Raw genomic sequence first — 54973 nt, 5'->3', positions numbered from 1 at the left:
CAAGACATCATTAAAAGCAATTTCAGCAAATGCTCCTAAGATTTGACCATTTTCAATACTAGGATTAATTGTTGATAATGGTTGTGCAAACTTGGTACCATCTTGACGAATAAATTCAACTTTTTCTGGAGCTTCCAAGTCACCGTAGGTAAAGTTGATAAAGAGAGGAATGTCGGGAACGATATTTGCTTTCTCGACAAAAAAGTCAAAGAGAAATTCGGCTTTGTGAAATCTTAAACCTGGTTTATACCCTTTTGACAAAGCAACATCAGTAAAGCGCGAACCCTCAGTTCCATTATTAATAAAACCGCTACCTGTAACCGCAGTATTGTCTTTCTCTTCCATTGAACGATAATCGAAATTGTCTCCGCTATTACGTGCAACATAACCATCTCTGTTGCGGTCTGGGAGAAAGTCACCAAAACCGAGTACACCTACTCCATCCACATTTACTGGGTCGCCCTTTGTATTATAATATCCTGCACCGTCACCATAACCAAAACCATCCACATCTCCAATCCGAATTTGCGTAAAAGATGCAGCTTCGGCTGAGGAAACAAAGATTACTGTTCCTGAAGCAACAATTGCTAGTTTTACTGTTGTCATTGACAATTTATTGAGCTTCTTCATAGAACTGTTTCTCCTGAAAAAATATGGGTAGTTCTATCAAGTCCTCGGATTTTCAAGGTAGTTTTTGTGCAAATCTCACCCAAGTTTTACATTTGTTTACAAAGAGAGCGACAGATAGATAGATTAAGTCTAGTAATTTACCATAAAACAGTTTAACCCGCTCCGCGTCTATGCCCGTGTAGCCGCGACTTTAGGGGTATTTGGAATTGATGTTCTAGAGGACACGAAACACTAAAAGATTTAATAGAAATGAAGGAAATGTCTGGACACAACTTGGTATAACATCTGTAACATTTTCTTCTTCGTTTCAATTTACGTCATCCTGAGTGTCCAAGATCCTTCGCGAAGCGAAGGATGACATTTTTCCACACGTACTGTAATATCGGCGTAGCCATCGACTTGCAAGGACACTATCTCTGGACGCAACTTGGTATTAGTCGGTACTCATACCTAATTCAAATTTGTGTCTATTTAACGACTAAATTTCAATTCCTTTGCTGTACCATCATCAACAAAACGCTTCTCACCAACACCAACTAACTCAACGATAACTTCGCGCTTTGGTGGTAGCCAATTTCCGATTCTTTTTTCTACCTCAAAAATAACTTCTTTTGACTCTTCTCGGACGCGATATGTAGTCTGACAAAAAGCACCTTGTTGATAATCGAAGCTATCACCATCATCTTCGTAAAGGGTAAACTCTCCTGCACCTGGATACACGCGCAAAGTTAACTCTTCTACTGGATATCGATCGACGTATTGCATGACAGGTTGCAGAGGAATAATCGCACCACCACAAGCAAAAAGCGGCATTTTGGTTAAGGGTGCGTCGGCTAAAATATGCTTTCCTCCGGTGAATTCTTCCCCACTCCACCAGTCGTACCATTTTCCTGCGGGTAAATAGACTGCGCGACATTCGACTCCGGGACGATATACTGGTGCAGCCATGATGTTTGCACCTAATAAGATTTGATCGTGAAGTTGAGATACGTTCTTGTCAGCAGGATATTGATAAACTAAGGGACGTAAAATTGGCGCACCTTTGCTTGCTGCTTCCCAAAACAAGTTATAAATGTAAGGTAGGAGACGATAGCGCAGTTGGATGTATTCGCGACAAATGTTTTCTGTCTCGGTTCCAAAATGCCAAGGTTCTTGTTGATTTGTAGACATGGCTGAGTGCGATCGCATTAACGGATAAAGCATTCCTACTTGTATCCAGCGCGCAAATAGTTCTGCGGTTGCATTCTCCGCAAATCCACCAATATCTGCACCGACGAAACCCACTCCCGATAAACCGAGGTTACACAACATTGGTAAGGACATTTCAAGATATTCCCACAAGGAAAAGTTATCTCCAGTCCAAACTGCTGAGTAACGTTGAATACCTGCATAACCCGAACGAGTTAACAAAAACGATCGCCGATTGGGACGCACTTTTTTTAACCCTTCGTATGTCGCTTCTGCCATCATTAAGCCATACAAATTATGCGTTTCCCCATGGTTGGTTCTTGCTTCTTCTGAACCTTGGGGTGTATCGAGAGGAAAGAAGATTTTCTCCCCACCATCACCAAAAGGACGGTTAGCGATCGAAGGTTCATTCATATCATTCCAAATACCTGCAATGCCGATTTCTGTTAAGCTTTGATGCCACTCTCCCCACCATTCTTGAACTTCGGGACGCATAAAGTCGGGGAAAACTGCTTTATCGGGCCAAACGTAGCCATAAAATAATTCTCCGTCTGGTTTTCTAACAAAATAATCGTGAGCTAATCCTTCGTCAAATATTTCATAGTCTGCTTCTGGTTCGTATTTAACTCCAGGATCGATAATTGTTACTACATTAAAGCCTTGTTCTTGGAGTTCCTGCAACATTTGTTTGGGTTCGGGAAAGCGTTTGGGACTCCAAGTAAAGACTCGATATCCTCTCATATAATCGATGTCTAAATGAATAACATCGCAAGGGATTTCACGCTGACGAAATTCTCTGGCTAATTCTTTAACTACTGTTTCGGATTCGTAACTCCAACGACACTGATGATAACCTAATGCCCATTTTGGTGGTAACGGCATTCTTCCTGTTAGTTGAGTGTAGGTTTCGAGGATTTTTGCTGGTGTGGAACCGTGAATAAGGTAATAATCTAATTCGGTTGTTTTACTTTGTATTTGTATTACTTCTGGTTGGGTACAGCCAAGATCGAATTGACTCCAATAAGTGCTGTTCAATAATAATCCGTAACTGACTTCCGGACGTACTGCCATGTAAAAGGGAATTGCTTGATACATCGGATCGGTCTGAGATGTATAATCAAGAGCATCTGTAGTCCACATGGTGTGTTTTTGCCCTAGTCGATCGAGTAATCCGGGTGGTTCTCCTAAGCCGTAAATGTGTTCGTTTGACTCAATTTTTTTCCATATAGAAATTTCTCCTTCGCGCCAACCCATTCTGTCTGAGGTGTCGCCAGCAAAGGGGCGATTGTCTTTATCAAAATATTCAATTTTGACTGGTTCGCGCTGAATTTGGACGCGCATTTCGGCGGTGATTATTGTTAGATCGCTTGCGGTTTCTTGGATTTTAAATTCGACGGGCGACCATTCTTCATCTGCTACTGTTACTGCCCAAGGACGACGGGGTTTTAGTTCTCCTTTGGGGGCGAGACGTACTCTGATTAAGTTATTAGCTAATACTCTGATTGTTAGTAGTTCGCCGTTATTACATTTACAGTCTATTCCTTGTTTGACTTTGCTGTAGGTTTTGATGCTTTTGGCTGTTGTCCAGAGGGTTTCTGCTACTGGCAGTTGTCCGAAATATTGGGGCATATTTTGCTTATCGGTTTACAGGTTAAGAGATTTGTTTCTTTTTGTTTAAGTTTTCTTGAGGTAACTGTTGCTTTTCTTTTTGGGAAGAGGTATACTTGCTTTATAATGGGAATCTGACTGTAAAAACTTAAATGCTCAGATTTTCATTATCAAAAGAACTATCTAAATAATATAGCAAAATCTTAAATTTGGTCAAGCTCAATTTGCAAAGTTTGGGCGACAAATATTGCTTTTTTTGAGAAAAAGATTTATACTTGCTTTATAATGGGAATCTGACTGTAAAAACTTAAATGCTCAGATTTTCATTATGAAAAGAACTATCTAAATAGTATAGCAAAATCTTAAATTTGGTCAAGCTCAATTTGCAAAGTTTGGGCGACAAATATTGCTTTTTTTGAGAAAAAGATTTATACTTGCTTTATAATGGGAATCTGACTGTAAAAACTTAAATGCTCAGATTTTCATTATGAAAAGAACTATCTAAATAATATAGCAAAATCTTGAATTAGTCAAGCTCAATCCGCAAAGTTTGCACCCCATCTTCCACAGTAACTTCAACAACTTGAATCGGCTTTTGTTGAGGCATAACACTAATTTCGCCACCACTTTCGAGACGAGCAAGTTTCACTTGTTGAAAGTCATCAAGTTTAGCCTTTAAGCGCAAAGCAGCTTCTAAATCAGCATGAGTAAGATGACTTTGACGAAGAGTTTGTTGACGAATTTGACCATCACGAATGAGGATGCGCGAATGACCTTTAAGCAAATTATCAAAACGAGGGAAATAAAACGCGATCGCGGCGAACAAGCGATGAATTCCCACCAAAACCACAGCCGCAGCCAAAGTCTGAAAAAAAGGCGCACCGCCATTAATAGCGCGACTGAGAGTAGACCCCAAAATGACGGTTAAGAGAACATCCATTGCTGCGTGTTTGCCGAGAAAACGGCGATCGCCACCAACGCGAATCATAATAATAATTGCTACATAAATAACCGCCGCCCGCAAGCCCATTTGCCAATAAGTCAGTTTAACAGCCTCAAGTCCCAAAGCCCAATTTATAGCATCCCAAACCGACTTCACGATCCAACTTCCTCCTCAGACATAAGTGTAAAAAAAGTCACCTCTGGCGGACAATTAAAACGAATGGGAAGATCGCTAAAACCAATCCCCCGATTAACATAAAGTTGATTACCAGATGCGCCATAATCTTCCGCCCAACCATCAATATGTTCTAACTTTTCCCGCTTCAAAGTAACCCACGACCATTCAGGTGTAAAAGGAACGCGAATTTGTCCTCCATGAGTATGTCCAGCAATAGCCAAAGGTGCCGTATTAGCAGGGAAAGCAGCAAAGGAATTAGGATTGTGCATCATCACAATTCGCGGACTGGTTTCGGGAAGATCAGCCAAAGCTTTTTCTGGTTGACTATTTTCAGCTAAATAAGCCCCAACACCAACTAAATAAAGAGGCGCAGAATTAGCTTGATTAGTATTTTCTGGCGGCGGAAGTAGAATAGCTTCATTTTGCAAAACATCCACGCCAATTTCGGCTAATGCGGCTTCTAAATTAGCAGCTAAATCTTCTTTAGGTTGGGAATTTAACTGTCTCATACCATAATCGTGATTGCCGAGTACAGCATAAGTAGGAATACCCGCTTTTGTCAGAGGACGAAGCAAATTTACAGCACGATTTATTTCTTTTTCCGGATTGGGAGTAGCATGATAAATAAAATCACCACTTATTAACACCGCCGCCGGATTTTCCTCAATCAAGTCATCAACAATGCGGCGAATAGTAGGATCGTTATCCCACCACATTCCTAATTGAAAATCGGAGATTTGCGCCACTCGTTCGCCAGACCAAATTTCCGGCAAATTAGGAATTGTGGCAATTTCTTCTTCTGTGTCGATAACGTAAGGTTCAATCAAGCCCCAACCTAGCAAAAAAACAACTAATCCGAAGAATACCCAAATCAAATATCTAAACTTTTTCATCACTTAAATTAATGCAACACAGCCTCATTAATCATCGTTTCATCATCTAAATGGCTAGCGCGATTAGTAGTTTTGCTAGAAGCGATCGCGTCCCAAGTCCAACCGTCATTTTCAATCAACGCTAGTAACAGTCGTCGCCGTCTTGTCACCTTCTGCGTTGCTTGACGAAACTCCTCATCCGTAACCGTAGGAATTCCAGCCAGCCGCAACCGATGAAGATCCGGAAGAGGTGGATGGCGATCGCTAGGTTTGAGATAAGCTGATTTAAGAGTATTTAAATAAGCAGCGCTAGCTCGACGCGCCGAATTCAAGGCAGACTTATCCGGATGGTACGATTTTTTTACACCATACTCCATCAGAGTCATCGCCTCATCGAGAGCGACTAAACTCAAAATAATTGATTGCGATCGCTCCAAATTATGGAAATAATGAAGTACAGGATAGTTAAAATGAGCTTCTCCCTGTTGACTCAACATCGGCGCTAAAGCAAACAAATGTTGGTCAAACTGTCCAAAATCTTGACCATTCCAAGCCCTAATCAAGATTTCATCACCAGTACCGCCAAGGGAAGAAATATATACTGCTAATTGACGTTGATTAGTAGCGGCGGAAACCACAGGTAACAAATAAGCAAACGTCAGCGTCACCAAAAAGAAACCATTTGCCGAACAAATTGCCGTAGCTAACTGCCAAATCGTACCATTAGGTTGATAATCTCCTAATCCCAAAGTTGAAAGCGTAAAACCAGTAAAATAAATCCTTTCCGTAAGACTAGCAGGAATTTTATCGCTACCATTAATTACTGCCGAATTCTCAGCGCAGAAAAACAACGTCCATCCTAGCCAAGTAAGTGCAAACCATAGTAGCGCGATCGCCACTAAAATACTCCACCCAGTAAACAATAACAGTCGGTGGTTAGAACGCCAATTGTGAATTTTTAGGGCAATCTTCCACAGCCAACAAGACAATCTGCTAGTTATCGGACCACCGCCACCTAACGTTAAAGTAGTAATCAGCACATCAAAGCTGACAATAGCGATCGTTAACAGTCCGAGAACAACTAGCAGTGTTTGCATCCAGCAACTTACTTTTTTCCACGTCTGTTGCAGGATAGATCAAGCGAAGTTAGAAAATCCTGTATCGGGAGGGATATCTTGCCAGCGTCCATTTCCCACTGCTTTTACTGCTTCCGATAGAGAGATATCGCCAGTATACAAGGCGCGACCGATAATTACACCATTTACGCCGACAGGTTCCAGGGCGAGTAAACTTAAAACATCGCTAAGTGAACTAACGCCCCCAGAAGCAATAACCGGAATCTCAATTTTCGTGGCTAATTCTCGTAAAGCTTCCGTATTTACACCTTCGAGAGTACCATCGCGCAGAATATCGGTGTAAATAATCGCGGCTGCCCCTAATTCTGCCATTTGTTGCGCGAGTTCGGTAGCTGTTACTTCGGAAGTTTCTAGCCAACCTTTGGTAGCTACTTTACCATTACGAGCGTCAATGCCGACGATAATTTTACCAGGAAACTCTTGACAAAACTCTTTCACCAGTTGGGGTTGTTCCACTGCAACTGTACCCACGATCGCCCAACGTACACCCAAATCGAAAAGTTGGGCTATACTGGTGCGATCGCGTAAACCACCACCTACCTCTACCGGAATGGAAACTGAATTGACGATTGCGGCGATCGCCTCGTGATTAACTGGTTTACCTTGTTTCGCCCCATCTAAATCTACCACGTGGAGTCTCGTTGCGCCTTCTTGTTCCCAACGCTTTGCTACTTCCACTGGGTTGTCACTAAACACCTGCGACAGCGTATAATCTCCTTGATACAAGCGCACGCAGCGTCCTTCTAATAAATCTATTGCTGGAATTACTTCCATTCTTGATTTTCTCCTTTGTTTTTAATTGCGATGCCAGGGCTAATCTTGTTCTTTTTCGATTATTTTAAATTAAATTCGTCTTTACTATACCAATTATTTATCTCGCGCAAAGGCGCAAAGAAAGGCGCAAATAATTTTTTGGCGATCGGATATAATTGTTAGATTGAGTTTTTCGGAATAGTTAAACTGATGGATAAGCCTTTAATTGCTATTTATCAACTCAAGAATGTGCAAAATCCGCGTATTCCTGGTTATTTTGTTCTTAGTACCGCACCAATTAATGTGGAAGGGGATAAACTGGCTTCGCGTCGTCAAAATAATTTGGCACAACAACAGCAAAATCTTCAACAGCTTGCGGATCTTATTTATCAAAAAGTTATTACGGAAATTCACAAGCCTGCTGATTTTATTGAGTTGGTGATTTCTATTCATGGTTTTAGCAATAGTCGCCCAAAATCAATTAAAAGATTTGCGGAAATTCATGAATATGTTAATAGTGATAATAGCCGTCAATTTGTGGAAAAGGCTAATAAGTTGATTTATGTCGGTTATCGTTGGTCTTCGGAATCACTTACTGATGGCAATCTCAAGGATTTGTTTGGTAAGATTTATACGGCTGTCACTGCGCTTCCTAGTTTGGCAAAAACAATATTTTGGGTAGGGTTTGTGGGGATTATTTTTCTTTATTTGCCTCAATTAAGGGAATTGGCTTTTGCGAGTCAATGGGGAATAATTTTAAGTTTGGTAATTTTGCTGTTAATGCTTGGTTTCTTTGCAATTATTACCTTGTTTTTGATGAGATTATCTGGCTATTTTCGCGATCGGTATCGGGCAGATAATTTTGGCGTTCCCGATTTGGTGGAATTTATCCGCCAATTGGATAAATTATTGATGAGTAAAGCTAAGGAAAATTATTTAGATGAAGTTAGCTTAATTCCTAAAGTTACTAAGTTACTAATGTCTCAAGTTAAGGAATATTTGTATGCAGTAGAGAATTTGGCGATCGCGGATTCTCTCCTCGAAATAATTAGCAACAAAGTTATTAAAGATTATTGCTTGGAAAGTACGGTAAAAAACACAACTGTCGAATCTTTATTACTTACTAATAATTTTAATCTTTCCAGGTCGGAATTAGAAACAATTATTAATCTGGCTAATAAAATTTTAATTCAAGAAACTAACTCTGAATTAGCTAATTTGCGCGATGGTGCAAGAGAAATATTAGAAAATAAAGCAAAAAGATTTTGGCGCGAAAATAACCGAATAAAGTTATCATTTATCGGTCATAGTATGGGAGGAGAAGTCGTCACTAATGTAGTCAGAATTCTCTCAGATATCTTCGACTTACGTTCCGTAGGAAACTTGGGAACAGGTGATAAATTACCTAGTGCAGATATTGGCAAAGTTTTTCGCTTGGGACGTTTAGTTTTAGTTGCACCTGATATTCCTATTAATACGATTATTTCTGGGAGAGCAAACTTTCTTGCTTCATCTTTGCGTCGCTTTGAAGAAACTTATTTATTCAGTAATGAAGCAGATATTGCTTTAAGATTAGCCTCCACAGTTGCTAATTATTTCTCTTTTCCAGCCCGCACTCGCACCAGTGGTTATCGTCTCGGTAATTTAGGGATTAGAAATAGTTTACCTTATGGAATTGTCAATTTAGAGCAAGTTAGTCAGGAAAATAATAGTAAGTTTTCTTTTAATAACTTGTTTATTGATTCTTTTAATATTCGCAAATCTTTAGAAAATTTCCAAGTTAAATATTTTAGTAATCTTGGTAGTGGTGGAGAAAATATTGCCGAACTTTTTACCTTTTTTGACTGTACAAATTACCGGGATTATACGCTTAAATCAAACCACAAAAACCAACAAATTTTAAGCTTCAAAAAGTGGTTTTGGGAACCAAAATTAGTTTATTATCTACGTTTAATAATTGCCAACGGACTCGAAAAATGCGATACCCATAGCGGCTTTTTTGCTGGCGAATTTAGCCGTCAAGCTATTTATCGCCTAGCTTTTTTAGGTTTTGGTAGTTTTTTAGATTCTTTAAGCGTAAAACCCATTAACGAACTAATCAATGAAGTCAACTTAGCAGAAATAGATACCAAACTCAAAGATTGTGAAAAAAAATGTTTAGCTTTGCAGAAAAAAGGTTCTTTAGCAGTACAAACAGAATTAATTTATTGGCAAAAAGAACTTGCCAAATTAGAAGCACAACTAACAAAAATTAAACAAGAAAAGCAAGAATTTCGTCAAGCAGCTTTAACAGAACTTAACCAAGTTAGTTGTCAAAAAAAGATTCAAATTATTCTCGGTCAAGAACGATATCAAGTAGATGTATTAGGATTAGAATGGGAGCAAGTAAGAAGAAAAATGTTAACTTCTAACTAGGGAGATCGCACAGCTAATTATCTGCATCAAATCATTAAATTGTTCCAACTTAAAGAGTGCATAATTTTAGCTGTGTCGCACCATTATTAAAAAACGAAAATCAAGGCTTTAATTCAGCTAAAATAGTAAAGCTAACGTGATTAATTGCCAACTCACCAATAGAAACCTTTTCCTTATCAACAGGTACTCCCTGACTAATCAGCTTTTCAAAAGAAACACCTTTAGCCATTTCTGCATGATACCAAGCAAGACCCATAAAAAAGCGAGTGGGATAAGGGCCACCTTCAGAGATATCATCAGGATTAGATTCCATCGGCAACCAACCAATTCCCGGAACATAAAATTCCATCCAAACATGGTTAAAATCTGGTTCGAGAGGAAGCCCACGTAAATGAGGTTGAGCCGGACATTTGTAGCGTCCCACAGTGCGACAAGCAATCCCATTAAGTCGGGAAAGTGCGAGTAAAATACCTAAATATTCGCCACAGGAACCAACCCCCCTTTCTAGTGCCACATCCGGAGTATCAATATAAGGTTTAATCCCATAAGAAAGACGGTCATAAACATAGTTACGAATGCTATACATTTTCCGCAACAAATTAGTTTCCGTTCCCACAGCTTCCTGAGCCGCATCGATAATAATCGGGCTATCCATTGCCAAATCATCATCATCGACTAAATAGCGTTCTTGATAATTAGGAGAAAGCTCCGGAGGATATTCACAATCACCAGGAGTAACTTGATATTTAATACTCCAAACTTCTAAAAGTGCCTTCCAGCCAAAAATCAAACGATCTTGAGAAGAGAGAGTATCAAACTTAAACACCGCCACGCGCTGTCCATCTTCAACTTCCTCAGTAAAAGGCAAACCCACAAATTCAATTTTTTTCACCTTTTGGCGATCGGTTTCGGCGGGTAAAGCAATCCGCCATTCAAGTGCTTTTAGTTCTATATCTTCGAGAGGAGAAATTTCTTCAACATAAGACATTTCGACCAAATAGCCATTAGAAAGAGCATAATGCTTTTCACGATTGTAGTGAAAATAGAGAGGGTGAACAAAAGTGCGATCGCGGTATTGTAATTCATGATTGGGATCGGCATTAGGGTTATCGCGAATATAAGGTTCCGAGAAAGCATAAGACACATAAAGTATCTCCTCCCCCGTTTCCGGGTGAGGATAAAAAGCTAGCCCCGTGGGATTTTCAAACGGAGTCAGGACACTAAAGAGTAACTTACCCGTCGCGCGATCGAGACAGTAAACAGTTTGTTCGGTAGCATCACAAATCCAGAGTTCCTCACCCTTAACAGTAATATTCTCAATACCAATACCAGGAGCATAAAGGCGAGTAATTTCTCTCCCAGTTTCCTGACTAAAAATCAAAATCGAGCCGTACTGCTCGCAAGTAACATAAATTGTTTTGTCCAAAACAGCCACTCCATTAGCCTCATAAGGTAAAGTAACGAAGTGCTGAGGTGTAATCTCTCCATTGAGGGAAGTAAAATAAACACTCTCGTACTTAGTAAACCAGAGAGTATCTCCTGAAATTGCCAAACCCTTAGCATCTCGAAACTCTAACCAATGCTGAGGATTCAAAATTTTAGTTTCGTCGGTGCGAGGATCGATTTGCAACAAATAACCATTAGTTGAGTCAATCGCGAGTAACTCATTTCCTCGGAAGGAAATACCGTGAATTGCAGCCGCAGCAATGGGTCGGATTGTTCTCAGACTAATCTGGTTTTGAGGAGAAAAAGAAGTGGCTGAATCGGGAATCATACTTGTCTTAATTGAAGTTAAATAAACAAAAGTAGTTGAAAAAACTTTTCAGTCTACAGAGTAGCTGCTTTCGCTAAAATCGCAAGTAGCCATCCAACCCCTTAACTTACCAAAAGAGAAACATCAGGCAATGCTCTTTGTGAACCTTACTCAGTCAGATAGTAACTCGCTATAGGCAGAAGTTAAAGTCTCACGTGGCAGATCGACAAGGCGATCGCTGTGTAAAAGTCGGAACTATTCTGTGGTTTCTGCCATCATAAATACATAAACAATCGAGTTCTCACTAGGAGAACAATACGATCGTGGCATCTTTCAAACGCTCTCTAGATAAAATCTTCGTCATTGGACTTTTAGCTACCGGACTGTTAATGCCTGCTCTAGGTAAACTACAGGCGCAGTCTTTACCAAAGTCCATTTCTAACCAATTGCCCACTGAATGGAAATTTGACCCTCCTGAAAGAGGTAAACCTGAAGGACGCGAAGGTGGGGCAACTCGAGGTCCTTGTATCAAAAACAACCAACAGTTACAAGTTTTAGGTCCAGATCAAGGAGCCATAACTGCTTCTGGATATCCTAGCTTTTTTTGGTATCTGCCAGAAACTAATTCAGATGATGTAGTCGAAGTAGAATTCTTACTCGAAGATGAAACTGGCAATGAGGTATACAAAACTCAATACCAAATCGGTTCTGCTGATGGGGTAGGCGAAAATCCGCATGGAATTATGCGTCTTGACTTGCCATCCTTGACTGATGCGAATCCGTTAGCGATGGCGCAAAGATATCGCTGGGAAGTTAGTCTCGCTTGCGGTGAAGGCTTTAACAAACAAACACTGCAATGGGATCGAAGTTATGTTTATCGCGATCCTCAAAAGCAAAGCATTGCTAACCTGATCGAAGAGGAAAATTCCCTCGAAGAACGAATAGTTCGCTATGCTGAAGCTGGATTGTGGCCCGAAACCTTAGCAAGTCTTTACGAAGCACGTCTGCAAGAACCGAATAATCCTGACTTTAAACAAGCTTGGACGAAATTACTCAACTCGGTTGGCTTGCAGAATATTTCTCAATATGAGTTTGCTAGTGATACTGCTACTCGCTCTGAGCTTGTTCCCTCTTCTGAGTAAGAGTAATTAAGGCAGGTTGAGCAGTAGCACCGAGTATTTTTTTACTAAACTGAGGATTATGAGTCGAACCATGTGCCGTTATCTCAAACTGTCTTCAGCCTTTTCTGTTAGATTGGCTCTAATGGTAGCTGTCGGCAGTGTGATTATTAATCAACCACTGTCTGTTGTTGCTCAGAATATACCAGAACGCTGGCAGGCTCAGGAATACCAACCGCCAGGAAATATCGGGACTCCTACGAGTCTCGATCGAGGGGGTACTCGTGGTGGTCGCCTGACTTCTCCAACTGCGATCGATCGGCCGATTGCTTTGGTTCCGACGACGAGCAATCAGTTTGGGGTAACGGTTAATCCCTATCCCAGCTTTTTAATTTATCTTCCTTCTAGCTCTAATTCTCAGGCAATTCAGGAAGTTGAGTTTCGTCTGGAAGATGGCGATACGGGAGAAGAAATTTATACCTCCACGTTCAAAAAATCTGCTACTTCTGGTATTGTGACGATCGCTCTCCCCGCCGAAGCTGGTTTGTTACCTTTGGAAGTAAATAAACTTTATCATTGGTCGCTGGCGATCGTTGATGATTTGCAGGAAACCAAGGGAGAGACTAATGGTTGGATTAAACGAGTCGAACTCAAGTCACCTTTGTCGCTTCAACTGCAACAAGCTTCACCTCAAGAGCAGGCAAGGTTGTATGCAGAAGCCGAAATTTGGTACGATTCTCTAGCTAAGTTAGCTCAGATTTACCGATCTCGCCCCGATGATTTAGCCTTGGCGAGTGATTGGGAAAAGTTGTTGACATCTGCTGGTTTGGAGGAGCTTGTTCAAGCTTCTCTGGTTCGTAGTTCCCTCACTTCGGCTCATAAGTGATTGGGGACTGGTGTTTTCACTTAGCAGTTATCAGTAATCAGTAATCAGTTATCAGTCAGGATTGTCAAGAGAAGAAATTGAGCAAGGTGAAATTAGAATAACTGGGGATTAGGGATTAAAGATTGGGGATTGGGAGACAAGGGAGAGGGGGTTTTCAGTGAACAGTGAACAGTGAACAGTGAACAGTGAACAGTTATCAGTTGTAAGTTATCAGTTATCCATAGAGATTGGAGACTAGGGAGACAAGGGATTGGGGGAGAGGGAGAAGACAAGCAGGAGGGGGAGACAAGAGGAATTAGGGAATAAACTGTTAACTGGTCACTGATAACTGATGAGCCTTTGTATATCACAGATGTAACTAAAAGTCAATAATTACGCTCGCGATCCCGGTCAGGTTTTAAGATCTAAGATCAATGTATCTTCAGCAAAAAAATTTCCTGTGACTCAATCTACTTCCCCTGATTCTACTCCCGCAGAAATACGTCCCTGGCACTCCCAATCAGTTGAGTCAACATTACAACAGCTAGAGAGTAACCCCCAAACCGGTTTAACCTCAGCCGAGGTTGAACGGCGGTTGCAGCGTTACGGTGCTAATGAACTGCAAGAAACGGGTGGACGCTCTTCTTGGCAAATTCTACTCGATCAGTTTAACAATATCATGTTGTTAATGCTGATCGCTGTAGCGATTATTTCCGGGATTTTGGATTTAATTGAACTACAAAATGGCGGTGGTGCAGAAGGAGGAATTCCCTTTAAAGACACGATCGCCATTCTGTTAATCGTCATTCTCAATGGCGTTTTAGGTTATCTTCAGGAAAGCCGTGCAGAAAAAGCTTTAGCCGCTTTAAAACAACTTTCCTCACCGAAAGTACGCGTAGTTAGGGACTCGCAAACCATTGAAGTTGATGCGGCAACAATAGTACCCGGAGATATTGTCCTTTTGGAAGCGGGAGTACAACCAGCAGCCGACGGACAATTAATTGAAGCAGCTAACCTGCAAATCAGAGAAGCAGCTTTAACCGGAGAAGCAGCAGCAGTAAGCAAACAAGCGCAAGTAGAATTAAGCCCAGAAACAGCCCTCGGCGATCGCGTCAATCTAGTTTTCTGCGGTACGGAAGTGGTACAGGGACGAGGAAAAATGGTCGTAACTGCCACAGGAATGCACACAGAACTGGGTAAAATCGCCGAAATGCTGCAAGCAGTGGAAAGCGAAGATACGCCGCTACAGAAGCGAATGACCCAACTAGCGAACGTTTTAGTTACGGGTTCGCTAATTTTAGTCGTCATTGTCATCGTGGGTGGTGTAATTCAAAGCGGAGGCTTTAGTCGCTTGCGCCAACTAATTGAAGTATCCTTAAGTATGGCTGTAGCCGTAGTTCCTGAAGGATTACCAGCAGTAATTACTGTAACTCTGGCGATCGGTACACAACGCATGGTTAAGCGTCAAGCTTTAATCCGGAAACTCCCCGCAGTAGAAACTCTGGGAAGCGTGAATACCATTTGTTCGGATAAAACCGGAACCTTGACCCAAAATAAAATGGTAGTTCAAGAAGTAATTACCGTTAGTAACACTTTACAGGTGACAGGGGAAGGATATACTCCCGAAGGCGAATTTCTCAACCCAGAAAACCAACCAGTAGCAGTCAAAGAAACACCAGAAGTAGAAAAATTACTGCTAGCCAACGTAATTTGTAACGATGCCATTTTGCAACAGGAAGACAACGGTGAATGGACAATTTTAGGCGACCCCACCGAAGGTGCATTACTTTCCCTAGCAGGAAAAGCAGGATTAGAACAAAAGACTTTACAAAGTAAGTATCCTCGCTTAGGAGAATTTCCTTTTTCCTCAGAACGCAAGCGAATGAGCGTTATTTGTCCGGTGGACACCAAAGAAACCGAGTCAAAGAAATATTGGTTATTTAGCAAAGGTTCGCCAGAATTAATTTTAGAGCGCTGCGAGACATATCAAGAAGGCGAAGCAATAATTCCCCTCACCCCAGAAATGCGCGATCGCATCCTCGAAAATAACGACCAAATGGCTAGTCGTGGTTTGCGCGTCCTCGGATTTGCCTACAAAACCATCAAGCAAATTCCCGACGCCACCGAAGCCGAAACCAATGAAAAAGAATTAACTTGGTTAGGATTAGTCGGAATGCTCGACGCACCCCGCCCCGAAGTAAAATTAGCAGTAGCCAAATGTCGTGCAGCCGGAATTCGACCAGTATTAATTACCGGAGATCATCAACTCACCGCCGTCGCGATCGCGCAACAATTAGGAATCACCGATGGTAATAGTCATGTCCTCACAGGTGTACACTTATCTCAGTTATCTCAAAGCGAACTCGAACAACAAGTAGACGATGTAACTATTTACGCCCGCGTCTCTCCAGAACACAAACTGCGAATTGTTCAAGCTTTGAAGAAACAAGGCAAATTTGTCGCTATGACAGGAGACGGTGTTAACGACGCACCCGCACTCAAACAAGCTGATATTGGTATCGCAATGGGTATTACAGGTACAGATGTCTCTAAAGAAGCTAGCGACATGGTATTACTAGACGATAACTTTGCCACGATTGTCGCCGCTACCGAAGAAGGTAGAGTCGTTTACGCCAATATTCGTCGGTTTATCAAATACATTCTCGGAAGTAACGTTGGTGAAGTCTTAACCATTGCGGCTGCACCCTTACTCGGACTTCCCGACGTTCCCCTAACCCCCCTACAAATTCTCTGGATGAACCTTGTCACCGACGGTTTACCAGCCCTCGCATTAGCCGTCGAACCCGCCGAACCTAACGTCATGCGTCGTCCTCCCTTTAATCCCCAAGAAAGCATTTTTGCTAGAGGTTTAGGCTTTTATATTGTTCGGATTGGGATAATTTTTTCGATTACCACGATCGCTTTAATGGCATGGGCATTTTATTATTCTCAAGGAGAAGGTAATCCCGAACGTTGGAAAACAATGGTCTTTACCACCCTTTGCATCGGTCAAATGGGACACGCGATCGCCGTTCGCTCTAATAATAAACTAGCGATCGAAATGAATCCTTTGGGTAATAAGTTTTTACTTGCTGCGGTAGTCGTGACGACTCTGTTGCAATTACTCTTGGTTTATGTGCCATTTTTACGGAATTTCTTCGATACAGAGTTTCTCAGCCCCCTCGAACTTTTGATTTGTTTAGGTTTTAGTACCTTAATCTTTGTTTGGGTGGAGTTAGAAAAGTTATTCATTCGCTGGTACAAATCTCGCAAGTGATTGGTGATTGGGGACTGGTGACTGGGGACTGGGGAGGTGGTGACTGGGGATTGGGGACTGGGGAGGTGGTGACTGGGGATTGGGGACTGGGGAGGTGGTGACTGGGGATTGGGGACTGGTGACTGGTGACTGGTGACTGGGGACTGGTGAGTGGTGACTGGGGACTGGGAGAGGATGATGACAAAGAAGCTGACAAGGGAATATTTTTTCGCTTCATGTGATTGATTTTCAGCCGGGAAAGCTAAGGAAATGGGGGAAAATAGAGCAGGTAAAACTTAGGAAATTTCGCCCTTAATTTTTGCTCCGATTCGCGTCAGTGCTTGAAAAGCATACACTGGTGAGAGGGAGAAGAATTGAGCGAATTGGAAGGTAAACTAATAACTGGTCGCTGAAAACTGCTAAATGCACCCTACGTGAAAATTAATCCCCAGTCCCCAATCCCCAATCCCCAGTCCCCAATCACCAATCCCCAATCCCCAGTCCCCAGTCCCCAATCACCAATCCCCAATCCCCAGTCCCCAGTCCCCAATCCCCAACAGATAAATGTTTCTGAAAAGCTTGCACTTGCGTAACTTTCGGAATTATCGAGATAGTAAAATTAATTTCGAGGCTCCGAAGACAATTTTGCTGGGAGATAATGCTCAAGGTAAGTCAAATCTCCTCGAAGCAGTAGAATTATTAGCAACATTGAAAAGTCATCGAACCTCGCGCGATCGCGATTTGGTGATGTCAGGGACGACGGCTGGACAAATTGGCGCTACTCTGGAAAAAGCTTACGGTACAGTAGACCTAGCGATTACCTTACGCGATCGCGGTCGTCGTACACTCAGTTTAAATCGAGAAAATCTGCGCCGTCAGTTAGAATTTCTCGGTGTTGTTAATGCGGTACAATTTTCTAGTTTAGATTTGGATTTAGTTCGTGGGGCGCCGGAACGTCGCCGCAATTGGGTAGATTCGTTACTCATACAGCTAGAGCCAATTTATGCTTATATTTTGCAGCAGTACGAACGAGTTTTGCGTCAGCGCAATGCTTTGCTTAAAGAAATGCGTAATTTAGACGCAAACCAATCACAAGTTAAAGATTATCAGGCACAATTAACTTTGTGGGACGCGCAATTAGCCGCAAATGGTTCGCGAGTAACCAGACGTAGGGCTAGAGTTATCAAACGTCTTGCACCATTAGCACAAGTTTGGCACGCTAAAATCAGTAGTAAGACAGAAGTGCTAGAAATAAAATATAATCCGAATATAAGTTGGACAGAAGACAATCCAGAAAGGGTGCAACAAGCTTTTTTAGAGAAGATTCAACAACGTCGTCTTCCCGAACAACAACAGGGTAAAACCTTAGTTGGTCCCCATCGAGATGAAGTTGAGTTTACAATTAACGAAACTCCAGCCCGCTCTTATGGTTCCCAAGGACAACAGCGAACTTTAGTTTTAGCTTTGAAATTAGCCGAGTTAAAGTTAATTGCAGAAGTCGTCGGAGAACCGCCTCTGTTGCTCTTAGACGACGTTTTGGCGGAATTAGACCCTAACCGTCAAAATCACTTGCTCGAAGCGATCGGATCGCGCTTTCAAACCTTAATCACAACTACACATCTGGGTTCTTTCGATCCAGAATGGATTAAAGCTTCTCAAATTCTCAGCGTTCAAGCCGGACAGATTAGCCGCAGCTACGAAGTATAAGAAGTGAAGTGTGAAAATTTGCCAATTTTTGGAGATTTTACTCACTCCCTTAGTTAGGGCGATTGTAACCTATTGGATTTCTTTTTGCCACGTCCCCACTTTTGAGATGATTAAATATTACCGGACTAACCAGCTAGCTGGACAAAACAAGATGACCCTCATTCATCCAGATGAAATTGTAGCGTTAGGTGCTTCCTTACGACGAATAGACCCGAAAATCTTGACTCCTGAAAACGATGAACAAGGGATGAGAGTTTGGTATCAAGGTGGGGAACCTTATTTTGATCTTTTTATCGAAATGCGATCCGATCGCATAGAATGGTTTCAGTTTACCTTGCGCGGTAAGTCGATTTCCTGGAATGCGAAAGACCGTAAGTGGCGCACTGGTTCGACGAATGAAATGCAAGTTGATGATGTGAGTTTTTATCCAGCTAGTAAAATTGTGGAGAGCGATCGCTACCTTGACAGCGATTTAATTGAATTAGTCCGCACGATTATCTCTACTCGTGCTGGAGAACCTATTTTCGATCGCATTTTACTCTTATTTGCAGATGTGTTGCCGAAAAATTAGCAGATAATTGTGACATTGAGCGCAAATTGCAACTTTTATTCATATTTATCTCGCTTTGGCAGCCAAAAAATAGAGAAAAAATGCTCCTGAGAATTTTCAAGTGTGAGATAATGATAAATTTGTGCGAAAAAAGCTAATGGAGGTTTTTCTATGGCTGGTAGCGAACTAAAAGCAGATTTGTGGGTCAAAGAGTACATCACACCTTGGGATGTTTACGAGCATGGTATCACTAAGATCCTTGCTTACAAAAAAACCGCATTTCAAGAGATGTACATCGTAGAAACTGGTGTTTATGGTAAAGCATTAGTCCTCGATGGTAAATGGCAATCTTGTACTGGGGACGAATTTTTGTATCATGAACCATTGGTACATCCAGCAATGATTTCTCATCAGTCACCAAAAAAAGCTCTCATCCTGGGTGGCGGTGAAGGTGCTACAGTAAGAGAAGTATTGCGCTGGAAAACCATCGAGCAAGTGACAATGGTAGACATCGACGGTGAAGTAGTTGAAGCTTGTCGAGAACATCTTCGAGAAATGCACGAAAATGTTTTTGACGATCCTCGCGTTGAGTTAAAGATTGCTAATGCTTTGGAAGTTTTAGATACAACTGAGCAAAAGTGGGATATAATTATTTCCGACCTTAGCGATCCGATTGAATCAGGTCCGTCGTTCCAATTGTTTACCAAAGAGTATTTTGAGAAAGTTCAGCGCGTACTTGCACCAAAAGGATTTTTTGTTGTCCAAGCAGGTCCAGTTTCACCAGGGGAAATTAAGCTACACGCTCGTTTAATTAATACTCTGAAAACTGTCTTTGCGAATGTGGTTTCTTACGCTTCCCACGTACCTACTTACGCCTCTCCGTGGGGTTTTGGACTAGCTTCCCAGGAAACAATAGATACTTTACCAGATCCCCAAGCGATCGATCGCTTGTTAGAGGAAAAAACTAACGGTGGATTTAAGTTAATGGATGGAACAACCTTGTTAGGAATGTTACAAACACCTGCTCATATCCGTCGCGCGATCGCCGAACATACTCAAGTTTACACCCTCAAAGAACCACCAAAATTCTTTGGCAAGGGAACAGTGAACTCTTAAAATTTGACAAGGGGCGATCGCCATCGCCCCTTGATTGATTATAGTTAGCGGTCAAATTAGATCTGGACTACATTAGAGGAAAGTACGAGCAAAAATTTGGTAGTGCTGTCATCCTAGAACTCTCAAGAAAAATGAGCCAATTTATTAAGAAATTAGGTATATATTTAACTTTATTAGCACTGGGTGGTGGTGCTGGATTTGTCGGGAATCGCTATTTGTTAGCAAAGCAACAACGTCAGGAACTTCCCCAAGTGCTGCCCGCCGCACTACAATCTTTTCCAGTACCGTCAGCTAACCCCGTTGAAGGTAATATTAATTTTATCGCTGAGGCGGTAAGAGCAGTGGGTCCGGCGGTAGTCCGCATCGATGCTTCTCGTCAAGTTAGTCAAGAAATTCCCGAATCTTTCCAACATCCGTTTTTTCGACGCTTTTTTGGGGATGAAGTACCAATTCCCAAACGTCAATTAGAACGAGGTACGGGTTCGGGTTTTATTTTAAGTTCCGATGGACGCTTAATTACTAATGCTCATGTGGTTGAAGGTGCAGATAGGGTTAAAGTAACTCTCAAAGATGGTCAGATTTTCGAGGGTGAGGTACTGGGAACTGATTCAGTTACCGATATTGCAGTAATTAAAATAGATGGTCGTAATTTACCGACAGTTAAGTTAGGTAAAGCAGAAAATTTAACTCCTGGAGAATGGGCGATCGCGATCGGTAATCCTTTAGGATTGGATAATACTGTTACAGTGGGAATTATCAGTGCTTTGGGACGTTCTAGTTCTCAGGTGGGTGTTCCGGATAAGCGAGTTAGTTTTATTCAAACTGATGCAGCAATTAATCCTGGTAATTCTGGCGGTCCGTTGCTGAATGCTCAAGGTCAAGTTATTGGTATTAATACTGCTATTCGCGCTGATGCACAAGGGTTAGGTTTTGCTATCCCCATTGAAACTGCTGAACGGATTGCTAGTCAATTGTTTACGAAGGGAAAGGTAGATCATCCTTATCTGGGTATTCAAATGATGACGCTTAACTCGGAGTTGAGAAAGCAAATTAATGAAGATGTGGATTTGAATTTGAATATCGATGAAGATAAAGGTGTCATTGTTATGCGCGTTGTTCCTAATTCTCCCGCAGATCTCGCAGGTTTCCAAACCGGAGATGTGATTATTAAAGTTGGTGGGAAAAATATTGAAACCGCAGGTGATGTTCAACAACAAGTAGAAGCAAGTGTAATTGGGGAAGTTTTAGAAGTTGAAGTGAAACGGAAAAGTAAGACGGTGGCGATCGCTGTGCGCCCAGGTGCTTTTCCTGATGAAATCGATTAATCTATAATTGGTCGGGATCGATCCCCATTTCTCTCAATCGTGCAGCTAAAGCTTCGTTGCGTCTTTGTTCGGCTGTGAGTAACGCTTCTGCTTGTTCGGCTCATTTGCGTTCTTGTTCGGCTCGTTCGCGTTCTTGTTCGGCTAATTCGCGTTCTTGTTCGGCTCGTTCGCGTTCGCTATCAAGTTGCTCTAAAACTTCGAGATAAGTCGCAAAGCGCCCTCCATCTGGACGATAAAGCTCTAATTCCGTCCCCATTGCAAATCTAATTCCTAATCGGGGACTCACCCAACCGATCATTTCGTCAATTACTTGTAATCTTTTACCACGACGCAGCCATCCTGTCAAGTCATTTGTATCTGGATCGTAAAGATAATATTCTTCGACCCCATAGCGATCGTAAAATTGTTGTTTGGCTGCTATTTCTCGGAGTGTATTACCCGGAGAAAGGATTTCAAATACTACTTGTGGTGGGAGATTATTTTCTAACCACTGTTTATAAGAACCTCTGTCTCCTTTTGGTCTACCAAAAGCAACCATAACATCAGGAGCGCGACGAATAGTATTATCTCCTTCAACAGGATACCACAATAGATCGGCAGCCACAAAAACATCAGGATCGTCTTTATACAAAGCTTCAATACCAGCATGAATCCAGACAATCGTGCGGTATTGTTTAGTATTATCAGCCATTGGTTGACCGTCACTGTCTGGGTAGATAATTTCAGAGCCAGATGCTGATTCTAGTTGTACCATAAGGTGATTGGGGACTAGGGACTGGGGACGGGGGATTGGGGATTGGGAATTAGAAAAAAACTGTTGCGCGATCGCTACTCACACCTTAGCAAAAACCCCGCCTAAAGATTGAGGCGAGGTCATTTTCTTGACAAAAATAAAATTCAATGGTAAAGGGGCGGGACAAATTTTGGCGCCCCTACCATCATTACTTACTTTCCGAGAACTCAGCATCGATGACATCATCGCCACTGTCAGAACTATCGCTAGGACCTGCACCAGTTGCACCATCGGGAGTCGGACCACCAGGACCACCAGGACCACCAGGACCACCAGGACCACCAGGACCACCAGGTGCGGGACCGCCAGCTTGTTGATACAAGTTAGTACTGATAGTGTAAAGTGTTTGCTGTAACTCAGGCATCACAGCTTGAATTTTCTCATCGTCTTCTTGAGCAACCGCATCACGCAAATCGTTAATTAAGCCTTCTGCTTTCGACTTGTCAGCCGCAGGGACTTTATCACCCAACTCTTGCAGTTGCTTATCAGCTTGATAAACTAAAGAATCAGCTTGGTTCTTGCGATCGATTTTCTCACGACGTTCTTTGTCAGTATTAGCATTAGCTTCCGCTTCATTAACCATCCGCTCAACTTCATCTTGCGGTAAGGTAGAAGCACCAGTAATACTGATCGATTGTTCTTTTCCAGTACCTTTATCTTTCGCAGTAACGTTGAGGATACCGTTAGCATCGATATCGAAAGTTACTTCAATTTGCGGTACACCACGAGGTGCGGGAGGAATACCATCTAAGCGGAAAGTACCCAAACTCTTGTTATCTTTCGAGAGTTCCCGTTCACCTTGAAGAACATGAATTTCCACATTACTTTGGTTATCAACCGCAGTCGAGAAAGTTTCCGACTTCTTAGTAGGAATAGTGGTGTTGCGCTGAATAATTTTCGTCATTACACCACCCAAGGTTTCCACACCCAGAGACAAAGGTGTAACGTCTAACAGCAGGATATCTTTAACTTCACCAGCCAAGACACCAGCTTGGATAGCTGCACCAACTGCTACTACTTCATCAGGGTTTACACCTTGGTTGGGGTCTTTACCCAATACGCGCTTAACTAATTCTTGAACCGCAGGAATTCTAGTAGAACCACCAACTAAAACTACTTCATTAATCGCGCTTTTATCAATTTTCGCATCTCGAACTGCATTTTCTACCGGAATGCGACAGCGATCGATTAGATCGGAACACAGTTCCTCAAATTTAGCCCTAGTCAAGGTCATATCGAGATGTTTAGGACCTTCTTGAGTAGCGGTGATAAAAGGTAAGTTAATATCGGCTTGGGTAACGCTAGAAAGTTCAATTTTAGCTTTTTCTGCGGCTTCAGTTAAGCGTTGCAAAGCTTGCTTATCTTTACGAAGATCGATACCTTCTGCGTTCTTAAATTCTGCTGCTAGATAATCAACTATTTTCTTATCAAAGTCGTCACCGCCAAGGTGAGTATCGCCAGAAGTAGCTAAAACTTCAAATACACCATCGCCAACTTCGAGGATGGATACGTCGAAGGTACCACCACCTAAGTCAAAAACCAGGATAGTTTCATTACTTTTCTTATCTAAACCGTAAGCCAGAGAAGCGGCGGTAGGTTCGTTAATAATCCGCAGCACTTCCACACCAGCGATTTTACCAGCATCTTTAGTCGCTTGACGCTGAGAATCGTTAAAGTAAGCAGGAACAGTGATTACTGCTTGAGTTACTGTTTCGCCAAGATACTTACTAGCATCTTCAACTAACTTACGCAGTACCTGGGCAGAAATTTCTTCGGGGGCGAATTGTTTTTCGAGTGCGGGACAATCAAGTTTAACGTTGCCGTTATTGTCGCGCAGAACTTTGTAAGAAACCTCGGTAGTTTCAGTGGTTACTTCATCAAATTTGCGACCCATGAAACGCTTAACCGAGTAAAAAGTATTCATGGGGTTCATTACCCCTTGACGTTTCGCGATTTGACCGACGAGGCGATCGCCATTCTTAGCATAAGCGACAACGGATGGAGTGGTACGAAATCCTTCGGCGTTGGCAATAACGGTGGGTTTACCACCTTCCATTACTGCTACGCAAGAGTTTGTCGTTCCGAGGTCAATACCAACTACTTTAGCCATGTAAAAGCTACTCCCAATCTAACTACAGATATTCTTCAGTGCAACAGAAGAAATTGAACCGAGTGAAATTTAAATAAAGATTCGATTTGTGTCTCGTTTCAATTTACAGACTTTCTTTCCTATATAGTGACGGGGGTTGACATTCTCTCGTAAGTGCTGGTTTCCGAACCTTTTAGGACGGTTTGACTCGATTGGGGTTTTCAGTTAACAGTTACCAGTGAGGAGGGGGTTTTCAGTGAACAGTGAACAGTTATCAGTTATCAGTTGTAAGTTATCAGTTATCTCTAGAGATGGGAGACAAGGGAGAGGGTTTTCAGTGAACAGTGAACAGTTATCAGTTATCAGTTGTAAGTTATCAGTTATCTCTAGAGATGGGAGACAAGGAAGAGGGAGGATAAACTGTTCACTGGTAACTGTCCCCAGTCCCCAGTCCCCAGTCCCTAGTCCCCAATCACCAGTCCCCAATCACCAGTCCCCAGTCCCCAGTCCCCAGTCCCCAGTCCCCAATCACCAGTTCCCAATCACCAGCCTAGTCTACGACGGCTAATGCGCCACCTAGACTGGAAGCGATACCGGAAATTAACGCGGTAGCAAATAACCACCAAGCTGCGGCTGCGGCTGCTTTGCGAGTGGCTTCTGCTTGTCGCTGGGCTTCTAGTTTCACTTCTTCTAAGCGTCGTTGGGCTTGTAATTGCAGGCGTTCGGCTCGTTGTAACAAGCGGTTGCGAGTATGTTCGATTTGATCGATGATCCGGTTAACATCGGCTTCGGAGATGTCTTCGCGAGAACTCAAAATCGCTACTAAGGTGTCGCGGTTAAATTGCGAAAGGCGAGATCGCATAGCTTCAAATCCGGCTTCGGGGTCGTCGAACATTGTCTGTACGTCTGTTTTAATCCCTTCGTAGTTGAGTTCGGGACGGTCTAAGGAGTTGAGATAGCTGCGAATACGTCCCAAAATACTATCGATGACCTGTTGGACTGCACCTTGGACTTGTTGCCATTGTGCCATGATTTGGTCGCGAACCGAGAAGATGCGATCGCTAATTTCGGCGGCTTCTTGTTCGGAGATATCTTCCCTTTGAGCGAGTAAAGCAGTTATCGTAGAACGATCGAACTGAGAAAGGCGATCGCTAATTCGACTCATTCCCACTCTGGGATCGTTGACTAACTGCTGTAAATCGCGTTTGATGCTTTCAGGATTGAGTTCTTCTTTGTCGGTAGAACGCAAATAATCTTCTAAACTAGCCTCAAAGTCTAACACTTGTCCTTTGGCGCGACTAGCTATACGACGCGGAGCTTTGACAAAATTACGAATATTTGCCTGTACTTCGTCAATAATTTGATTGACTTGTGCTTCGCTTAAATCTTGACGTTGAGCGAGAAGCTGTACTAACGTATCGCGATCCATCTGTGACAAGCGCTGTCGCATTGCTCTAGCTCCCATTTTCGGGTCAGAGAACAAAACTTGCAAATCGCGTTTAATACCTTCAGGATTGAGTTCTTCCTTACCTGTAGAACGTAAATAATCGGCGATCGCACTCGTTACATGGTCGTATTCTTCTTTGACTTTACCCGCCGCTTTTTGGGGAGCGTGGGTTACACCGTGCCAATTATCTTCCACTTGGTCGATAATTTGGTTAACTTGCTCTTCGCTGAATTCTTGACGCTGAGAGAGTAATTTTACCAAGGTATCGCGATCGAAACGAGCAGTCCTCGCCCGCAAAGCGGCAACTCCTGCTTGGGGGTTGTCTAACAATGTTTGTAAGTCTCGTTTAATACCTTGGGGATTGAGTTCTTCTTTACCTGTATCTCGCAGATAAGAAGCGACTTTTAGCCATTGGGCTTCGGCTTTGGCTTTTGCTGCTTCGGTGAGTTCGCGAGATTCGTCTAAAATGCGAGTTCTGGCTTTTTCTAACTCGCTCGCAATTTCGGTTTTGTCTTCGGCTGATAAATCTGAGCGCCGATTTAAGATCGTATCGAAGGTGTAGCGGTCAAATTGAGCTAGACGAGCATTTAACTCATGATAATCGGCTTCGGAGTCTGCGAAAATTGCTCGCGAGTCGAGTTGAATTTTTTCGGGTGTTAACTCTTCTCGATCGCTAGTGAGCAAATATTTTTCTAGCTCTTCGCGCACAGCAGTTGCTGCCCGCTCGTATTTGGCTTGTTGGGCTTGACGCGCAACCTCAGCACGAATTGCTTCTAAAATGTCAGCAAGTTGGTTAATTTGTTCTTGAGTGAATACGCCTCGTTTTTGCAGCAAGCGGACAAAATAATCGTGGCGAATTTGCATTAAAGCATCAGCGAGACGACCTTGGTCAGCATCAGGATCGAAAATTAGGTTGCGGAATTGTTGCTCTAAGGTTTGCCGATTCATTTTACTGTAATCGGTATCGAGCAGAAATTGTTCGATTTGGGCTTTGAGATGAACTGGTTCGCTGGTTCCTTTAGCATCGCTGAGGACGCGGTTGCGTGCTTCTAACAGCCAGAGATTGATTTTTTGTGCTTCTGAGGAGTTAAGATCTTCTCGCTGGCGTAACATCCGCTCGAAGGTAGGTTGGTCAAATTGCTCCAAACGAGATTGTAATTGTTTGTATTCGGCATCAGCGTCGGACATCATCGCCTTGAAGTCAAGTTCAATTTTGGCGGGAGATAGTTCTGCTTTGGGAGTATTAATTACATAGTCTTCGACTTCTGCCATTAATGAGAGTGCAATTTGGCGTTCGGCGGCTGCGTTGGCTGTGGCGATCGCTTCTAAGCGAACTGTTTCTAAAATATTAGCAATTTCGTCGATTCGTTCTTGGGTAAATACGCCTCGCTGTTGCAGTAAATTAGCAAAATAGGTGCGATCGAAGTGGGTTAAGGCTTCCGCAACGGTTTCTGGATCTGCCTCTGGATCGTAAATGATTTCCCGAAATTCGGTTTCGATTTTCGGTTGAGTCATTTGCCAAGAGTAGGTATTGAGCAGATAATTGTCGATGTCGGCTTTAATAGTTTTGTATGCCATCGACTTCACTGGTTTACCTTGAATTTGGGACTTAACTTGCTCGGTTTGTTCGCCAAATTTATCTTTAGCGGTTTGCAAGCGATCGATTATTTTTTCGACACTCATGTCTGATAAGTCGCTTCGACCCATCACTAAACCGATTAAACTGTTAAAGCTGAGGGTCATTGCTTGTTGCATCGGTGTTGTACTTTGAGCTTTGCGTCGTTTACGCAATTCTTCAATTAGGTCGTCGAGTTTTGAGTTAAATTCGGGTCCGAGTAAAGAATCGGGTGCGGCTGATTTGACGTAATCGACGAATTCTTCGAGGCGATTTTTTGATGGAAGTCTCTTGACGCTTCGATTCCAAACTGATTCTAGTTCGTTAGCAAGTTGTTCTACTTCGCGCTTGGATAAGTCGCTGCGATCGCTGATTAAGTTGACAAAGGTTTGGCGATTGACTTTACTGAGAGCATCACTACCAGCCAGTTGTTCTAAATCTGAGTCATGCAGGATCGCTTCGATGTCGTTTTTGACTCCTTTTAAGTTTAGTTGCGGTGGACGCAAACCGCCTAGATAATCTTCTAAATTCTCGCGAATTGATTCGGGATCGATCGCTGCACCTATTTCTCGACGTACTGCACTTGCTGCTGCTTCTGCGGTTGCAACTACGCGATCGGAAGCGGCTTTACCTCCAATCGCGGCGGTAGCGGTTCCGAGTAATGCTTGAAAGCCTGATGTAGCGGTGTTTACGACCGAACCCACTAATGAGCCTACCGTGGTTGAGCTTACCCAAAACAAGATGCAAAAATATGCTGCCCAGATTACCAAACCCAGGATCGCACCTAAGCCTGCACTTTCTAGCAAACTCAACTTAACTGCCAAAATTGTCGCACAAAAAAGTGCGATCGTCACTGTAATTAAGGTAGCTAATCCGAGAGCAACACTGATTTTGCGAATTGTACCCCCAACGCTCTCTGATGAATTATGACTATGACTATGGGAATCTGAAGAATTTCCTGCTAGCGAAATTCCTGTAGCTACGCCAAGATTTGTTAAGAGTAATTGGAAAGCAAATGCTAGTACTACTCCAGCAATTACTGCAATCCAAAATTGCGGTCCGGAAAAGACTAATGATGCATCTTCAGGATCGTCCAATACGGGTTCGCCAAATTGGGCGATCCAAAAAAACATTTTATTGATTTCGATTAGCATTCCTGCACTTTCAAGCATAATCTTCCCTCTTTAAGTATTTATTCTTTACGCTCGCCATCTTGAGCGTCAATTTACTTCATAATGCACAGAATCCTAAACTTAGAGGGTTTCATACATCCACCTTTGGTGGGAAACTCATTTAATAGTGAGTAATTTACTTCTTTTGACCGATCGATCGGTTAGCACGTAGCCGCATTTAGTAGTTATCAGTTGGTAGTTGGTGTCTTCCAATCAGTCGTTATCTCCCAATTCCCGATCGCCAATCTCAAGTTCTGTATCTCTTCTGCACTCGCTCTCGATATTTTCACTTAGAATAGGTAAAGAAACTGTCAAAGTAGTCCCAACGTTAATTTCACTTTCTAGAGTGATTTCTCCACTTAACGCCTCTACTGCTTTTTTAACAATTGCTAAACCTAATCCTGTTCCCGGAATAGTTCCAGCGTTTTTGGCTCTGTGAAATGGTTCAAATAAATAAGGTATTTCTTCAGCAGGAATGCCGATACCGCGATCGCTAACTTCAAAGATAACGCGATCGGCTATACAGTTTAATTCTACGTCAATATTGCCTCCTTGAGGTGAGTATTTGATTGCGTTAGAGAGTAAGTTACCGAAGATTTGATGTAACAATTTTTCATCAACACAAACTGAGATAGATTGACAATTACTGCCAAAGTTAATTCGATATTTAGAACCACGCAAAAGTTGTTGTTCTTCGATTAATTTGGCTGTAAATTGGTTTAAGTCTAGTAATTTATTTGTGAGTTGTAACTTGCCCGATTCCGCTTGGCTATAAACCAAAACATCATCTAATAATTCTGTAATATATTTAATAGCCGTGCGGGTTTTGTGAAAAAATCTTTTACTTTTTTCGCGAGAAAAAGTATGATAATATTTTTCTAAGAGTTGAGCGGAAATATGAATCATGTTTAAAGGGGTACGGAACTCATGTGAAACTGTTTGAATTAAACGAGTTTTCAGTTCGCTGAGTTCTTTTTCTTTTTCCGACTCGGCTCGATTCGTTAAGTTTTGATTATCGTCTTCAATTGGGCGAATTAACCAACTTAAAGCAATAACATTTTCTTGGCGATCGCAGATACAATTTAGAGATATTTTTGCTGGTAAAAACTGCTCATTTGCAAGTTTAATTTGAGTTTCTTTATTAAACAAAAATTTCAGCTCTTTAATTTCCTCGTTAAAGCTAGTTAAATTAGCTTCAGAAATTAAGCAACTAAGAGGTTTACCTGCCAGAGAATTTGGATTATTTATTTTCAACAAATCTGCCGCAGCTTGATTAGCTTTTTTAATTACACCTGCTGAATCAGTCATCAAATAAGCATCAGAAGTTCCGGCAATTAATTCTTGATAATGTTGGCATTCTAATTGTAACTCTTGATGAGTAGTAACTAACTGTTCAATTTCTGTATTTATCTCTCGTACTACTAGAGATAATTCGCCAAGAAGATTGCTAAATTCTGTCTCTCCCTGGTTGACTAAACTTTGGACAGATTGGAGAATTGTATCTAGTCTTTCTTGGTTAGTTTGAATGATGTCATTATAGTTATTATTTTCTTTCGTCATATTTAATAAGGGCTATTGCTCTAATAGATAACCTCCCTAATTCTGCTATCTTAGATTACAAAGTTTTCCGAAATCTTACTTCCCACTTATGAGAGATTTCACTTTTGCGATCGATAAGTTTCCGGAGTGAGAATAGAAATTCTCTCCTAAGAATGATGACAAAGACAGAGAAATTCTGCTTACAAGTAGTGTAATGAAAAAATTAGTTAAAGTGAGGAACAAAGAGAGCGGGGAAGATAATGAGGAAGTCAGAAAAATAAGAGCTAGATTTAAAGATTGATTATTGTCGTGAGTCCGCAAAGAAAATCTCACATTCCGATTAGCGATCGCGGCAATGAGTGACTTTGACACTAATCAGGTGAAAAGATTATTTGTGCTTTTCTAGTTTCCCAGAGTTAATTTTTTCTTAGACTAAAGTTTGTCAGAAAATTTGGATAAATTAATCTTCACCTCGAACAAAAATTTGTCTCGATTCCTACCCTGTTACCTGAACCTGAATTAAGGTTTAAACTCAGGTGCAGCCTCGATTTTTCCAGATAAGGGAAATTCTGTCACCAGTTTGGCGATCTCAGCGATCTGAGTTAAGTTATCGATCGCACCTTTACGATGGTCTGGTTCAAGGGGTAATTCGAGCAAATAAGCTGTTAAGTCAACATATTCAGCAATTTGGCGATCTTGGTCAGTCATAGTAGATCGAGGAAAAAACGTTTCTTGGCAATATTGTATCTTTTTTGCTGGAGTAGAGACGCTGTTAGCAACATCTCTACTCCAGTCTACAAAGTTATGCGGAGCAAACTTACCTAAGCACCTTGACGAAGTCGATCTAAGACGCTACGGTCTTCTAAGGTAGAGGTATCGCCAGCAACTTCTTGACCTGCGGCTAAATTACGCAACAAACGTCGCATAATTTTACCAGAGCGAGTTTTCGGTAAAGAATCAGTAAAACGAATTTCACCCGGACGCGCGATCGCACCAATTTCTTGAACTACGTGCTGTTTTAATTCTTTTGCCAACTCATCGCTAGGAGTATAATTACCTTCTAAGGTGACAAAAGCAAACACATTTTCGCCTTTAACTTCATCCGGCTGTCCGACAACTGCGGCTTCTGCAACTGCGGGATGGGAAACCAAAGCCGATTCTACTTCCATTGTTCCCAAACGATGCCCAGAAACATTAATTACGTCATCGACACGACCCATCACCCAAAAATAGCCATCTTCGTCACATCGCGCACCATCGCCAGCAAAATAGAAATATTGGCCATCTTGAGGGGGAATATGTTCCCAATAAGTGCGACGGAAGCGATCGCGATCGCCGTATACTGTTCGCATCATACTCGGCCAAGGATGTTTAATGACTAAATAACCGCCTTGATTGTTTTCTACAGGATTACCTGACAAATCGACAATATCGGCGATAATACCGGGGAAGGGGAAAGTACAAGAACCTGGTTTCGTGGGAGTTGCACCAGGTAAAGGTGTCAGCATAAACCCACCTGTTTCAGTTTGCCACCAAGTATCGATAATTGGGCAACGTCCGCCACCGATAATTTTGTGATACCATACCCAAGCTTCGGGATTAATCGGTTCGCCCACTGTTCCCAAAATGCGTAGAGAAGACAAATCTCTCGCTTTCGGGTGGTGTTCGCCCATTTTAATAAAAGCACGAATCGCTGTGGGTGCAGTGTAGAAAATTGTAACGCCGTATTTCTCAACCACATCCCAGAAAGCGCCTGGATTGGAAGGACGAGGCGCACCTTCATACATTAAACTGGTAGCACCGTTGGAAAGAGGTCCATAGACGATGTAACTGTGTCCGGTAATCCAGCCCACATCAGCAGTACACCAGTAAACATCGGTGTCTTTGAGGTCAAATGTCCATTTAGTAGTGATATGGGTATAGAGATTGTATCCGCCTGTAGTGTGAACTACACCTTTCGGTTTGCCCGTAGTACCAGAAGTATAGAGAATAAAAAGCATATCTTCGCTATCCATTGGTTCGGCTGGACATTTAGCGGATACACCTGCTTGAAGATCGTGCCACCAATGGTCGCGCCCCGCTTCCATGTGGATTTTTTCTTTGGTACGCTGAACTACGAGGACGTTCTCCACACTCGGCACGCTATTATTTGCTAAAGCTTTATCTACTTCTGGTTTGAGGGAAACAGCCTTATCTTTGCGATAACCACCATCAGCCGTAATTACTAATTTAGCTTGAGCATCTACCAGTCGATCTTTGAGGGCTTCGGCGCTAAAACCGCCAAAAACCACTGTATGGGGTGCGCCAATACGCGCACAAGCCAACATCGCGATCGCTGCTTCAGGTATCATTGGTAGATAAATCCCCACGCGATCGCCTTTTTTTACTCCCAATTGCTTCAAAACGTTCGCCATTTGACAAACTTCTCGATGCAATTCGGCATAAGTTAAGGTACGCGAGTCTCCTGGTTCACCTTCCCAAATCAATGCGGCTTTATTTCTGCGCCAAGTCTGCAAATGGCGATCGAGACAATTGTAGGAGATATTAATCTTTCCACCGACAAACCACTTTGCAAACGGTGGTTGCCAATCTAAGACGGTATCCCACTTCTCAAACCAATCTAATTCTTGTTCGGCTAATTCTGCCCAAAACTTTTCGGGGTCAGCTTTGGCGCGATCGTAGAGTTGTTGATACTCCTCCATACTTTTAATTTGCGCCTCTTGGGAAAACTCCTCCGACGGCGGGAATAAACGCTTCTCTTGCAAAATGGATTCAATATTTGTTTCTTTCATCGTTAGTTATCTTCTTCGCATGACTACTGAAAACCATTCTGAAGGCAGAACCGGGGAAAATAGCATTTCATTTCATTAAGATTGGTGGGGCGATGGCTAAAAGCTATTGTGGAGTCAACCTTTTGAATACTATTGTCTGTAGACTATAGTCTCATAGGGAAGATATTTTAACAATGAAAAATATTAATCAAGCTCTAGGTAAAGTTTTAGCTAAATATAGGACAACTCTAAAAATTTCACAGGAAGAACTTGCCGATCGAGCAGGAATTCATCGTACATATGTTAGTCAAATTGAGCGAGGATTAAAGTCACCAACTCTATCTGTTTTATTTGACATCTCCAAAGCTCTCGATCTACCAGCTAGTCGCATGATTGATGAGATAGAGAAAGAGATAAATGAGTTAGAGGACTAATCCCAACTGGAAAATTTTTTGTGGTTTTGAAGTAATTCAGGGAACAAATCTTAGGCTGGTAATAGTAAAATAAAATCAAAGACTTCTTCCCTAGGAAAGATTTCTCAATCCCAAAGAAAAGATAAAGGCGATCATGGGCGATCGAGCAAACTCCAAAGAAACGGTATTTGCAAAACCAGGAAAGCGATGGGCGATCGCGCTTTCAATAGTCGGTGCGATCGCTACTACTGCTGTTGCTGTTTACAGTCTTAATTTTGCTTCTAAGCCATTTTCTTCTACCACGCAAACAGTTAGCGAAACTGCTGAAATTAATGCAGTAACAGCGTTAGGGCGGATCGAACCTCTCGGAGAGGTAACCAAACTATCAGCCCCCATTTCTTTATCCGGAGCCAGAGTAGAAAAGTTAAATGTAGAAGAAGGCGATCTTGTCGAAACTAACGAAATTATCGCGATTTTAGACAATCACTCTCGCTTACAAGCAGCAGTAGAAAGTGCTGAAAAAGATATTAGCGTCGCTGAAGCTAATTTGTCAAAAATTAAAGCAGGAGCGAAACTTGGAGATATTCAAGCCCAACAAGCAACTATCGAACGTCTAAACGCTCAATTAAGCGGCGAAATTACCGCTCAAGAAGCTAGTTTAGCAAGATTAATCGCTGAATTAGAAGGAGAAAAATTAGAACTTAATGCTAAAATTGCTGCCTTAGAATCTGAGCTAGCAAATGCTCGAATCGAGTCGGAACGTTACGAACTTTTAGCAGCAAATGGAGTAGTTTCTCAATCAGCTTTGGATTTACGCCGTCTTAATTTAGACACAGCTAGAGAAAACTTAAATGAAGCTAAAGCAAGCCAAAGTCGGATCGTAGCAACTTTATCCCAACAAATTCAAGAAACCCAAGCTAATTTAACTCGAACGAGAAATACTTTAGAAAAGCAAATTCAAGAAGCGCAAGCCAATTTAGCCAGTATTTCCGAAGTACGTCCCGTAGATATTAAACAAGCCCAAGCAGAATTAGAAAAAGCGATCGCTACTTACAAACAAGCCCAAGCTGACTTAGAACAAGCATACGTCAGAGCGCCCTTTAGCGGTCAAATTCTCGAAATTAACACTCGTCCCGGAGAATCTGTCAGCGAAGGTGACGGAATTGTTGAGTTAGCCCAAACCTCACAAATGCTGGCGATCGCGGAAGTTTACGAAAGCGATATCGGGAAAGTAAAAATTGGACAGTCAGCCATTATCGAAAGCGAAAATGGGGCTTTCAGTAAACAAATAAAAGGAACTGTTAACCAAATTAGCTTACAAATTGGCAAGCAAGACGTTCTCGATACCGATCCTGCTGCTGATGTTGATGCTAGAGTTGTTGAAGTTAAAATTCTCCTTAATCCTGAAGATAGCCAACTTGTTGCTCATTTAACTAATGCTAAAGTGTTTGTCAAAATTCTGATTTAATAGTTAGCAAGTGTCCGCATTTATCAGTTATTAGTTTATCTTCCCAGTCTCCCAATCCCCAACTTATGAAAATTCCCTTAGCTTGGTTACAACTAACTCATGAAAAAATTCGCTTGTTAGTAGCACTTGCGGGTATTGCTTTTGCCGATATTTTAATGTTTATGCAGTTAGGTTTTCGCGATGCTTTATTTGAAAGTTCGGTAATTTTAACTAAACAGTTTCGTGGTGACATTTTTTTACTTAATCCTCAATCTGATACTTTAGTTGCTTTAGAAACTTTTTCTGAGCGACGTTTGTATCAAGCACTGAGCGTTGAAGGAGTTGCTACTGTTAGTCCAATTTACCTCAATTTTGCGATTTGGAAAAATCCCATTACTCGCGATACTCGTGCAATTCAAGTAATCGGATTCAATCCAGTTGATGATATTATTAATCTGCCAGGAGTACGAAATAATCTGGATGTGATTAAGTTACCAGATGTGGTTTTGTTTGACGAACTTTCTCGACCTGAGTACGGTGCGATCGCTGAATTATTCAACCAAGGAAAAACTATAACTACAGAAGTAGCAGAACGTCGGATAAAAGTCAAGGGATTGTTTGCTTTGGGTGCATCTTTTGGGGCTGATGGTAATATTATTACCAGCGACGTGAATTTTTTGCGTTTATTTCCAGAACGAGAAAAAGGTTTAATTGATATTGGGGTAATTAACTTACAACCAGAAGCAAATTTAGAATTAGTTCTGACAGGTTTGAAAGCAGAATTACCAGAAGATGTAGTTGTTTTTAGTCGCGAAGAATTTATCACCCATGAAAAAAATTATTGGCAAAATAGTACGGCAATAGGCTTTGTTTTTACGTTAGGAACTATTATGGGCTTTATTGTCGGTACAGTCATAGTTTATCAAATTCTTTATACCGATGTTGCCGATCATTTACCTGAATATGCAACTTTAAAAGCGATGGGTTATACAGATTTTTATTTATTAGTTGTCGTGTTTCAAGAAGCCATTATTTTAGCTTTGGTCGGCTATTTGCCAGGTTTTTCAGTCGCTTTATTGCTTTATTTTATGGCAGCTAATGCAACTAGCTTACCAATGGCGATGACAATTTTCAAAGCTATAATGGTTTTGATTTTAACTATAATTATGTGTTTAGTATCTGGAGCAATTTCAGTCCGCAAGCTGAATTCAGCCGATCCCGCCGATATTTTTTAAGCAAATAATCGCCAAAAATGTTAAGTGTAAGCTAGCAAATAAATAATTAATAACTAATTAAATATGAAGAAAGAACCAGTTGTAGAAATCGAAAATCTCAATCATTATTTTGGTAAAGGAGCGCTAAGAAAACATATTTTATTTGATATTAACTTGACGCTAAAAACAGGAGAAATTGTGATTATGACAGGACCTTCTGGTTCTGGGAAAACAACCTTACTCACATTAATGGGAGGTTTGCGTTCTCCCCTGTACGGTAGTTTAAAAGTTTTAGGGCAGGAATTAGTAGGAGCGAGAAAAAGTCAATTAGTAAAAATTAGACGTAATATAGGCTATATTTTTCAAGCACATAATTTACTGCGATCGCTAACAGCTAGACAAAACGTACAAATGTCACTTGAATTGCATAATAAGTTTACTCCAGCAGAGGCAAAGGGAACAGCTATTGCCATTTTAGAAGCAGTCGGGCTAGGTGAGAGAGTAAATTACTATCCGGATAACCTTTCTGGGGGACAAAAACAGCGAGTAGCGATCGCGCGAGCTTTAGTCAGTCATCCAAAAATGGTATTAGCAGATGAACCCACTGCGGCACTAGATAGTAAATCTGGCCGGGACGTAGTCGAACTCATGCAAAAACTAGCGAGGGAACAAGGATGCACGATTTTGATTGTCACCCATGATAACCGCATTTTAGATATTGCCGATCGCTTGATTCATATGGAAGATGGACACCTGGTTCGCAATCGAGCTAATGATATAGTAACCTCTACTCAAGCTTAATTAAGATTTAGCTGGAGACTTGCGAGTGTTACCTCCCCATTTCGGATTAAGAGTAACGCCACCGCCTTCAGTTGATTGCTGTAAAACCAGTAAAGGAGTTGGTTTTGCCTTTTGATCCCACTCCATTGTGACAATACGACCTTGAATAGTAGGATACCAGTTTTCGTGATTTTCTTCTGGCATCAAAAACTTTTCAATACAGTCAATAATTTGATTGATTGTCGTAGAAGTAGACTGAGTTGGTAATTTGGTTAACTTGATTTGAATGCGAAATAAAACGCCCTTTTGTCTCTTGCCACTTCTGGTGACTGTATCATAAGTGACATCAAATTTTTCATCAATTTGTCGTCCGCTTGTATTAGCAATACCAACTGTACTTTCTCTCGTATCTGGACGCAGTGCTGCACCAATTAATTGCTTGACTTTAACTTTAATATGGTTAACGATCGCGAAGTGAAACACCTCATCTTCCATGCGTAATCTCAGATAATCGAGATTAAATTCCCGCGAGTGAACCAAGTCAGGATTAGTTTCCATTTTCTTGATCGTATTGAGAGCTAATTTCAACTTTTTCTGTAACTCTCTCGTTTTGAACTTTTCAAACTTAAGTGCTTTATCCCTTTTCTCGAATTCGAGTTTGCCGTAAACTGCCAAAGCGATCGCGCCAATCGCTAGTAAAATTGTTGTAGAAAGAAAAATTTTGGCAGGTAAGGAAAAACTACCGGAAGGTGGCGCTGATTCCGGCGCAGGTGGTTGGCTAGCTTCAGTTTGAGCCAACACAGGTTCGATCAAAAATAATTGAGAAGACATAATCTCCACTCTTGTTAGTTAAAATGGCATATCTATTTCTAGGATGCCCTCAATCTCAGCATAAAAATATTTAGATTCCACAAAGATGAGACTAAGTAGCATTCTAATGCTGCCACCTTGCCCGGTATCCCCGCGCATCAATGTGGCAAAGGTAGGGAAACTGCGTATATCGACCTAAACCACCAGGGAACCAAGGGTCTAAAGTCCAGTAAATTTGATTTCCCGTGAGATGTTCGCAAACAAAATCGATCGCGTCTCCAAAGCAATGACGACTAGTTTTCGCCCCACCAAGCGCATGGTTAACGTGAGGAGGACGATACCAGCTAGCGATAATCAAGGGAAGACCAAGGCGATCGCGCACCCTTTGTGCTAGTGTAGCAATCCTGACAATCGCTTCTACGGTTGTTAGATCTGAAGGTATAAAAATCCCGCCTGCGGTGGCTTCTGCCCAGGTAAAAGCGCCATCTGGGATAATTGGTGCAAAAAGCTGAATGTTCTCTGGAGTCCAGTTTTCCGGGCGAGGGGGAATAGCGATCGCTCGGAATCGATCTTCGATTTGAGGACGTTCTCTAGCTAAAATTTTTAAGTCTTCGCTTAAAGAGGCGATCGTTTGGCTGCGCGTCTTCAAACCTCGCCAAAGTTGGACAAGTCGGAGCAAAGCTTCTCGCTGATAATCTATTTCTTGATAAGCGCTAGGAATACGTTGGACAAAACTCAGCAATTCCATGTCTAACTGAGTCGCCAGATTAACTAAACTTTCTTGTTCGCCAGTATTAGCAGTGAGGATTGTCGGATCGATTCCTAAAACCTCCAAAACCTCCGCGCGATCGCTTAACTGTCGCCAAACTCGAAAAGCTTCTGTCAAAGCATTGCGTTGTTGACCCTTACCTTCGTAATATTGAGGAACTCGTCGCACAAAAGCAATCAAAGCCGGATCGAGAGATGCTAACCCTGGATCGGGAGAAGTATTATTTTCCAGAGAGGCGATCGCTTCTACTCTACTTTCCAACTGTCGCCACAGTTGAGTCAAACGCAGCAAAGCTTCTCGCTGATGGGGATAGCCCCCATAATTAGCAGAAATGCGCTCCACGTACTCCTTCAGGAGCAAATCTAACTCGGACTCAGTTAAATTTTCCGGCAAAACATTCGCCTCAGCCGCCAAAGCCGATCTCGCACTTTCTTGACTATCTAATTTCCGCCACAACCGCGCTGCTTCCAATAAGGCATCTCGCTGGTGCGCCCAACCTAAATAATACTCAGGAACGCGCTCCACTAATTTCAACAATGCCGTATCTAAATAAGCTAAATTTTGCGGCAGTTGGGAATAATCGAAATTAATTTCCATGTCTACCCGATAAGCAGACAAAAGTTTCCCAAAATCCGTAGACTCTAAACGTGCGGCTGCCTTTTCCTTCGCTGTAGGAATATACCCATCAGCTACTGTTTCCACAAATTTGTCACTGTAGCGACCTTTTTCAGCATTCCAAAGATCCTCTCCCGACCAACCCAAATTAATTAAACTATCAGTCAAAGCGCGAATTGTATTCGCTGCATACTGTACCTGTTCGGGAAAAGTATCAAGCTGTTCCGAGGAAATTTGATTCACGGGAAAAATTCCTAATCCAGTTTCCCCATCAGCCAGAGAAGGTGCAGCACTAGCTGCATAAAGTGCCGCTAGTATTGGCTTATGAATGCCACTACGTTCGGCTTCGAGGAGATAGTAGTAGTTACGCTGTATCAGTGTTAATTTAGCCATGCCGAATAATCTTTTTTACCCAATTCAAGGGTATCCCTTACAGGATAATCTATCTCTCCGCCGCTTTTGAGCTAGCGATAAGTTAATTTACTACCAAGATCTTGTATTCTTAACTGCTCCCCTCCCTCCGCGTTGCTAAAGGGAGGGGATTCTTAAGCCATCCAAAAATGGACTCTATTTGGCGTAGTCAAAGCGCCACTACTGACTCCTTTGAGAGAAAACTTCAAAGTCGCCGCTACTTTTTTAAGGATATTTGCTACAGCATCGAACTTAAGCCAATCCCACCAACTTTTCGCTTAATTCCCACAGACGCTTCGCTTTGTCATCATCACTCGCTTCATCAGAAACTTCTTGGACAAATGACTGACGACCTTTCTTTTGGCGATTTCCCCAACTCCAATAACTACCAGATTCACTGAATTCTGGGTCAGCTACTACGGCTGCAACCCGCTCTCCAGCTAACTCTTCGCTTACGAATCCTCCAGTAATATATTTCTGGAACAAGGGGAATATTTTCTGAAACAAGGAATAGTGATTTCTAAATAAAGCTGTAGTCGCCACACATCCGGGATATAAAGAACTAAAAACGATCCCCGTAGAATCGTGATAGCGTCGATGTAACTCCCGCATTGTCAAAACATTACAAAGTTTACTATCTTTGTAAGCTTTACCAGATTTAAACTTCTTACCATTAATCATCGCAATTGGTTCTTTGAATCCTGCTTCAAAACCTTGGAGATTTCCCAAGTCTGGAGGTGCAGGAATGGGAATTTTTCCTCCCAACTCTTTCGGGTTGGCTGTTACGGTTCCCAAAATTACCATTCTTGGCTCGGAAAGTGATGACTTTTGCAAATCTTCGAGCATTAAGTTACACAAGAGAAAATGACCCAAGTGATTTGTCGCGACGCTCAATTCATAACCTTCGGCGCTGCGTTGTGGTTCTTTTGACAAAGGCAAATAAACTGCCGCATTGCACACTAAAGCATCTAAGGTTCTGCCAGTTTCACGAAAGTCCTTGACAAATTCTCGTACACTATTCAAACTGGCGAGATCGAGATGGATAATTTGGTAGCTGTCTGCTGGCATTCCAACGCTTTCAGCAGCTTTTTTCGTTTTGTCGAGATTCCGACAAGCCATGACAACAAACCAACCTCTGTCAGCAAGGGCTTTTGCTGCTTGCAAACCGACTCCGGAAGACGCACCAGTAATTGCAACTGTTGACTTACGCTCTTGTTCCATACTGTTTAATTTACTTTAACTGTAGTTAACCTATTTTTAGGATCTCACAACCAAGAACCACGAGCTAGATCCCAATCTTAAATTAACTGCGTAACGTACCCGCACGGCAATCCCGTAACCATAGTTTAACTGCTTGACCGATTACGCCTTTACTGGTTTCTCGTGGGGGTAAGGGCGGACGTTCTGCTGAGGGGGAACCCAGTCGGGAAAAAATTGTGACTACTCGCCAACCACTGTCAGTTTGGACTAAAAATAACCAGTGATAGTGTTGTGTTTCGATGGCTTTTTCGTCGGTATATTGTCGTTCTAGGGTGGTAAAAAATATTTGTTGAGGTGGTTCTAAGGCGATCGCGTTTGGTGCTGGATTATATTCCCCTGGACCGAGGGTGAGAGGCTCAAATTCAGCCCTTCCTGCGATAATTACATAGCTGAAGATATCTACATCTCTGTCTAAACGTCGCGCTCTTTGAATGACTCGATTTGCGTAACTGGGCAGGTCTTTGAGCATTTGCTCGGTTAAAATTTTTACATCTGTGGGACAAGTTGAGTTATTATTTATTGCTTGGTTTGGTTGTGCTAAAAGTAGCGACAAACGCGGGTAAAAAGGAACAAGATTTAATACATAAATTAATAAAAAAGTCAATAGGTAGCGCATAAAAATATCTTGACTCGAAAGCGATTTTTAGAGATTACTCAAGTCTTGACAAATGCGCTCCCAAGCTAGTTTAGGATTGTCAGCAGCCGTAATTGGACGACCGATGACCAAATAATCTGCACCCGCAGCGATCGCCTTTTCTGGAGTCATCACCCGGCGTTGATCGCCTGCATCAGCCCAACTGGGGCGCACTCCGGGACAAACTAAGAGAAAATCTTCTCCACATACTTGCCGTAATTGCGCTGCTTCTTGAGGCGAACAAATTGCGCCATCTAAACCCGATTCTTTCGCTAAAAGTGCCATTTGTAAAGCATATTCCGGCAATTCTAAAGGGATTTTTAGGTCAAAAGCTAATTCCCGTGAATTAATACTTGTCAGTAGCGTCACAGCCAGCAATTTTGGTCTTTGATTAGCATTTTCCACGGCTGCAACTGCGGCTTGCAAAGCTTTTCGTCCCGCAGTAGCGTGAATTGTGAGCAAATCTACTTGATATTTTTGCACCGAACAACAAGCACCAGCGAGCGTATTAGGAATGTCATGGAATTTGAGATCGAGGAAAATCCGTTTTTGTCGATTGTGCAAAATTGTTAAGATTTCTTGTCCACAATTGACAAATAATTCCAAGCCAACCTTCCAGAAGCTAACTTGAGGCAAAAGATCGAGTAACGCGATCGCCTCCGATAACGTTGGGACATCTAAAGGAACAATAATTTTCTCATGATTCATAGCGATCGGGGGATTAGTGATTGGGGATTAGGGACTGGGGATTAGGGATTGGTCACTGAAAACCCCCTCTTCCCTCTCTTCCTTGTTTAGGGAATCAGACGGACAAACTTTTTCTTACCAACTTGTAAGACTTTACCAGATAGTTCTTCAGGAGATTGAATCTCGAGAGTAGCATCAGTCAAGCGATCTCCATCCAAACGCACCGCACCACCTTGAATTTGTCGTCGTCCTTCGCCACTACTTTTACACAAACCACTAGCATTGAGAATGTAGTAAACAGGAGCGGGAAATTGTACATTAGACAAAGAATAAGTTGGCACAGCTTCCGCCGCCGCAGTATCGCCACCACTAATATTTTCTAGAGATTCTCTAGCTTTGAGAGCGACATCCTTACCGTGATATTGAGAAACCACATCCAAAGCCAAAAGTTTTTGGCGATCGCGCGGATTTTCTGGCAATTCATCCAAAAACAAATTAGTCAACAACTCAAAATACTCATCCAACAACGCATCAGGAATTCCCTGTAACTTCGAGTACATCGTCAGAGGATCTTCCTTCAACCCCACATAATTTCCCAAAGACTTCGACATCTTTTGCACCCCATCAGTCCCGATTAAAATCGGCAGTAACAAACCAAACTGAGGTTTTTGACCAAAATGTCGTTGCAAATCCCTTCCCACCGCAATATTAAACTTTTGGTCAGTTCCGCCCAACTCCACATCAGCCTGTACAGCCACCGAATCATAACCTTGCATCAAAGGGTAAAGAAACTCATGCAAATAAATCGGATTTTCTTGGCTAAAACGTTCAGCAAAGCCTTCCTTCGCCAACATTTGCCCCACAGTCATTGTCGCCAATAACTCCTGAATTTTTGCCAAATCCAACTTTGACAGCCACTCCGAGTTATAGCGAATTTCCAAACGTCCCGGCGTATCAAAATCCAAAATTGGACGCAACTGATCCAAATAATCGCGAGCATTTTCCCGAACTTCCTGGGGAGATAATTGGCGACGTACCTCCGACTTACCAGTCGGATCGCCAATTTGAGCAGTAAAATCACCAATAATTAGGACAGCTACATGATCGGCATCCTGAAACGCTCGTAACTTGCGAAATGAGATACTATGACCCAAGTGGATGTCAGCACCAGTAGGGTCAATACCCAACTTAACTCGTAAAGGTCGGTCAGATTGTGCCAAAAGTTGAGCCAAATTCTCTTGAGGGTTTTGAGAATCCGGACGATCTGGGAAAATTTCACTAGTTCCCCGAAAAAGCCAATCAAGATCCGAGGTTTGGTTTCCTGGCGGCATAAAGCGATCTCATCTAATTAAAAATCAACAACTGCTGGCACTCAGCCTATCTATTATAAATTGCCAACAATGCCAAACCATTGACAAATTTTTCTTAACTAGCTGTTTTTTACGATTGTGAAAGGAAAATTATCCTCAAATCAATCCCTAAACCAGGATCTTTGACCCCAGGCGGTACTAGCTAAATCCACCTCTAATGTTGTAGGCTACTACTATTTTGACGAAAAACAAGTTAGGCGAGATATCTAGAGTGTGCCAGTTAGTATTTCCCCACCCAAGACCCCTAGCAATAATTTTCATAACCAGTACCATACAAAGTAAGACAGAGTAAAATTTTCTACTTAATCCTGCGTTAGTTAGTAAATTAATGTAATCATCTAAAGGAAAGTGTTGACGTTTTGTTAACCTGCGGGAGCGAGTTGAATCTTTTTTTGAGTGAGGAAGTAAAATCGCCGTGTCCACTAGCACCATTAGACAAAAAACAGAAAATAAGCAAGCTACAACTGCACCAGCTATAAATTTTGCCAAAGGAGTTGCCAAAGCAACAGGTGGCACAATTCTAGGTATTACCATGCTAACCAGTTCGGTTGTAGCTGGAGGACTGGTCGGTTTAGCGGTTAGCTTTCGCAACCTTCCCGATGTCAGAGTGCTGCGGGGTTATGCTCCCACGGAAACTACTTATGTTTATGACATCAAAGGTAGACCTCTTGCCAGTTTGCACGGTGAAGCTAATCGTAAAGTAGTTAAACTTGACGAAGTTTCTCCAGAACTAAAGCGAGCAGTCCTAGCGATCGAAGATAGCCACTTTTATCTTCATGAAGGTATTAACCCCAATAGTATTGGGCGTGCTTTCGTGGCTAACTGGAAACAAGGTTCAGTGGTTGAAGGTGGCTCAACAATCACCATGCAGTTAGTAAAAAATCTCTTCCTCTCTCGCGATCGCACTGTTAGCCGTAAACTCGCTGAAGCAGTCTTAGCAATTCGAGTCGAGCAAATTTTTAATAAAGATGAAATTCTGGAAATGTACCTCAATAGTATCTATTGGGGTCATAACAACTACGGCGTTCAAACTGCTGCGGAAAGTTACTTTAACAAACCGGCTTCGGAACTTACCCTACCAGAAGCCGCGATGATGGCTGGGTTAATTCAAGCTCCAGAAGATTATAGTCCTTTTATTAACTACGACGAAACTAAACGGCGACAGGCAGTGGTTCTGAGCCGGATGGAAGAGTTAGGTTGGATTAACTCAGAGGAAGCGAAAACCGCCCGCGAAGCACCTCTATTAGTAGGTAAACCGACCGCATGGCGCACCAGTAAACTGCCTTACATTACCGAAGCAGTTATTTCCGAATTAAACGATCGCTTCGGACGCGATGCGGTACTCAAAGGTGGTATGCGCGTCCAAACTACGGTAGATTATTATTTTCAACAGAAGGCGGAAGAAATTGTCCAGCGAGGACACCGCAATCTACGTCGCTACGGTGTTTATGCTGACCAAGTAGCGTTAGTAGCTGTCGATCCGCGCACTCACTTTGTCAAAGCTCTTGTTGGTGGGGTAGATTACGAAAAAAGTCAGTTTAACCGCGCGGTACAGTCTCGTCGTCAACCGGGATCTGCTTTTAAATCTTTTGTTTATTATGCTGCTTTTGCTTCCGGTAAATATAGCCCTTATTCGACAGTCAACGATACTCCGGTTAGCTATCGCGATGGTTCTGGTTACTACAGTCCGAAAAACTATGGTGGTGGTTACGCAGGACCGATGAGTATCAGCACTGCTTTAATTCAATCTCGTAACGTTCCGGCTGTGAAAATTGGTAGGGCTGTGGGACTTGATAAAGTTATCGAAGTTTGTCGAATTTTAGGCATTAAGAGTCCTCTGGAACCTGTGGTTTCTTTACCTTTGGGTGCTATTGGTGTAACTCCTCTAGAAATGGCGGGATCTTATGCTACTTTTGCTAGCAATGGCTGGCATTCCGATCCTACAGTGATCGTGCGCGTCACTGACAGTAACGGCAATATTTTGCTTGACAATACCCCTAGACCTAAATTGGTTTTAGATCCTTGGGCTACTGCTTCTCTAACTACGGTTTTAAAAGGAGTAATTGCTGGCGGTACAGGTAAAAATGCCAATATTGGTCGTCCGGCTGCTGGTAAAACAGGTACTACTTCTTCTGAGCGTGATGTTTGGTTTGTAGGTTACGTTCCCCAGCTTTCTACGGCAGTTTGGATCGGTAATGATAATTACAGACCTTTAGGTGCTGGGGTGACTGGTGGCGGACACGCGGCTCCCATCTGGCGGCAATTTATGAGTGAGGCGCTCAAAAATGAACCTGTCAAATACTTCCCTTCTCCTTCTAAGTTCCCTCGTCCCTAAAACTTAGCTTTGATTGGTCGTCGGTCATTGGTCGCTGGCGACCAATGATGTTCGTTATTAGTTAGCACGTAGGCGCATGAATTAGTTTATTCACTAAAAAGCTCCGAGAAGCCTTGCCCTTCAAGGGCGGAGAGGGATAGGAGTTGAAAATAAGGGGTTCGATATTAGTAATTGGGCTTTGGGGCTGCTCTTTCAACCAGCCTGGATGCTCGCAGTTGTTGTCTTGTGCGATAACTTCAGGGTTACTGAAAGCCTCGACCCTAATCGGCGAGGTTGTTTACTAATCCGTCCAAGTCTTCCCAGTGCCTAGTCGCCAATCCGCGATCGCCAATATTTTAATTTTGCTTTTCTAATTCAGCTTTCATACGCTCTAAGGTTATATTCATTTGAGCGAACATTTGCTGAGGAGTAATGCCAAATTGACTTAGTTGAGTTTTAAGTTGTTGTACGGTCATTTGTGCCATAAAATCATCTGAAAGCTCGAACCGCTTCATAAAAATGCGGTAGCGCTCCATCATTTCTTCCATTTGCTGGATGTAAATTTTTTTTCCTTCGCGATCGAATTTGCCGTAATCGCCCCCTAGTTTCATAAGGGATTGATAATCTTCAAATAATTGCTTGGCTTCTTGCTGAACTACTTCCGAGTCAAAAAATCCCATGACTATCCACCTACCACGGAAACACTCGATCTCATTCTAGAGTAGTCGAAAGTTGCCGTAAAATACGGTTTTCCGTATCGGGAAGTCAAGGTGTTTGCGCTTTAGGATTAAAAAAGAGGATGTCAACAGTGGAGAAAAAATTCCCTTGCTCGAAGTAAGTCAATATCATAAAGAAAGAAAGAAACTGTTGTTTTGGTGGTGTTATAGCACCTTTAGTCCCGGTGATTGATAACCTTTTCAACAAGCCGAAAAGTCGGAGAGTAGCAATAATTCTTGCTTTGGTGGGAACGGTAACGCCTTTGGCGGGATTACACAAGCTTTATCTCGGTCAGCCTCTTTGGGGTCTGGTGTATTTACTTTTGTGGGCTACGCCAATTCCTCGGATTGCTTGTGCAATTGAAGCTGTGTGGTATTTAGCGCAGGATGGCGAAGAGTTTAATCGTAGGTTTAATGTGGGTTTGCTATCGATGTCGTCAGGAGGCGATTTGGCTTCGGTTTCGGTTGACCCTTATCAAGTGAGCGCGATCGCTGATTCTCTTCGGGAGTTAGACCGCTTGCGTCAGGAAGGGCTAATGTCTGAGTATGAGTTTGAACAAAAGCGTCGTCAGTTACTCGACCGTATTGCTTAGTTTTTATGGGTCTTTCTGATTGGTTGGCTGCTAAAGGTCAGCAAATTAATCCGCAACGGTTGGCGATTCGCGCTCGGATCGCTAACGATCCTTATTATCGCTTCCAATCGATGGCGGAAGTGGCGGTGGCGGCGGAGTTGGGGATTAAAATTGATGTCAATCAAGCTGGTGTTGATGATTGGCTGCGGCTACCGGGAATTTCTATTCGTCAAGCGCGATCGCTGGTTGAACTTTCAGGTTTGGGCGTCCAGTTTCTCTGTATTGAAGATTTGGCTGCTGCTCTGAGTATCCCTCCTCTTCGTCTTCAACCTTTAGAACCAATTCTCTATTTTGCTTACTATAATATAGATGGTTTGTCAACCCCAAAAAGGTTTAATCCGAATACAGCTTCGGTAGAAGAATTAGCAAAAATCCCAGTTATCGAACCAGCGATCGCACAAATTATTGTCGAAAATCGTCTCGCTCACGGTAATTACCGCAATTTGGCTGATTTACAGCATCGTCTTTCCCTCAGCAGTCAGTTGATTTCCCATTTAATGCACTATTTGCAGTTTTAGGGGATTGGGGACTGGGGACTGGGGACTGGGGACTGGGGATTGGGGACTGGGGACTGGGGACTGGGGACTGGGGACTGGTGATTGGGGACTGGAGACTGGGGACTGGAGACTGGGGACTGGGAAGAGACAAACTGATAAGATAACAGTTAACTGTTAACTGGTCACTGTTAACAGTTAACTGTTCACTGTTAAACCCCACCAATGCGAGAGAAGGGGAAAAAGCGGAAAATTGCGCGACCGATAAGATTATTTTGGGGGAGGAAGCCCCAAACATGAGAATCATTGCTATTATTACGATTGTCTCCCATAACAAAAAGGTTGCCAGGAGGCACAGAGATTTTTTCTAATTGATAACGTGGAGGTTCAGCGATGTAATCTTCTTGGAGAGGAAGATCGTCGAGATAAACGATCCCATCTCGGACTTCTACAGTATGACCGGGTTCGCCAATTACCCGTTTGATAAAAGCTTGGTCTTGTTCATAGCCTTGGACAATTAACTGCTGAGGCGGCTCAAAGACAATGATATCGCCTCGGTGAGGTGGGTGAAAATAGTAGGAGACTTTTTCGACCACCAAGCGATCGCCGATCGCCAAAGTTGGTAGCATCGAATCAGAAGGAATATAGCGTGGTTCAGCGACAAAAAAACGAATTAATAAGGCTAAACTCAACGCGATCGCGATAACTTGGACATTTTCCCAAATTTGCTTAGTTAATTTCGATTTACTCTTATTTACCTCAGTGTCATTGACATTTTCTCGCTGTTGTGGTTTTTCTGGAACAGAAGTAGAGCTAGAAGTTGAGGCTAAATCTTTTTCCTTAGATGCCATAAAATTTCTTCGCGGTAGAGACTTTGCGTGCAACTTCTGTACATTATCAAAAAATGGTGTGGTCAAACCTTGCCCTTCAAGGGCAAAGTTGCACCACTTCGACAGGAGTTCGGCGAGAGTTGAGCACCAGAAAAAATTAACGGAAAAGCGAATCGACGGCGTTTACAACCAGGAAAGGTTAAAATCGGTGAGTATCATCCTAAAAACAGGTCGATGGAAATCTTTGCCCAACTACAACAAATGGCGGATTAAATAAATAAAGTCCCCGAAAAAATTCTTACCTGCGCCTGAGATCGCAACTACTCTCATCTAGATTGAAGAAAAAAATTGCGTTATGAACTTGGACTTACTTTCAGCCGATGCTGTATCGATCGCGATGGCGATTCGCAGTCGGAAAATTACTGCCAGAAACGTAGTTGGCGCTACCTTAGAGAGAATTGCTGCCAAAAATGAAGCGATGAACTGCTTCACAGCAACTCTTCCCGAACAAGCGATCGCTGATGCTGAGAAAATCGATCGGGCACTTGCCCAAGGTAATTACCCTGGTTCGTTGGCTGGGGTTCCTTTTGCAGTGAAAAATCTCTTCGATGTTGCTGGTTTAACCACTCTTGCTGGCTCAAAAATCAATGCAGAAAATTCTCCGGCGACAATGGATGCTACTGCTGTTGCTCGTTTGAAGCGGGCGGGGGCAGTGCTGATCGGTACTTTGAATATGGATGAGTATGCTTATGGCTTTGTGACGGAAAATAGCCATTATGGTGCTACTCCTAACCCTCACGATGCGACACGAATTGCAGGCGGTTCCTCTGGTGGTTCAGCCGCAGCCGTAGCCGCAGGCTTAGTACCGTTAACTTTGGGTTCAGATACGAATGGCTCGATTCGCGTTCCGGCGGCACTTTGTGGTGTTTATGGCTTTAAACCCACTTATGGTCGTCTTTCGCGGGCAGGTACGGTGTTGTTTTCCAGTAGTTTAGACCATATTGGTTCGTTTGCTCGTTCAGTAAGAGATATTGCGACAACTTTTGATTTTCTGCAAGGGGAAGATAATCGCGATCCGATTGTCTCTCGCCATCCTCCCGAACCTTGTTTACCTCAATTAGATTTTGGGATTAAAGGATTGCGGATTGCTGTCGCAGATGGGTATTTTACTGAAGGGATCGAACCGGAAGCTTGGGAGGCAGTTGAACAAGTTGCGGCGACTTTAGGGGCAAAAAGTCGGATTAATTTACCAGAATCTCATCGTGCGAGAGCCGCCGCTTACCTGATTACGGCGGTAGAAGGAGCGAATTTGCATTTAAATAACTTGCGAAATCGCCCTAGTGATTTCGATCCGGCGACACGCGATCGCTTTATTGCAGGTGCGATGATTCCTGCTACTTGGTACGTTCAATCTCAACGTTTTCGTAATTGGTATCGGTCGCGTCTGCGGGAAATTTTCCAAAAGGTAGATATTATTCTCGCACCTACGACTCCCTGCGCGGCTCCACCTTTGGGACAAGAAAAGATGGTTATTGCTGGCGAAGAAATTCTCGTCCGTCCTAATTTAGGGCGTTTTACTCAACCTCTTTCCTTTGTTGGTTTACCTGTTTTATCGGTTCCGGTGCGTTGTGCGAATAACCTGCCGTTGGGGGTGCAAATTATTGCTGCACCTTATAACGAAGCTTTGATTTTACGAGTAGCCTCGGTGCTAGAAAATCGAGGAATCGTTTCTGTGGCGATCGCTGAGTAAGATTGGTAGTAAAAACTTTAGCTTAAACTAGCGAGAAGCCCACTCTGCAATCAAAGATTACAGAGTGGGAGTATCGTAAACTTTAAATAAAAATATAGTCAAATATAGTCATTCATGTTGATATATCACTGTAGTAACTATTTTGATTACTGCTTTGCTGTCAAACCTAGATAAACGCCCAACAAAACGATCGCAAAGGAGATTGCATTCGAGAGATTCAAAGTTTCCTCAAAGGCAAACCAAGCAGCGATCGCTGTCAGCACTGGATCTAGCAAAAATACTAAAGCTACTAAACTTGCTGATAGTTGACTGAGACTATATGTGACAAAGCCTACAGCTAAAAGTTGACCGACGATCGCTAACGTAAATACTGCTAACCACCCTTGAAAGGAAACAGGGAATACAGGTTCACCTAACATACATGTAATCAATAGCATGACAACTGCTCCAGCTAAAGAAAACCAAAACACCATTTGCATTGTATTGGCTTGGGTTTGTAAGCGTTCTGTCGCCATCAAACCGATGGCGAAAAATATAGCTGAAGTTAAGGCTAAAATATCACCTTTAATTCTGTGAAAATCTAGTTGAAAGTCATTAAAACCAAGGACAGTTGCTCCTCCTACTGCGATGAGAGTTCCTAACCAAAATTGACGTTCAAACTGGGTTTTAAACACCAACCAACTTCCCACTGTGGTAAATAATGGTGTAAGGCTGTGAATCAAGGCAGAATTAGCTACACTAGTTTCAGTAAGCGACCAAGCCCAGAACACTGGTGCAATCGCATAAGCCAAAATAGTAGTTCCCCAGGTCAAATAGAGATGCTTACTATTTTCAGTAATATCTGCTTCCAAGATCGTTGCTTGTCGAGCAGAAAGATCCTGAAAAAACTGTAAATCAATACTTCGACAACTTACAAATGGGAAAAGATCGAAGTTGCGGATTATCTGCAAAAATTGCCAACACGCTAAAATCAAAGCCGCAATCCAATAACGGTTAAAAATTGTTGCTTCTGGACTAATTTCAACTTCAGACCAGCGAATCAATATGGGGACGAAAGCATAAGCTATTAAGCTCAATACCAGAGAGCCAATTGCTAAATTTTTAGCACTTATATTTTGCATATTTTACTACTTTATTTTCTCTTTCCCTGCGAAAAAGTTACGCAGATAATACTATGAAATCTTCTGCTTGTAGTTCTAGCAAAACCATACTTACTAACTCTCCATTAGGCATCTTCCAAAGCTCATTTTTTTGCACAATAAATCCGCTCTTTTTACACATATTAATTGATTTCATATTGGAAGATAAAATGGCAGCACCAATTTTCTGCATCCCTAATTCCTGAAAAGCATAAGCAACTAGCCGATTGAGAACTAATCTTCCATAACCTCTATTTCTATAAGTATTATCGAGAATAGCAATACCAACTTCAGCAGTTAGTAAATCTTGGTTAAAACCCTTAAGTACACCATAGCCAATCGGTAAATTTTCTACGTTAAAATAAACTCCATATATTAAAGGTTTACTTTTCCGAGAGTAAGGAAAACTGTAAGCTGAAATTGTCTGTATAAATCCTTCGATATCACCTGGTTGAATTGCCAGATTTATTCCCATTAAATCAACTAAATTAGGATCTTGAGCTAGGCGTATGAGATAATCTATTTGTTTATTTTCCAGAGGAGACAAGAAAACTTTTAATCCTAATTTCTTGTACTCCTGCTCTAAAACAATGTTTTTTTTGGTAAAGCTCATTGACTCAGTTATTTTCCTTAGCTACACCTAAAGCTTGATTATTGCTTAACTATTCCCGGTTAGATTGATGACAATTTATATCGCAATACTCATCAATATTAGTATAAAACAAAGTAACTTCTTCTCCAGGCTGAATTTCCCTTTGAGCAATTAAATACGACCACATTCCCACTTCATCCTCGATCCAATTCACACGAGAATTAGGATTTTCCTCATGGTTACATAATGAAGCTAAACCAAAGACAAGGTATCCTTTTACCTGCTTGCTTTGGGAATATTCAACAGGTTGCACAAAACTATACTTAAAGAGTTCTGTCCCTCTTAGAGCGGCTTGTTGCTCGGCTGGAATGATGCTGACAGGAGCAACTTCAAGTAAGGTTCCCGGAGGAATAAATTGGGTAGTAAAAATACCTCTTCCTTTTCCTTGAACTTTTTTAACAATAATCATAAAATATCACGATCGCTCGATTGATAATTTTGGCGATCGGCTTTGACACAAAGTTTCATAATTAGCATAAAATTGTCACAATTTCAATCAAGACAAAGAAGCTAGCTTCTACCGAAGCCGAAAAATCGCTTTGACTAAGGTAGAAATATTTGTCAGTAGTAATTTTATTTCAAAATAACATAAAAAAGCGGCATCCTCCATCCCGTGGCGAGTATTTTTGCCAGTGCGTTTGTCCGGTAGCGACGACAAACGCTGGCGAAACGAACCGATGATGGTGTCAAACAAACCCCGTTCTTGCAACCGCTCTAGCTCTCTTGGAGCTCTCAGATGTCATTACAATACCGAGATTCCCAGTGCTTGAACAGTTTCTTGCCAAAATGAGAATTACTGGGGTTTTGAGTCAGAAAGTGTGCGCGTGCAGTACCTCCATCACATCACAAATATAGCTGATGCCCGAATAATCGTCGAAAAACTCCGCTGCGACCTCATCGGAAATCTTCACAGCCATATCCCGATTGGGGGTGAGTACCTCGAACTTTACATTCGAGAAGGTGTCGCCAACGCTGGGTTGTCCTGACGAGCGCACGCCGCGACTGCCTTTACCGCCAGCGGCAACCACCGTATAACCGGTAGCCCCGGCTTCGTCGATGATCTTGGCGACCTTTTTCAGCAGCACCTTTTCCGTGACGATGACGAGCTTACTGGCTTTCTGGGTCATTTGTGTTACCTCTTGATCCGTTCTGTTGGGACAATTCAAGGCTAGACTCTATGGTTTTGCCTTGAACCATATGTTTAAGATTATGCCAAAGATCGGCAAATCCACTACCCTCTGTTGAGAAAGATTGACTCAGATTAACCGAAGCATTTTATAAAAAACACTTATCTTTTTGGTGCTATGACCACCATTCAACATCAGACCCCATACCGTCATCGACAATCTCATTGCCAAGTACAAATAGAGGCATCTGGTACAGCAGTTGACTCTGGAGACAAATTAATGACCCCCAAGCCGACTGCGATTAGCGCCATCCAACGCAATTTGGGAAGTGCCATTAGAGAAAGCCCTTCTTAATGACAACAACGTATAGAGAAAATTCTGCGATCGCCATTTACATTAACCAAAAATATGCAGGTTTTCTTAAATTAAAAGGAAAACTTATGATCTGAATTTGACATTTCCATGTAGAGCGATCGCAAATTGGTGCGAATTTTAAGATAAACTTAAGCGCATAGACTTAAGTATATAGAGATTCGGATCTTAATAGATCTTGATCTATGGGAGGTAAAGTGGAATTTTTGTCCGATTTCTTGACGAAATTCGGGGCGCAGTTGCAGTCCCCGACACTCGGCTTTCTGATTGGTGGTATGGTCATTGCCGCCCTCGGTAGCAAACTGGAAATTCCAGATGCGATCTATAAGTTCATCGTCTTCATGCTGCTCATCAAAGTCGGCCTGAGCGGCGGCATTGCGATCCGCAATTCCAATATAGTAGAGATGCTGTTGCCCGCGCTGTTCGCGGTGGTAACGGGGATGCTGATCGTGTTCATCGGGCGCTACACTTTGGCGAAGCTACCAGGCATCAGAACCGTGGATGCCCTTGCGACTGCGGGCTTATTCGGTGCCGTGAGTGGCTCTACCCTCGCCGCCGGCATAACGGTACTGGAAGCGCAAGAAATCTACTACGAACCCTGGGCTGGCGCACTCTATCCCTTCATGGACATCCCAGCGCTCGTGACGGCGATCGTCGTGGCCAGCATTTATACCAGCAAGAAGCGCGCTACCGAAGACAAGGATCTTAGCAAGCAGGAGAATCTCAGCAAGCAGCCCGTTGCCGCAGGTGAGTATGCCAGCAAGCCGGAGTATCCCACCACCAGGCAGGAGTATCGCAGCCAGCAGCGCATTACCGCAAGTGGGTATCCCAGAAAGCAGGCCAAGCGGGTCAAAATATGGCCCATCGTGAAAGAAAGTCTCGAAGGATCTGCCCTATCGGCACTGCTACTCGGCCTCGCTCTAGGTCTGCTAACCCAGCCGGAAAGTGTCTATGAAGACTTTTACAATCTCCTCTTCCGCGGTCTGCTTTCAATACTGATGCTGGTAATGGGTATGGAGGCCTGGTCAAGGATTGGCGAGCTGCGCAAGGTTGCCCAGTGGTACGCCCTATATGCCTTAGTGGCACCCCTGCTGCATGGGTTTATCGCCTTCGGTCTTGGCATGATTGCCCACTATGCCACGGGCTTCAGTCCTGGCGGTGTCGCACTCCTGGCTGTCATTGCTGCCTCCAGTTCAGACATCTCCGGGCCGCCCACTTTACGAGCCGGTATCCCGTCGGCTAATCCCTCCGCCTACATCGGCGCGTCTACAGCCGTCGGCACGCCGGTTGCGATCGCCGTGGGAATACCGCTCTTCATCGGGCTTGCCGAGGTGCTGATAGGCAACTGATCCCAGACGGGTCGTGGCAAACCACTATTAATGCTTTACAGCATTGCTCGAGTTTATAGCAGTGAACAGTGAACAGTGAACAGTAAACAGCGATCAAAGTCTATGCTAACAAGGTTTTCCGAAAATAAGGATGTCTTGAGCCAACTCGTTCTCTGCTATAGACTAAAAACTCATACTGTACACTCTAGTATGAAGGATAATTCAGTAAAGGAATAGAAATTTCTGGTGACTAAAACCGTATCCATTAATTTAAAAGTGCTATCTTTGGCAAGCCCTAAAAGTTGATAGACTTCGTTTCTGAAATTTTGGAGTTTTAAAGCAGATTAATTCAAGGTGTTTGATTATTCGCT

General features: G+C 42.5%; 43 protein-coding genes and 1 pseudogene. 18 read left to right on the top strand and 26 right to left on the bottom strand.

Features of this window, described 5'->3' with window-relative positions; all coding sequences use genetic code 11:
- The 6 genes from G3T18_RS15785 to hisA form a co-directional block, all read right to left on the bottom strand.
- On the bottom strand, positions 1-606 hold a 606-nt coding region (locus G3T18_RS15785), incomplete at its 3' end, for a hypothetical protein (protein ID WP_224411530.1).
- A gap of 495 nt (positions 607-1101) precedes the next feature.
- On the bottom strand, positions 1102-3447 hold the full coding sequence (locus G3T18_RS15780) for a glycoside hydrolase family 31 protein (protein WP_224411529.1): 2346 nt from the start codon (positions 3445-3447) through the stop codon (positions 1102-1104).
- 505 nt (positions 3448-3952) lie between these two features.
- Positions 3953-4525, bottom strand: coding sequence for a DUF421 domain-containing protein (locus G3T18_RS15775; RefSeq protein WP_224411528.1), 573 nt, complete (start codon positions 4523-4525; stop codon positions 3953-3955).
- Positions 4522-5439, bottom strand: coding sequence for a metallophosphoesterase (locus G3T18_RS15770; RefSeq protein ID WP_224411527.1), 918 nt, complete (start codon positions 5437-5439; stop codon positions 4522-4524). Before G3T18_RS15770 ends, G3T18_RS15775 begins: the two co-directional genes overlap by 4 nt.
- Positions 5440-5447: 8 nt before the next feature.
- The gene (locus G3T18_RS15765) at positions 5448-6515 is read right to left on the bottom strand and encodes an ion channel (RefSeq protein ID WP_224411526.1); all 1068 of its coding nucleotides are present in this window, start codon (positions 6513-6515) and stop codon (positions 5448-5450) included.
- A gap of 39 nt (positions 6516-6554) precedes the next feature.
- The gene (hisA, locus tag G3T18_RS15760) at positions 6555-7328 is read right to left on the bottom strand and encodes a 1-(5-phosphoribosyl)-5-[(5-phosphoribosylamino)methylideneamino]imidazole-4-carboxamide isomerase (RefSeq protein ID WP_224411525.1); all 774 of its coding nucleotides are present in this window, start codon (positions 7326-7328) and stop codon (positions 6555-6557) included.
- 189 nt (positions 7329-7517) lie between these two features.
- On the opposite strand from hisA, the gene G3T18_RS15755 reads away from it, so the two are divergent.
- Positions 7518-9722 carry an alpha/beta hydrolase gene (locus tag G3T18_RS15755; protein ID WP_224411524.1) on the top strand — a complete coding sequence of 735 codons (2205 nt, stop codon included), beginning with the start codon at positions 7518-7520 and terminating at the stop codon, positions 9720-9722.
- A 100-nt stretch (positions 9723-9822) separates the two neighbouring features.
- Here the strand turns inward: G3T18_RS15755 and G3T18_RS15750 are convergent, their stop codons facing one another.
- Positions 9823-11496, bottom strand: coding sequence for a transglutaminase-like domain-containing protein (locus tag G3T18_RS15750; RefSeq protein WP_224411523.1), 1674 nt, complete (start codon positions 11494-11496; stop codon positions 9823-9825).
- Positions 11497-11798: 302 nt separating this feature from the next.
- Between G3T18_RS15750 and G3T18_RS15745 the strand changes: the two genes are divergently transcribed.
- From G3T18_RS15745 to G3T18_RS15715, 7 genes are all read left to right on the top strand, one after another.
- Positions 11799-12617 (top strand): DUF928 domain-containing protein, encoded by an 819-nt coding sequence (locus tag G3T18_RS15745; RefSeq protein WP_224411522.1) that lies wholly within the window; start codon positions 11799-11801, stop codon positions 12615-12617.
- 58 nt (positions 12618-12675) lie between these two features.
- On the top strand, positions 12676-13479 hold the full coding sequence (locus G3T18_RS15740) for a DUF928 domain-containing protein (RefSeq protein ID WP_224411521.1): 804 nt from the start codon (positions 12676-12678) through the stop codon (positions 13477-13479).
- A gap of 439 nt (positions 13480-13918) precedes the next feature.
- On the top strand, positions 13919-16735 hold the full coding sequence (locus tag G3T18_RS15735) for a cation-translocating P-type ATPase (RefSeq protein ID WP_224411520.1): 2817 nt from the start codon (positions 13919-13921) through the stop codon (positions 16733-16735).
- A gap of 543 nt (positions 16736-17278) precedes the next feature.
- Entirely contained in the window at positions 17279-18421 is a 1143-nt protein-coding gene (recF, locus tag G3T18_RS15730) for a DNA replication/repair protein RecF (RefSeq protein WP_224411519.1), read from the top strand.
- A 151-nt stretch (positions 18422-18572) separates the two neighbouring features.
- The gene (locus G3T18_RS15725; protein ID WP_224411518.1) at positions 18573-18992 is read left to right on the top strand and encodes a hypothetical protein; all 420 of its coding nucleotides are present in this window, start codon (positions 18573-18575) and stop codon (positions 18990-18992) included.
- Positions 18993-19142: 150 nt separating this feature from the next.
- Positions 19143-20087: a fused MFS/spermidine synthase gene (locus G3T18_RS15720; protein WP_224411517.1), complete on the top strand. Its 945-nt coding sequence runs from the start codon at positions 19143-19145 to the stop codon at positions 20085-20087.
- Between the two features lie 131 nt (positions 20088-20218).
- Complete coding sequence (locus G3T18_RS15715) at positions 20219-21412, top strand: HhoA/HhoB/HtrA family serine endopeptidase (RefSeq protein WP_224411516.1); 1194 nt, start codon at positions 20219-20221, stop codon at positions 21410-21412.
- Between the two features lies 1 nt (position 21413).
- Here the strand turns inward: G3T18_RS15715 and G3T18_RS15710 are convergent.
- The 6 genes and pseudogenes from G3T18_RS15710 to acs form a co-directional block, all read right to left on the bottom strand.
- Positions 21414-22166 (bottom strand): annotated as a pseudogene (locus tag G3T18_RS15710) (Uma2 family endonuclease).
- Between the two features lie 187 nt (positions 22167-22353).
- Positions 22354-24315: a molecular chaperone DnaK gene (dnaK, locus tag G3T18_RS15705; protein WP_224411515.1), complete on the bottom strand. Its 1962-nt coding sequence runs from the start codon at positions 24313-24315 to the stop codon at positions 22354-22356.
- Between the two features lie 529 nt (positions 24316-24844).
- Positions 24845-28528, bottom strand: a complete 3684-nt coding sequence (locus tag G3T18_RS15700) for a YrzE family protein (protein WP_224411514.1) — start codon at positions 28526-28528, stop codon at positions 24845-24847.
- 213 nt (positions 28529-28741) lie between these two features.
- Complete coding sequence (locus G3T18_RS15695) at positions 28742-30088, bottom strand: sensor histidine kinase (RefSeq protein ID WP_224411513.1); 1347 nt, start codon at positions 30086-30088, stop codon at positions 28742-28744.
- 498 nt (positions 30089-30586) lie between these two features.
- Positions 30587-30775 carry a DUF4089 domain-containing protein gene (locus tag G3T18_RS15690; RefSeq protein WP_224411512.1) on the bottom strand — a complete coding sequence of 63 codons (189 nt, stop codon included), beginning with the start codon at positions 30773-30775 and terminating at the stop codon, positions 30587-30589.
- Between the two features lie 113 nt (positions 30776-30888).
- Positions 30889-32859 (bottom strand): acetate--CoA ligase, encoded by a 1971-nt coding sequence (gene acs / locus G3T18_RS15685; RefSeq protein ID WP_224411511.1) that lies wholly within the window; start codon positions 32857-32859, stop codon positions 30889-30891.
- Positions 32860-33032: 173 nt separating this feature from the next.
- Here acs and G3T18_RS15680 point away from each other — a divergent pair, with 173 nt between their 5' ends.
- From G3T18_RS15680 to G3T18_RS15665, 4 genes are all read left to right on the top strand, one after another.
- Positions 33033-33272 (top strand): helix-turn-helix domain-containing protein, encoded by a 240-nt coding sequence (locus G3T18_RS15680; protein WP_224411510.1) that lies wholly within the window; start codon positions 33033-33035, stop codon positions 33270-33272.
- A 133-nt stretch (positions 33273-33405) separates the two neighbouring features.
- Positions 33406-34719: an HlyD family efflux transporter periplasmic adaptor subunit gene (locus tag G3T18_RS15675; protein WP_224411509.1), complete on the top strand. Its 1314-nt coding sequence runs from the start codon at positions 33406-33408 to the stop codon at positions 34717-34719.
- Between the two features lie 65 nt (positions 34720-34784).
- Positions 34785-35933, top strand: coding sequence for an ABC transporter permease DevC (gene devC / locus G3T18_RS15670; RefSeq protein WP_224411508.1), 1149 nt, complete (start codon positions 34785-34787; stop codon positions 35931-35933).
- A 63-nt stretch (positions 35934-35996) separates the two neighbouring features.
- The gene (locus tag G3T18_RS15665) at positions 35997-36713 is read left to right on the top strand and encodes a DevA family ABC transporter ATP-binding protein (RefSeq protein ID WP_224411507.1); all 717 of its coding nucleotides are present in this window, start codon (positions 35997-35999) and stop codon (positions 36711-36713) included.
- On the opposite strand, the gene G3T18_RS15660 is transcribed toward G3T18_RS15665, so the two are convergent.
- From G3T18_RS15660 to tyrS, 6 genes are all read right to left on the bottom strand, one after another.
- Positions 36714-37523 (bottom strand): hypothetical protein, encoded by an 810-nt coding sequence (locus tag G3T18_RS15660; protein WP_224411506.1) that lies wholly within the window; start codon positions 37521-37523, stop codon positions 36714-36716.
- Between the two features lie 103 nt (positions 37524-37626).
- Positions 37627-39279 (bottom strand): D-Ala-D-Ala carboxypeptidase family metallohydrolase, encoded by a 1653-nt coding sequence (locus G3T18_RS15655; protein ID WP_224411505.1) that lies wholly within the window; start codon positions 39277-39279, stop codon positions 37627-37629.
- Between the two features lie 270 nt (positions 39280-39549).
- On the bottom strand, positions 39550-40518 hold the full coding sequence (locus G3T18_RS15650) for a protochlorophyllide reductase (protein WP_224411504.1): 969 nt from the start codon (positions 40516-40518) through the stop codon (positions 39550-39552).
- Positions 40519-40600: 82 nt separating this feature from the next.
- Positions 40601-41173 (bottom strand): hypothetical protein, encoded by a 573-nt coding sequence (locus G3T18_RS15645; protein WP_224411503.1) that lies wholly within the window; start codon positions 41171-41173, stop codon positions 40601-40603.
- Between the two features lie 27 nt (positions 41174-41200).
- Positions 41201-41899, bottom strand: a complete 699-nt coding sequence (gene pyrF, locus G3T18_RS15640) for an orotidine-5'-phosphate decarboxylase (RefSeq protein WP_224411502.1) — start codon at positions 41897-41899, stop codon at positions 41201-41203.
- A gap of 86 nt (positions 41900-41985) precedes the next feature.
- The gene (tyrS, locus tag G3T18_RS15635) at positions 41986-43209 is read right to left on the bottom strand and encodes a tyrosine--tRNA ligase (protein ID WP_224411501.1); all 1224 of its coding nucleotides are present in this window, start codon (positions 43207-43209) and stop codon (positions 41986-41988) included.
- Between the two features lie 454 nt (positions 43210-43663).
- On the opposite strand from tyrS, the gene G3T18_RS15630 reads away from it, so the two are divergent.
- Positions 43664-45583, top strand: coding sequence for a transglycosylase domain-containing protein (locus tag G3T18_RS15630; RefSeq protein ID WP_224411500.1), 1920 nt, complete (start codon positions 43664-43666; stop codon positions 45581-45583).
- A gap of 335 nt (positions 45584-45918) precedes the next feature.
- Here the strand turns inward: G3T18_RS15630 and G3T18_RS15625 are convergent, their stop codons facing one another.
- Positions 45919-46242, bottom strand: coding sequence for a DUF1825 family protein (locus G3T18_RS15625; RefSeq protein WP_224411499.1), 324 nt, complete (start codon positions 46240-46242; stop codon positions 45919-45921).
- A 221-nt stretch (positions 46243-46463) separates the two neighbouring features.
- Here G3T18_RS15625 and G3T18_RS15620 point away from each other — a divergent pair, with 221 nt between their 5' ends.
- Positions 46464-46871 carry an SHOCT domain-containing protein gene (locus G3T18_RS15620; protein WP_224411498.1) on the top strand — a complete coding sequence of 136 codons (408 nt, stop codon included), beginning with the start codon at positions 46464-46466 and terminating at the stop codon, positions 46869-46871.
- Positions 46872-46876: 5 nt separating this feature from the next.
- The gene (locus tag G3T18_RS15615) at positions 46877-47428 is read left to right on the top strand and encodes a helix-hairpin-helix domain-containing protein (RefSeq protein WP_224411497.1); all 552 of its coding nucleotides are present in this window, start codon (positions 46877-46879) and stop codon (positions 47426-47428) included.
- Between the two features lie 188 nt (positions 47429-47616).
- Here the strand turns inward: G3T18_RS15615 and lepB are convergent, their stop codons facing one another.
- Positions 47617-48255 (bottom strand): signal peptidase I, encoded by a 639-nt coding sequence (gene lepB, locus G3T18_RS15610; protein ID WP_224411496.1) that lies wholly within the window; start codon positions 48253-48255, stop codon positions 47617-47619.
- A 334-nt stretch (positions 48256-48589) separates the two neighbouring features.
- On the opposite strand from lepB, the gene G3T18_RS15605 reads away from it, so the two are divergent.
- A complete protein-coding gene (locus tag G3T18_RS15605; RefSeq protein ID WP_224411495.1) occupies positions 48590-49984 on the top strand; it encodes an AtzE family amidohydrolase in 1395 nt (464 codons plus the stop codon).
- A 146-nt stretch (positions 49985-50130) separates the two neighbouring features.
- Here the strand turns inward: G3T18_RS15605 and G3T18_RS15600 are convergent, their stop codons facing one another.
- The 5 genes from G3T18_RS15600 to G3T18_RS15580 all read right to left on the bottom strand — a co-directional run bounded on the left by G3T18_RS15600 (position 50131) and on the right by G3T18_RS15580 (position 52902).
- A complete protein-coding gene (locus G3T18_RS15600; protein WP_224411494.1) occupies positions 50131-51105 on the bottom strand; it encodes a DMT family transporter in 975 nt (324 codons plus the stop codon).
- A 37-nt stretch (positions 51106-51142) separates the two neighbouring features.
- Positions 51143-51736 (bottom strand): GNAT family N-acetyltransferase, encoded by a 594-nt coding sequence (locus tag G3T18_RS15595; protein WP_224411493.1) that lies wholly within the window; start codon positions 51734-51736, stop codon positions 51143-51145.
- 49 nt (positions 51737-51785) lie between these two features.
- On the bottom strand, positions 51786-52184 hold the full coding sequence (locus tag G3T18_RS15590) for an SET domain-containing protein-lysine N-methyltransferase (RefSeq protein ID WP_224411492.1): 399 nt from the start codon (positions 52182-52184) through the stop codon (positions 51786-51788).
- Between the two features lie 108 nt (positions 52185-52292).
- Positions 52293-52484, bottom strand: coding sequence for a hypothetical protein (locus G3T18_RS15585; protein WP_224411532.1), 192 nt, complete (start codon positions 52482-52484; stop codon positions 52293-52295).
- Between the two features lie 100 nt (positions 52485-52584).
- Complete coding sequence (locus G3T18_RS15580; protein ID WP_224411491.1) at positions 52585-52902, bottom strand: P-II family nitrogen regulator; 318 nt, start codon at positions 52900-52902, stop codon at positions 52585-52587.
- Positions 52903-53079: 177 nt separating this feature from the next.
- Here G3T18_RS15580 and G3T18_RS15575 point away from each other — a divergent pair, with 177 nt between their 5' ends.
- Together G3T18_RS15575 and G3T18_RS15570 are read left to right on the top strand one after the other, a co-directional pair.
- The gene (locus G3T18_RS15575) at positions 53080-53256 is read left to right on the top strand and encodes a hypothetical protein (protein ID WP_224411490.1); all 177 of its coding nucleotides are present in this window, start codon (positions 53080-53082) and stop codon (positions 53254-53256) included.
- A 203-nt stretch (positions 53257-53459) separates the two neighbouring features.
- On the top strand, positions 53460-54623 hold the full coding sequence (locus tag G3T18_RS15570) for a sodium-dependent bicarbonate transport family permease (RefSeq protein ID WP_263480439.1): 1164 nt from the start codon (positions 53460-53462) through the stop codon (positions 54621-54623).
- The last annotated feature ends 350 nt before the right edge of the window (positions 54624-54973 follow it).

The sequence above is a fragment of the Oscillatoria salina IIICB1 genome (assembly GCF_020144665.1).
Classification (GTDB): domain Bacteria; phylum Cyanobacteriota; class Cyanobacteriia; order Cyanobacteriales; family SIO1D9; genus IIICB1.
The sequence above is the reverse complement of the archived record's forward strand: the minus strand, read 5'-3'. Positions and strand labels throughout refer to the sequence as shown.

What these genes read in the sequence shown, in the direction of transcription:
- G3T18_RS15645 (WP_224411503.1), bottom strand. Translation starts at nt 41,173, where the DNA reads ATGCGCTACCTATTGACTTTTTTATTAATTTATGTATTAAATCTTGTT.
- hisA (WP_224411525.1), bottom strand. Translation starts at nt 7,328, where the DNA reads ATGGAAGTAATTCCAGCAATAGATTTATTAGAAGGACGCTGCGTGCGC.
- G3T18_RS15680 (WP_224411510.1), top strand. Translation starts at nt 33,033, where the DNA reads ATGAAAAATATTAATCAAGCTCTAGGTAAAGTTTTAGCTAAATATAGG.
- G3T18_RS15600 (WP_224411494.1), bottom strand. Translation starts at nt 51,105, where the DNA reads ATGCAAAATATAAGTGCTAAAAATTTAGCAATTGGCTCTCTGGTATTG.
- devC (WP_224411508.1), top strand. Translation starts at nt 34,785, where the DNA reads ATGAAAATTCCCTTAGCTTGGTTACAACTAACTCATGAAAAAATTCGC.
- G3T18_RS15715 (WP_224411516.1), top strand. Translation starts at nt 20,219, where the DNA reads ATGAGCCAATTTATTAAGAAATTAGGTATATATTTAACTTTATTAGCA.
- lepB (WP_224411496.1), bottom strand. Translation starts at nt 48,255, where the DNA reads ATGGCATCTAAGGAAAAAGATTTAGCCTCAACTTCTAGCTCTACTTCT.
- G3T18_RS15700 (WP_224411514.1), bottom strand. Translation starts at nt 28,528, where the DNA reads ATGCTTGAAAGTGCAGGAATGCTAATCGAAATCAATAAAATGTTTTTT.
- G3T18_RS15655 (WP_224411505.1), bottom strand. Translation starts at nt 39,279, where the DNA reads ATGGCTAAATTAACACTGATACAGCGTAACTACTACTATCTCCTCGAA.
- G3T18_RS15755 (WP_224411524.1), top strand. Translation starts at nt 7,518, where the DNA reads ATGGATAAGCCTTTAATTGCTATTTATCAACTCAAGAATGTGCAAAAT.
- G3T18_RS15765 (WP_224411526.1), bottom strand. Translation starts at nt 6,515, where the DNA reads ATGCAAACACTGCTAGTTGTTCTCGGACTGTTAACGATCGCTATTGTC.
- G3T18_RS15650 (WP_224411504.1), bottom strand. Translation starts at nt 40,518, where the DNA reads ATGGAACAAGAGCGTAAGTCAACAGTTGCAATTACTGGTGCGTCTTCC.
- G3T18_RS15615 (WP_224411497.1), top strand. Translation starts at nt 46,877, where the DNA reads ATGGGTCTTTCTGATTGGTTGGCTGCTAAAGGTCAGCAAATTAATCCG.
- G3T18_RS15665 (WP_224411507.1), top strand. Translation starts at nt 35,997, where the DNA reads ATGAAGAAAGAACCAGTTGTAGAAATCGAAAATCTCAATCATTATTTT.
- G3T18_RS15660 (WP_224411506.1), bottom strand. Translation starts at nt 37,523, where the DNA reads ATGTCTTCTCAATTATTTTTGATCGAACCTGTGTTGGCTCAAACTGAA.
- G3T18_RS15695 (WP_224411513.1), bottom strand. Translation starts at nt 30,088, where the DNA reads ATGACGAAAGAAAATAATAACTATAATGACATCATTCAAACTAACCAA.
- G3T18_RS15675 (WP_224411509.1), top strand. Translation starts at nt 33,406, where the DNA reads ATGGGCGATCGAGCAAACTCCAAAGAAACGGTATTTGCAAAACCAGGA.
- G3T18_RS15625 (WP_224411499.1), bottom strand. Translation starts at nt 46,242, where the DNA reads ATGGGATTTTTTGACTCGGAAGTAGTTCAGCAAGAAGCCAAGCAATTA.
- acs (WP_224411511.1), bottom strand. Translation starts at nt 32,859, where the DNA reads ATGAAAGAAACAAATATTGAATCCATTTTGCAAGAGAAGCGTTTATTC.
- tyrS (WP_224411501.1), bottom strand. Translation starts at nt 43,209, where the DNA reads ATGCCGCCAGGAAACCAAACCTCGGATCTTGATTGGCTTTTTCGGGGA.
- pyrF (WP_224411502.1), bottom strand. Translation starts at nt 41,899, where the DNA reads ATGAATCATGAGAAAATTATTGTTCCTTTAGATGTCCCAACGTTATCG.
- G3T18_RS15720 (WP_224411517.1), top strand. Translation starts at nt 19,143, where the DNA reads ATGGCTGGTAGCGAACTAAAAGCAGATTTGTGGGTCAAAGAGTACATC.
- G3T18_RS15580 (WP_224411491.1), bottom strand. Translation starts at nt 52,902, where the DNA reads ATGACCCAGAAAGCCAGTAAGCTCGTCATCGTCACGGAAAAGGTGCTG.
- G3T18_RS15770 (WP_224411527.1), bottom strand. Translation starts at nt 5,439, where the DNA reads ATGAAAAAGTTTAGATATTTGATTTGGGTATTCTTCGGATTAGTTGTT.
- G3T18_RS15780 (WP_224411529.1), bottom strand. Translation starts at nt 3,447, where the DNA reads ATGCCCCAATATTTCGGACAACTGCCAGTAGCAGAAACCCTCTGGACA.
- G3T18_RS15575 (WP_224411490.1), top strand. Translation starts at nt 53,080, where the DNA reads ATGACCACCATTCAACATCAGACCCCATACCGTCATCGACAATCTCAT.
- recF (WP_224411519.1), top strand. Translation starts at nt 17,279, where the DNA reads ATGTTTCTGAAAAGCTTGCACTTGCGTAACTTTCGGAATTATCGAGAT.
- dnaK (WP_224411515.1), bottom strand. Translation starts at nt 24,315, where the DNA reads ATGGCTAAAGTAGTTGGTATTGACCTCGGAACGACAAACTCTTGCGTA.
- G3T18_RS15570 (WP_263480439.1), top strand. Translation starts at nt 53,460, where the DNA reads ATGGGAGGTAAAGTGGAATTTTTGTCCGATTTCTTGACGAAATTCGGG.
- G3T18_RS15590 (WP_224411492.1), bottom strand. Translation starts at nt 52,184, where the DNA reads ATGATTATTGTTAAAAAAGTTCAAGGAAAAGGAAGAGGTATTTTTACT.
- G3T18_RS15740 (WP_224411521.1), top strand. Translation starts at nt 12,676, where the DNA reads ATGAGTCGAACCATGTGCCGTTATCTCAAACTGTCTTCAGCCTTTTCT.
- G3T18_RS15595 (WP_224411493.1), bottom strand. Translation starts at nt 51,736, where the DNA reads ATGAGCTTTACCAAAAAAAACATTGTTTTAGAGCAGGAGTACAAGAAA.
- G3T18_RS15690 (WP_224411512.1), bottom strand. Translation starts at nt 30,775, where the DNA reads ATGACTGACCAAGATCGCCAAATTGCTGAATATGTTGACTTAACAGCT.
- G3T18_RS15750 (WP_224411523.1), bottom strand. Translation starts at nt 11,496, where the DNA reads ATGATTCCCGATTCAGCCACTTCTTTTTCTCCTCAAAACCAGATTAGT.
- G3T18_RS15725 (WP_224411518.1), top strand. Translation starts at nt 18,573, where the DNA reads ATGACCCTCATTCATCCAGATGAAATTGTAGCGTTAGGTGCTTCCTTA.
- G3T18_RS15605 (WP_224411495.1), top strand. Translation starts at nt 48,590, where the DNA reads ATGAACTTGGACTTACTTTCAGCCGATGCTGTATCGATCGCGATGGCG.